The following is a 57,671-nucleotide window of genomic DNA, read 5'->3' on the forward strand; positions in this document are numbered from 1 at the left end:
CGACTACTTTGACCCCTAATCCGTTGATCAGGGCGTACACGAGTACGACGTGAAATGCAACGACCAGCCCTATCCCTAGCAACTTCTTGCCCGGCTCTTGCTGGCGATTTGAAAAATCCATACCTACGTCTCCTCCATTTACGACCACTATTTACAAAAATCTGCTACTCACCCTTGATTAGCGTAAAACCGCAGCAATATCGAGGGTAAGACAACGTCACGAATTATCTTAAAACCCGCACGAGAACTAGTCTGGTGCTGATTTTGCGATTCTGTACTTCAATCAAGCAAAAGATTGAAGAGGATCCTTCATTTTTTTGAAATTAGCAAGTGCCTTACGTCAAAATTACATGCTCGGCCCTCTGTAGTCGGGGCTGATATAGAGCAAGCTAAATTATCCGGGGAACTTACGAGGAAAAATCTGACTATTCCACATCCAAAAATGTAACAAAATTACATAAAAAATACAAGCATCATTAAAAATACTATTAATTGATACTCTTTCAATTAAAATTTACAATGAATTTGTAGTTTCATTACATAAATTTTAATGAGTAGCCATCAAGTTCTTCGCAAGAATACCACGTCCGCAAAAAAGATTTACTCATTTATAGCGATACATAGGCAGCTGCATCACCAGCGGTCTGATATCCAGGCGGATATTCATCACTGTGTAAGCTTCTACGCCAGTCGACCCTGAGTAATATCCTTTGCTCTCGGGTACCTTGCTAAATACAAACTCAAAGCCCTGATCCGCATTCTCGCCGTCAGGATCACCAAATGCGATACCTCTGGCTTGCTCGTGCTTACTATCGATTAAATCCTGCATCAAATCGACCACCACGGTATTCGCTAAAATATCGGGATAAAATTTCTTGGCGGCATTATAAGGATTTAATGGATCAATTGCACCATGCAGTTTATCTTTCGATGGTATCAAGGTTTTAGAGTCAATCCTGTATCGATCCCCGCTATCCAGATAACTTATCTTAACATTACTTGCGTTAAAAGCCTTCATTTTGTTGTCTGACGTCATATCTGTCAAATCAATTAGTAGCGCGCCCTTATATCCGATAATTTCTATGTCATTACGATTACGGATCACCATCGCTGTATTTTCATCAATACCCAGACCAATCTGATAATTTTTTGCCTGCATCGCCGGAATCATGCGCGCAAACCGTCCGCGTATTATTAAATGCTGGTCTATAAAGATTTTATCGCCGATAAAACCCAAACCCGGGCCTATTTCCTTGCCTTCCGTAACACCTTGCTGCAAAACGGATAGCACCGATTTCGGTTGATAAAACATGGTACTGCTCATAATAGCGGCGCCCGCGCTGGAGCCTGCAATCACTCCGCCTTTTTGGTAGACATTCCAGATGGCTTTGAGTACTTCGGTCTGACTGCCGTCAGCATTAAACAGCGCCTGTGTGATTTTGCTCTGATCACCGCCGGAAAAATACACTCCGCCAGCGGCACGTATCTGCGACGCTATCTGCGCGTCATTAGCAACACGACGGACATCCTGATTTTTCCACTTTACCGATAAAGGCACCACAAACGCATCTGCACCATATAAGTTCAGCTTAGCGGCAAGCGAAGCGCCTGTATTTTCAGGGCTTGCGGCACCAGCAGGAATCACCGCAATTTTTGTGTTTTTCCCTCCTGCTAATTGCACAATTTTTTCCCATACCGGCGCGTTGTCTGTCCGCAAGGCACCACCGATGATGACCAGCGTACCCGCATTCTCCGGCAACACCGGCTCTGCTGCCTGTACTGCCTCCATAAAGTAGGTTAATACACTGACGCATAGCCCCATCTGAATCAAATACATCCATTGCTGTGCAAAGATTTTTTTCATTTCAATCATCCCACCGATTTTCTGGCTACATCAAACTGAGAAAAAAACGGGGCGACACAAGTCACATGTCGCCCCGCTTCATATCAAACAATTTTATTTAAATGCGTAATTCACTGAGGCGTAGACGAAGCGGCCACGTGGATCGGTATAGCTAGGATCATACCCGGCAAGGAAGCTATATACCTGATTCGAACGCGGTGGATTAGTATCCAGCAAGTTCTTGACACCAACGCGGAAACTAGTCGACTTATTCATCTTGTAGCTGCCGCTAAAATCCCATAACGAATAGGCCTCAACGCGACGCAGCGAACCATCAGGATTCGGATTCTGATCCTGATAACCCTGGTAGTAGGTCTGCTGCAAACTTGCGCCCCACGGACCACGGTCAAAATCAAAGCTTAAGGTATGACGCCAGCGCTGCACTACCTGTGTATCGGTAAAAACGCCGACCCCATTCACTTCAGGACTGGCATTTGTCGTCTTGGTTTTATAGTCAAATACATAGGTGCCGCTTAGTGACGCCGAGAACTTGCCAATGTCATTTGCAGGTAAGCGCCAGTTCACGTTGACATCCACACCGGACGTATCCAAAGTACCGATATTATGTGTACGTCCATCAACGGAAATAATAGCACCTGGAATGCCTGGCAAACTTGGGTCTGCTGCCGCACGTACCACATAGGATTTGTTATTGACCGGATCACTGAAATACGCACCTTCATTAGCAAGCAAGGTATCCGATTTTTGAATACGCCAGTAATCGATCGATGTCGTCAGACTACGGCTTGGTTCATACACGAAACCAAAAGAATATTGCTTTGATGTTTCCGGCTTCAAATCAGAGGTACCGCCTTTGGTCAGATCTGGCTGAATACCGCAGTAGTCAGGGTTTTTCGTATTATCAATAGCACCTGTTTTGATACAACCCAGCGGATCGTTATACACACCGCTGGTCTGACCGGTACGGACAGGTTCGTTCAGATCCGTTAAAGTCGGCGCACGGAAGCCGGTGCCGTAAGAACCACGCACAACAATCTCTTTACTCGGATTCCAACGCACACCGAATTTAGGATTTGTCGTACCACCTACATCGTTGTAGCGGTCATGACGTAAAGCGACTTGCGTCTCGACATTTTTTAAAACAGGAAAATTGAATTCCACATAAGCTGCCTTGACGTTGCGGTCACCGCCATATCCCACTGCGGCACCATCACCTCGGATCTCGCCACTGGCTAGCAAAGCGGATGGAGTGAAGTCAAGTTTTTCGCGGCGATATTCAGCACCGATCGCAATTGCGGCATTACCGCCTGCCATCGCAAACAACTCACGCGACGCCTTCGCATCCAGGGAATCCGTAGTACCTCGTGAGTGACGTGCTGCATCGCTGATTTTTGCTGCCTTTAGCAAAGCCTGACCATCGGCGCCGGAAGGACCGAACGGATTGATTTTGCCACTAGTAAATGCAGCGTCAAATAAAGAAGTTTTGACATAGCCATCGATATATTTATCATCAACTGTACTGACGCTATGGTTGAATGCCGAATCGTAATCCCAGCCAGCAACCGTGCCTTTTGCACCTAACACAAGACGTTGCGCTACGGCCTCAACTTCATTAGTGCGGGGACCTGCCTTAGTCAAACGGAAGCCTACACGTAGCGGTGTCTGGTTCGTCGTAATCAGGCTAGTCGGATAATAAATACCGCCCGCGCTTGGCAACGGATAGTTCAGATTGCTGACCGTCAGAGGGCTGATGCGATAAGTCGTATTCGTCTGGCTATGCAATAACTCCGCAAACAGGGTCATCTCATCACTGACAGCAAATTGACCACGGGTCAGCAGAGATAAGCGTTTAGATTCAGGAAAAATCTCTGTGTCGTGCATGTAGTCATATAAGCAGGCCTTGTCTCCGACAAAGCTGTCGGGTGCAAATACGGTTGCAGGCGGATTACAATTAGGTGCGCTGGGATTCAAGCGCGATCCTGTAGGACTACCGCTCGTCTTGGTACGACGCACGTTCGCTGGATAGGTATTGGAACTACTTACATCCAGATTAATATCCGGCTGATACGCAGAGCCGATCCAGCTTCGCTGAGTAGAGCGCAGGCTCTGAGTATTTTGCAGATTCACGACGCCCATCACGTTATAACGATCCGTCGCAATGTCACCGATACCGCCAGATAAAGTCAGAATATTTTTACCTGCGCCACCATGTTGAGCGCTACCGGTATAAGCAGAAATTTCTACTCCCTGATAATCCGGACGGGTGATAAAGTTAATCACACCGCCAATCGCATCGGTTCCATAAATTGCCGACGCACCATCCTTCAATACTTCGACTCTGGCAATCGCCGCGGCTGGAATCGAATTCAAATCGACACCGGAAGAATTACCCGGAGAGGCGAAATTTGCCAGGCGACGGCCATTCAACAAAATTAATGTCGACGATACGCCGATACCGCGCAAATTGGCGCCATTAAAACCACGCTGCGTTCCGCCGTTATCACTAAAACTGGCTCCGTCTGTCAGCGCAGCTGCACTGGCTGAGACTTTGCTCAGCAACTCGGCGGCAGTAGTCACACCGCTCTTATCGATTTCTGCACGTGTCAGTATCTGAATCGGAAGTGCTGTCTCTGCATCAATTCTCTTAATCGATGAGCCTGTGATCTCAATTCTTTGTACCTTCGCAGCCTCTGCATCCGCCTGAGCAAATGCTGCCGGGCTGATAAAACCCAATGCCGCTGTCAAACCCATTGCGTAACGGACCGACAAAGCGATCGTGGTCGGTCTGGTTTGAATCTTTTTACCATTCTTCTTCATTTTTACCACCTCCTAATTGATACTGTCTTAATCAAAAAACACACGTCCCAAAGGTACTGCTAAAAGTTTTAGGCAAAAGTTCGCCCCTGACCTGCAAGAGGTCATTTTTATTTCCGGCCAGAGGTTTAGTTCAGCCGTTAATCAAGTGCTGATTTTTTCCTTCTTTGAGTCAGCAACTCCCTGCTCCCGCCTTTGGAAGTCGCCTCGAATCCATGTAGATAAGCCGATAAAGCCTCGGTGAGTTTCATCGCTTTTTCTACATTCTTTCTATTGGACACCATCAAACTACTAACTAAAGCCTCAATCAATGCAATCGCGGCAATAGAACTACTAGGCAAAACCGGATGTGTGCTCGGTGCCAGCAACAAATAATCCCCCAACGCCGCCAGCGGCGATGCGGTTGAATCGGTCATCGACACAATGCATGTACCGTGATCACGGGCGAAATGAGCGAGCTTGATTGCATCATTCGCATAGCGCGGAAAAGAAATCAGAATCAATACATCTTTATCAGAAATACTCGCAAGATGTCCGGCCGCGACCTCTGTGCCGCCATAGCCAACAACTTCAACGACATGCGAACAAAACGGTTGCAGGTGTAAAGCCAGCATCCCCGCGAGGTGTGCACTCAGACCAAAACCCATGACATAGACTGTGCGTGCCTTCGCCAGTTTAGTGACGACCTGGTTCAGTACATCGATAGACAGGTTTTGTTTGGTTGCATCTGTATTTGCCAATGCATATTCGAGACTGGTAATCGCCGGTGTCGTTTCCTGCGAGCGGCGCTCTATCGTATTACGCAGTTTTTCGACCGGCTGAAATACACTCTGCAAGGTTTCAGCCACTTCATTACGCATCGCCGCATAATTAGCAAAACCGATATCACGCGCAAAGCGGCTAATGGTTGCTGTCGACACCTGACAACTCTGCGCCAGGTCCTCGATGCCTAAGGCCGTTACACGTACCTGGTTACGCAGCAGGTAATCGGCAATGCTTTGGTACGATGCCGAGCCCTTGGTTAAATTCTCGATTAACTTCTTACCCAATGAAGATTGGGCGAAGGCCAGCTCTGGCGTTGCCGCTTCGGTCATATTCATTTGCAGGGTATTCAACTTGGCCATGAAGTTCACTCAATTGGATAAAACGATCACTACATCACACAAATATAAAATTGGCTAAATAAATTTAACTGACGCTTTTTTGTGTTCTTGAACTGTATCTCTGATTTTGAACAAACTCAACAAATTTTGTAAATTTATTTGCATAACTTCTTTTTGTGTAAAAAATACGTCATAATGTTTTCAGATAAATAAATGAAAACGCTGCACATCCGGTATTTTTCTTTTGATCTGCGTGTACGGCGTGACAAGCGTGTCCAATGCATTTATACGCATCAGTGCCAGAGAGGATTCTGGAATAGGATCCGGTATGAACAGCTTTGAGAAATGAACCACAGTAAGGCTCAGACAGAGTCAGATAACAACCCGAATAAGGCGACAGCTTATGGAAATCAAGACGCACTTGCTTCAATCACGAAGTATTGGCTCACAGCGACATCTCGTCAGCTACCATTTTGGCAGCACGAAAAGCGGCCCAAAAACCTATATACAGGCCTCATTGCATGCGGATGAAATCCCGGGCATGCTGGTCGCCCACCATCTGCGTGCGCAATTAGAGACCTTAGAAAGTAACGGCAAGATCCGCGGCGAAGTCATTCTGGTGCCGGTAGCAAATCCGATTGGCCTTGATCAGTCAATGCAAGGGGAGCCGTTCGGCAGGTTTGATCTGGCTTCCGGTATCAACTTCAATCGCGGCTATCGTAATCTGGTACCCGCTCTCAAGGCAATCTTGCCTGATTTGTTAGGTACCGCACCGCTGATTAACGTCAAAATTATTCGTCAGCAAGCCCGCGTCCTGCTAGAGCAATGGGATCCCATCACCGAAACAGAATCCCTGCGAAAGATTTTGCAAACCATGGCATTCGATGCGGACATTGTTCTGGACCTGCATTGCGATAATCAGGCTGTCATGCATCTGTATACGGGGACACCGCTGGTGGATGAGGTCACACCATTAGCACGTTATCTGGGTGCAGAAGCCATGCTACTGGCGACAGAATCCGGCGACGATCCTTTTGATGAAACATGCGGCCGTCTGTGGTGGGAGTTGTCTGAACATTTCGCCCAGCAATTTCCTATCCCGCTGGCATGCGTCCCGGTCACGGTGGAGTTGCGCGGTGAAACTGATGTTGCACATGAGTTGGCCGAACAGGATGCCGATGCCCTGATTGCCTACCTGGCCTACAAGGGGCATGTGGATATCGCGATATCCAATCTGCCAAAAGCTTTTTTTGAGCCAACCCCGCTGGAAGCGGTATTACCAATCGCAGCACCGCATGCGGGCATGCTGGTATTTTCTAAGCGTCCCGGTGACATTGTGACTGAGGGTGATTCGATTGGCGAACTGATTGATCCGCTCACTGGAAAAACAACGCAGCTGATTGCAAAAATTAGCGGAAAAATTTTTGCAAGAACTGCCTACCGTTATGTACAGCGTGGCATGGCAATCGCCAAGATCGCAGGCAAAGTTCCGTTCCGTACCGGCAAGCTCTTATCCATGTAACGATAGTCCGGTCACGATGCCTGGCTGTTCCGCTTCGTGATTGCCATTCAGGACACCAGTCAGCACCATGAAATCATTAGTCGCTCTACCGTCCTCAAACCTGATGGATACCTTATGAAAAATTTTAGACTGCCCAATACCTTTGTATTGCTATTTTCCTTACTGGCATTGATTGCCCTATCCACCTGGCTGGTACCCGGTGGCAAATATGATACGCATCTGGTCAATGGCAAGGCATTGATTGATCCGGCGACCTTCCATTACGTCGCCAGCAATCCGCAAGGCTTTGTCGCTTTGATGATGGCACCGATCAAAGGCTTCGTGGAGGCCGCATTAATCATCGGCTTTGTGTTGATCGTCGGAGGTGCTTTTGCAGTACTGCAAAAAACCGAAGCGATTGATTCCATGATCAAGTCAGTAGCCAAGGCGCATACCGACTCTGCGGTGATCCGTGCCATGATCATTCCGGTATTTGTGACCCTATTTTCACTCGGCGGTGCGACGTTTGGCATGAGCGAAGAAGCGATTCCTTTTATCATGATCTTTGTACCGCTGGCGCTGGCGCTGGGCTACGACTCAATCGTTGGCGTCTCCATCCCGTTTATCGGATCACAAGTCGGATTTGCGGCTGCGTTTTTAAATCCGTTCAACGTCGGGATTGCGCAGGGCATTGCCGGCGTACCGGTATTCTCAGGCTTGCAATATCGAGTGATTGTCTGGCTGATCGCGACTAGCGTAACGATCGCTTTTTTAATGTGGTACGCCGCCCGTATTAAGCGTACGCCGGAAAAAAGCCCGACCTTCGCACTCGATCAGGAAAAACGTCAAAACCTGAAACACGATGAATTCGATAATTTCACCGGGATGACGACGGTGCATAAACTGGTTCTATTTCTATTTGCAACGGCCTTGATTGTTATGGTGTTCGGGGTAGTGAAATACGAGTGGTTTATCAATGAAATTGCAGCCTTATTTCTGGTCATGGCAATTGTGGTCGGCGTGGTCGGCAGGCTCGGCACGGATGAATTTGTCGATGCTTTTTTACAAGGCGCCAAAGATCTGGTCACGACAGCGCTGGTGATCGCCTTAGCGCGCGGCACGATGATACTGGCACGTGATGCCAACATCATCGATACCATGCTGCATGGACTAATGCCGCTGGTGCAGTCGGCCAGCCCCATCATCGCTGCGCAAAAAATGTTTGTCATTCAGTCCGTAATCAACTTTTTTATTCATTCCGGTAGCGGTCAGGCAGCATTGACGATGCCGATCATGGCGCCGCTGGCAGATCTGGTCGGCGTATCGCGCCAGACCGCCATTTTGGCATTTCAGTTTGGCGAATTTACGACACCAATGATCCCGACCTCGGGCATCACGGTTGGCGTACTGGCGCTGGCACGGATTCCGTGGGCCACCTGGGCGAAATGGATGATTCCGCTGCAACTTATGTATCTTGTACTCGCCCTGCTGCTGCTGATACCACCGTGTCTGATGAACTGGTAGCGGACAAATTGATAGCATTACATTCTGGATTACATAAGATAAATTGATATACTCCCCTTCATCTTTTAAAGAAATGACTTGATCCGCATGTTTTATATAGGCATTCAATAAATACACCTACCTAGTATATTAAAAGTACTTGATTCAAATAAAAAAACCTGCTCAGTGACGAGCAGGTTTTTTTCCTTCTTTTCTACGGCAACGCTTGTGTCAGGCAAGCAGGCTAAACGCCCTTACGCAAATTTTGCAGCGGTCTCGGCAACCCGCTTACCAAACAATTTGGCAGTCTCAAGATCGCCAGGCAAAGGCCCCTCTTCCGGCGATGAGTCGGATGGTGATTGCGTCATCAAACCCGAAAAACTACCGACATAATTGATATCGTTGCGCTGGGCGGCTTTGCTATTGGCTGGCATCAGACCTGTCCCTACCCAGATCATCGAATGCTGCTGCGACAGCGTAAACAGATAATGCAAGGTCGAAAGCTTGTCGCCATTCATGGTTGCCGAATTGGTGAAAGCGGCCGCGATTTTATCTTTCCAGACCTGGGAGTACCAAGGCTTAGACGATGCATCAGCGAATTTTTTAAATTGCCAGGATACGGTGCCCATGTAAGTAGGCGAACCAAAAATGATCGCATCGGCCGCAGCCAGACTTGCCCAGTTTGCCTCAGTGATATTGCCTTCGGCATCTATGGCGATCAATTCTGCGGCAGCCCCCGCCGCTGCCGCACCGGCGTGTACAGCTTCTGCTGCTTTTTTAGTATGTCCATAACCGGAGTGGTACACAATCGCTACTTTTTTCATCATGCTTCCTTTATCGATAAGATGTTTTGATTTCCTTACTACGCCAGACCTGCCGTTTAGTGGGGCAAGTCAAATACCAGCACTTCCGCTTGCCGACCTGCTGTCAGCACCAACAACTCTTCTTGCTGTAACTTCACTGCATCGCCTGCTGACAGCGTTTGTCCATTCACTGTCAACATGCCACGAGCCAGATGGACGTAGGTCAGGCGATCCGGCTGCAAAGACAGACTGGCAGCCTGTTCTCCGTCAAATAAGCCGATGTATAAACGGGCATCCTGACGAATCGGAATGGAACCATCAAGTCCATCGGATGAAGCAACCAAACGTAAACGTCCAAGCTTCTCGTCGCGGCTAAAATTCTTTTCCTGATATGCCGGTGCGGCATTGAGGCGATCGGGCTGTATCCAGATCTGTAGCAGATGTGTGGGCTGGACCGGCGAAGGATTAAATTCCGAATGGCGTACACCCGTGCCTGCACTCATATACTGGACATTCCCCGGATAAATCGTGCTTCCGTTACCCATGCTATCTTTGTGTGCAATCGCACCTTCGAGTACATAAGTGATAATTTCCATATCCTTATGTCCGTGCATGCCGAAGCCCATTCCTGCGGCAATCCGGTCATCGTTAATCACACGCAAGGGACCAAAGCCCATATGTGCCGGATCGTAATAATCCGCAAACGAAAAACTATGGAAAGATTGTAGCCAGCCATGCTCGGCATAACCACGTTGATCAGACTGATGAAGTGTCAGCATTGTGTTCTTATTCAAATAATTGATATGATGTCGTTCAATATATAGGTGGACTGTCGCTAGTAACAGGGTAGTTTTTTCTATCTCTTGTTCAGTTTTTTTGTATAAGAATTGTGTTGTGATGAATATAACGCTGGAAGCCCTGCAAATCCTTGATGCGATTGATCGCAAGGGTAGTTTCGCGGCTGCCGCGAGTGCGCTCGACAAGGTACCGTCCGCGATTACCTACAGCATTCGTAAGCTGGAAGAAGATCTCGATGTCTTGCTGTATGACCGGCGTGGCCACAGAGCCAAACTCACTATCGCAGGGCAGGAGCTGCTGACGCAAGGGAGGCATTTATTGCAAGCCGCCGGGGAACTGGAGCAAAGAGTCAAACGTACTGCGACCGGCTGGGAATCCGAGCTAAGGATCGTCGTCGACGGCATTATCCAGTTTGAGAATCTGCTCCCCTTGATACAGGAATTTGAGCAGCAGAATTGCGGTACAAGGCTACGTATTTCAGAAGAAGTATTGTCAGGCGTCTGGGAGACGCTATTAGACGGTCGTGCCGACCTGGCGATCGGTGCCGCCTATGATGGCCCTGATACTCTGCGCATGCATGGCGACTACCAGACGCGTCTGATGGGTAACATCGATTGGGTTTTTGCGGTCGCCGCCAGACATCCTCTGGCGCAATCAACGGAACCTCTGACAGCGAGCGTGATACAAAATTATCGGGCTATTGTGGTCGGCGATACCGGCCGGCAATTACCGTCGATTACGGCAGGCATCCTGACCGGACAAGATACGCTGACTGTGCCCTCCTTGCACGCCAAGCTATTGGCACAGATTGCCGGGCTTGGTTGCGGTAACCTGCCGCGCGCATTAGCTCAACCGTATTTACAATCCGGTGCGCTCATAGAAAAAACTCTGGAAGAAAACCGACTGTCAGGCAATAACCGGATCGCTTGGCGCAGCAACAATAAAGGCAAGGCCCTACATTGGTTTTTGCAAAGGCTCGCCGATCCAGTGGTGCAGCGCATCCTGTTAGGAAGCGTTGCATGATGCTGACTAATTGCCCCGGCTATATCGGTCGTTTCGCCCCCTCACCAACCGGGCCTCTGCATATGGGATCATTGGTAGCGGCAATGGCGAGTTATCTGGATGCCAAAGTTCATCACGGACAATGGCTGTTAAGAATCGAAGACCTCGACTTTGACCGCAATGTCAAAGGCGCCGGGCAATCAATCATTGACACACTGCAACGCTGCCAACTGCAATGGAATGGCTCTGTCGAATGGCAAAGCCAGCGAACATCGCTATACGAGACGGCTCTTCAGCAATTAGGTGACGCAGTGTATCCCTGCGGCTGCTCGCGTAAAGAGATTGCCGATTCACGACTGAATAACCATACATCATTGCTTGCCGTGTATCCGGGTACCTGCCGGACTGGCCTCGCGACAGACAGGCAAGCACGCTCGTGGCGGCTTAAAGTACCAACTGGAATACGCAGCAAGATTAATTTCCACGACCGCTGGCTAGGACAACTGAGCCAAGACCTGAAGAGTGAGGTAGGCGATTTCGTTTTAAAACGCGCCGATGGATTTTGGGCTTATCAACTCGCTGTCGTTGTTGATGATGCAGCACAGGGAGTAACTGATGTGGTGCGAGGTGCGGATTTACTGGATTCGACCGCGCGACAAATTTATCTGCAAGAGATACTGGGATTGCCGCATCCGCGTTATCTGCACATTCCTGTAGTGGCAAATGCCAGTGGCGAGAAACTGTCGAAGCAAACCGGAGCACTGGCAATCGATGTCAGCGGATCGGAACAAGATATTCTTGCAAATGCTTTATTGCCTGCGGCGCGCTTTTTGGGATTGACTGACATGGTGTCAGGAGCACATACCGATATTGCGTTATTCTGGCAGCAAGCCATTCTGGCCTGGCAGCGACGATTGGAACAACATGCCAATGTGGCTACCAGCTAGAAAAGCTATTGAATCTCTACCGATATCTTGCAATACGTATCTGCAATCAACCTATCAGGATTTAGAAAATCCACCGAGCAAGGCGGCTCTTTTTTGCGGTTTCGCTGCCGATGCAGGTGATGTCGACGTTGGCAGTGACGCCGCCGATGTTGAGGCAGCTGGTATCGCCGAAGCGCTCGGTTCGTAAGGTTTTAAAAACCACGGATCGACTTTTTCCCTAGGCTGATTAAACGTGCGTGCAGGCCGTTCAAATGTATTTGCCGCTGGTTTTTCAGCATCAAAAGAACGTGGCTTCCGCTCGGCATGAACTGGCGTTTGTGCCACAAAACCTGCGAGCTGCAACTTGACGATTTTTTGCTTGATCAGTTTTTCAATATCGATCAGCAAGCGCTCATCTTTATCGGTATGCAAAGAGATCGCATCACCTGTAGCACCGGCACGACCGGTACGACCGATACGATGCACATAGTCCTCAGCATTGTAGGGAAGATCGAAGTTGATCACACAAGGCAATTCAGCAATGTCGAGACCGCGCGCGGCTACATCGGTCGCGACCAGTACTTCAACTTCACCACGCTTGAATGCTTCGAGCGCCGCCATACGTTCATTTTGCGATTTATCGCCATGAATTGCCGATGCTTTAACACCTTGCTTGACCAGATGGACCGCCAGACGTGAAGCACCAATTTTCGTATTGGAGAACACGATGACCTGCTTCAAACCGCGCTCACGGATAATGAAGGAGACAGCATCTCGCTTCTCTTCCTCTGCGACTTTGTACAGAATCTGAGTCACATTGTCTGAGGTCGCATTACTGCGGGCAACTTCGATAGTGACCGGATTGGTCAGAAAACTCGCTGCCAGTTTTTTGATTTCAGGAGAAAACGTAGCGGAGAACATCAGGTTCTGGCGCTGCTTAGGCAATAAGTTGATGATACGTTGCAGATCGGGCAAAAAGCCCATGTCCAGCATACGATCAGCCTCATCCATAATCAGGATCTGAGTCTGCGATAAATTAATCGTTTTTTGCTGAATGTGATCCAGCAAACGACCTGGTGTTGCAATCACAATCTCGACACCGGAGCGCAAAGCAGCGGTCTGAGGCGCCATATCCATACCACCAAACACCACCGTAGAACGCAATGGTGTGTGACGAGAATACGCCTGAACATTTTCTGCGACCTGATCCGCCAGCTCACGAGTTGGCGTCAAAATCAAAGCTCGCACCGGATGTCGAGCAGGTGATGCACTGCTACTCGCATGCGCCATCAGCAACTGAATAATCGGCAATGAAAAACCAGCCGTCTTGCCAGTACCCGTCTGCGCAGCCCCCATCACATCGCGACCTTGCAATACGACAGGAATGGCCTGAGCCTGAATCGGCGTAGGATGAATATAACCCTGATCAGTCAGTGCACGCAGAATTTCTGGACATAGTCCAAAATCAGCGAAACGCAGGTCTGAGGGAGGTAGATCTTGAGACTTAGTATCAGTCATGGTAGGGATGGTGGGCCTCCCGTGAGTCGAACACGGTACCAACGGATTATGAGTCCGCTGCTCTAACCAACATGAGCTAGAGGCCCAATTCTTTCTGCAAGCTAAGCTGCTTTAATCTGACGAGATAAACTCATCAGGGTTATGCAGGCATCGCTCAATGCTGTCACCTGCAAATTGTTGCATTCAAAATTTTAAATGCAAACGAAAAACAGGCGTCGAAAAAACCGACGCCAATTGTATTACATTAATTACCTTCTAGGAAGCTTTTCAGCTTGTCTGATCGCGATGGATGACGCAATTTGCGCAGTGCTTTAGCTTCTATCTGACGAATACGCTCACGTGTCACGTCAAACTGTTTACCAACTTCTTCCAAAGTGTGGTCAGTCGACATTTCAACACCAAAACGCATGCGCAACACTTTAGCTTCGCGCGGCGTCAGTGAATCCAATACATCTTTGACGACATTGCGCATTGATGCATGTAAGGCTGCATCTGCCGGTGCCAATGTATGATTATCTTCAATGAAATCACCCAGATGCGAATCATCATCATCACCGATCGGCGTTTCCATCGAAATCGGTTCTTTAGCAATCTTCATGATCTTGCGGATCTTATCTTCCGGCATTTCCATTTTGATTGCGAGCGTTGCCGGATCTGGCTCTACGCCAGTTTCCTGCAAAATCTGACGCGAGATACGATTCATCTTGTTGATGGTCTCGATCATATGCACAGGAATACGGATCGTGCGCGCCTGATCAGCAATCGAGCGGGTAATCGCCTGGCGAATCCACCAAGTTGCGTAGGTCGAAAATTTATACCCACGGCGGTATTCGAATTTATCGACGGCCTTCATCAAGCCGATATTGCCTTCCTGGATAAGATCAAGGAATTGCAAGCCGCGATTCGTATATTTTTTCGCGATAGAAATTACCAGACGCAAGTTCGCCTCGGTCATTTCGCGCTTTGCTTTACGCGCTTTCATTTCACCTGCCGACATCTTTTTATTGATGCCGCGCAGATCTGGCAAAGGCAATACGACACGCGCCTGCAAGTCGATCAATTTTTGCTGAAGTTGCTGGACAGCTGGAATATTACGGCCCAACACGGCGCTGTAAGAATGTCCAGCATTCACTTCGCCTTCAACCCATTTCAAATTAATTTCATTGCCCGGGAAAACTTTGATGAAATGGCTGCGCGGCATATTGCAGCGATTAACCACGACTTCCAGAATCTGCTTTTCCACATGACGGACTTCATCGACCTGACCACGCAGGGTATCGCACAATTTTTCAACGACTTTTGCAGTAAAGCGCATACCCAGCAATTCGTTAGAAATCGCCTCTTGTGCTTTCACATACGATTTGGAGTTGTAGCCTTCTTTTTCAAATGCTTTACGCATTTTGTCAAAGTTACTGGAAATGATATCGAACTTCGCCAGAGAATCACGTTTGAGTTGCTCGAGTTGCTCAGCGGAGATGGCAGCGGCGCCAGCGGCACTTGCTTCTTCATCCTCCTCTTCCTCCTCTTCCTCCTCCTCTTCTTCGTCGTCTTCCTCTTCGGCTACGACTACAGGAACCGGTTTTTCTTCTTCTTCGGCGGCGTTAGGATCGACCAGTCCGTCGACTAATTCATCGATCTTGATTTCATCATTACGGATACGCTCAGCGGCAACGAGAATTTCTGCAATCGTGGTAGGACAAGCAGAAATCGCCTGAATCATGTCCTTCAGACCTTCTTCGATTTTCTTCGCGATGACGATTTCGCCTTCGCGCGTCAGCAACTCAACCGACCCCATTTCGCGCATATACATGCGGACGGGATCAGTCGTGCGACCAAAATCGGAATCGACTGTAGACAGCGCTGCCTCGGCTGCCGCTTCGACTTCATCATCATCATTGGTAACGGTGACGACGTTATCTGACAGAAGCAAAGTTTCGGCATCTGGTGCGCGCTCATAGACCGCGACACCCATATCATTGAAGGTACCGATAATGCCTTCAATGGCTTCGGGATCAACGACGTTTTCTGGCAAGTGATCATTGATCTCGGCAAATGTCAGATAGCCACGATCCTTACCCAGTTTAATCAGGGTTTTCAGCTTTTGGCGACGACGCTCCAGCTCCTCCGCCGTAGCTTCTGGATCAGCAGAAAATGCATCTTTCAACAAAGCTTTTTCTTTTGCTTTACGGTCCTTGGCTTTGGCTTTGTCGATGGCCTTCATTTCAGCGCGTTCGACGGCATTCAAAGCGGCAATTTCTTCGTTTTCCGGCTGATACTCTTTTGGTTTGCGACCGCGACGACCAGGAACTTTTACACCTGGCAAAATATAACCAGATGTATCAATTGCTGCCAGCACGGCAGCATCAGTGGTTTGGCTAACGGCAGGCGCGGATCCGGATTTAATTTCCTGAATCTCTGGCGCTTTGTCAGACTTGGCTGAATTCTTGGTTGGCTTTATCACTGTCTTTGAATCGGTTTTGTTAATTGTCACAGAAGCTTTCAATGGTGCAGATTGTGGCTTGTCCGTTTTTTTGCCTGCACCCTCAGGGGCGTGTTTGGCAACTTCTTTGGACTTGCGATCAGCCGCGGCTACCGGCGTTGCATTCTTGCTGGTTATTACTTCCTTGCCAGACGCTTTCACGTTTGACCTGGCCTCGTCTTTTACAACACCTTTAGTTTTAGGCTTGTCGGCAGCGGCTTTCACTGCACTCTGTTTTGCTACGGGCTTTATCACTTTAGGCGCTTTAGTGTCTTTCGCAACCTCTTTTTTGGCGGCAGGTTTAGCTAGTACTTTGCTTACAGACACCTTAGCTTTACTCGCACTGGCGACATCTTTTTTTGACGAGGCTTTAGCAATAGGTTTCGCTGGCGCCACTTTGGCGACCACTTTTTTTGCTGCTGAGGATGTCGGAGTTTTCGCGGGTTTCTTCATTGCTTTAGCCATTGAATCAAACCTACCGGAACAGAGATGGCAGCCTGTCTCATACAAAAAGACAATACTTAAGCAGCGAATCATATGATTCGCCGCGACGAGTAATGTCCTTTTCTATGTCAGACTACCCGAGTCTCAGCGCCGGTGTTTTGGGTTACTCGGAGGAGCATTACGCTCACCTAAACAACACATTCTGGATCGGCAAAAAAACGCTTCTCTCAGAATGAAACAACCTAAGACCTTGAATCGAAAGCCTTTAATTATACCACGAGCACAGACTTAACTCTAGCCCTCACGAGCACACACATGGCTTTTAGTGAGCAAAAAATAGGCAAGCCCCTATTAACCCTGATGCATCTCATCATGCTTAATTACTATCTTGCCACTACTTCTGCCTCCGCTTGCCGACGCAGACTCTCCTGCATTTGCATAATCTCCCGATAACGAGCGATATCCGCAGGCTCGCGCAAACCTGATGCCGCCAGCATCTCCATTTCAGACTTCAGGACTTGAAAACGCATTTGCCGGATTGCGCCAGTCAATTCCACGCGCACAACATCAATATCAGTCTCGGTCTGCTCAGCGATTTCTGCGATCAAGGTATCGTAATCGGAGCCAGATGCCCGCAAATGCTCGGCAAGTGCGGCGAAATTTGCCTGCTCACCCATCGCTTGCGCAGAAGACACCAGATACATCAGCATTTCCGCCCCGTCCGGCGCCAGATTCGCCGCATCCGCCAGAGCACTCCGGTCCAAAGCAACCGACAGCGAAGGATGCGCGACCAAGATGCGCATAATTTGCCGCTCCAAACCCACGGGAGCGCTACGCCTGCTTTTAGGCGATGCAATTTTGACCCGGGCAACGGGCTGACTTAATTCAAACAATGCTTCGATTTCCGCCGGTGTTGTCTTGGTCACCTGAGCAAGACTACGTACCATCTGTAACCGCAAACCCGAGGCAGGCATTTGCTGCAGCAAGGGTTTAGCATCAAATTGCACTTTGGCGCGCCCCTCCGCCGTCGACAAATCACTGTCGCCAACAACTTCTTTCATGAAAAATTGCGATAAGGGCATAGCATCCTGCACTTGCTGAGCAAAAGCCTCGTTACCGAGCGCACGGATATAACTATCCGGATCATGTTCAGTCGGTAAAAACAGAAATTTAATGACTTTATTATCATTTGCATGAGGCAGGCAGGCATCCAAAGCACGCCTTGCCGCGCGGCGTCCAGCACTATCGCCGTCAAAGCTAAAAATCACGTGGTCCGTCTGACGCAGCAATTTTTGCACATGTGTTGGCGTACATGCCGTACCCAAGGTTGCCACCGCTTGCGGAAAACCCATTTGCGCCAGCGCGACCACATCCATATAGCCCTCGGTTACCAGCACATAACCAGCTTCACGGATAGACTGACGCGCCTCAAACAGACCGTATAACTCAAAGCCTTTTTGAAATAGCGGCGTTTCGGGCGAATTCAAGTATTTGGGCTCACCCTGCTCCAATATTCGCCCACCAAAACCGATGACCTGACCTTTAGTATTGCGAATGGGGAACATGATGCGCTCACGAAAACGATCGTAACGCTTACGCCCGCCGCCGTCCTCTTCACTTTTGTCAATAACCAGACCCGCCTCAACCAAAGCTGGTGCCGCATAATCCGGAAAAACCGCACGCAATCCGTCCCATCCGTCAGGCGCATAACCAAGCCCGAATCTGGCAGCCACTTCGCCCGTTAACCCGCGTTTTTTCAAGTAGGCAATTGCCGCTTCAGCCCCTCGCAATTGCAAGCGATAATGATCACAAGCCTTGGTCATGACATCCGTCAGCGCCAGACTTTTTGCCTGAACTTCGGCTCGCTGAGCGGGAAGTAGCTTGTCATCCTCAGGCACAATCATGCCGTTGTTTTGCGCCAGATCCTTTACTGCATCAACAAAGCTCATGCCGGAATATTCCATCAAAAAACCGATGGATGTACCATGCGCACCACAACCAAAACAGTGGTAAAACTGTTTGGTCGGACTTACTGTAAAACTTGGGGATTTTTCGTTATGAAAGGGGCACAAACCCATGTAGTTTGCACCACCTTTTTTGAGCTGGACATACTTACCCACCACATCGACGATATCGACGCGGGCGAGCAAATCCTGGATAAAGGTTTGTGGAATCAAAATCGTCAGCTCAAAATTACAGCAATTAGCGTGACGTCAATGCAGCCTTTACCAATGCAGACACTGCCGTCATATCAGCGCGACCCGCGAGTTTCGGTTTCAAAATCGCCATGACTTTACCCATATCCTGCGGGCCGGCGGCGCCAGACTCTGCGACTGCGGCAATCACCTCAGCCTGCACTTCGGCATCCGACATGCCAGCCGGCATATAGGCGGACAAAATCGCCAGTTCAGCTTTTTCAATATCCGCCAAGTCCTGGCGACCGCCTGCTTCGAACTGACTGATCGAATCTTTGCGCTGCTTGATCATCTTATCGATAATGGTCTGCACCATTGCATCCGTCAATTCAACGCGTTCATCCACTTCTTTTTGCTTCATCGCCGCAGTGATCAGGCGAATCGTACCCAGCTTTGCCGTTTCTTTTGCACGCATCGCTGATTTCATGTCTTCGGTAATTTGATCTTTTAAGCTCATGGATTTTCCTGGCAATGTAATTTATTAAAAACACAAAGCCCGCTGCGGACTACCGGAGCGGGCATGCTAGCCATCAAATGCAACAATGATGAACGATACTGCGTAGCAGCATCAGTCCAGAATTAATACATTTTCTTAGGCAATTGCTGACTACGAATGCGTTTGTAGTGGCGCTTTACTGCGGCAGCCAGCTTGCGCTTGCGCTCTGCAGTTGGCTTCTCGTAAAACTCGCGTGCGCGCAATTCGGTCAACAGACCGGTCTTTTCGATGGTGCGCTTGAAGCGACGCATAGCGACTTCGAACGGCTCGTTTTCTTTAAGGCGAATTGTGGTCATTTAAGTTCGGAACCAATGAAAAATTTATAGGAAGAACGAGATAATAGCAGAACTTTGATGAGATTGGAAGCTGAACTGATTAAATCTTACGCAAAACTTCAGTGCACATTCTATTCCCTATAATTTACAAGTCCTAAGTTCATTGTGAGAATGATCAAATATAGGGAGTATGCTATTTTTTATACCTGGATGCGCACTGTATATAAGGGCAATTGAAAATACACCAGGGTAGTATAAAGACTAAATAAAAAACAACATCACCCTAATAAAACGGTAAACAAATCTGCCAATCAGAATTCAATCAAAATTAGATGGCACTGCCTGCTGCAAATCCCGACGACCAAGCCCATTGAAAATTGTATCCGCCTAGCCACCCCGTCACGTCGACGGACTCACCAATAAAGTAAAGCCCCGGACAATTCTTCACCATCATGCTTTGCTGCGAAAGCTCACGCGTATCAACACCGCCGCGCGTCACTTCGGCTTTACGATACCCCTCAGACCCATTCGGGATCAGTTGCCAGCGATTCATGTTGTCACCCAACTGACGTAAGCGCTTGTCAGTCAAATCGGCGACTTTGGCATCTCCGGCAAACCCATTCGCCGTGAGCACCCCCTCTGCCAGACGGGCAGGCATATAAGTAGCAAGATGATTCGCCAGATTCTTTTTAATCGTCCCCTTACCAGCAATCAACTCTTCCGCCAAATCGACTTCGGGTAGCAAATTGACCGTAATCGCCTCACCTGGCTGCCAAAAACTAGAAATTTGCAATACTGCCGGACCAGATAATCCACGATGGGTAAATAACAAGTCTTCGCGAAAAATCGTTTTATTCTTTTTATCACCGATCGCGATATCAACCTGAAGCGAAATTCCCGCCATCGGCACAAAAGGCTCCCATGCATTGGAATCAAAAGTCAGGGGCACCAGCGCCGGTCTTGGCTCAACAATCTTCAGGTCGAATTGACGTGCAATTTGATAAGAAAAATCCGTAGCACCGATTTTTGGAATGGACAATCCTCCCGTCGCAATCACGAGTTGTGTGGCCGAGAATGCCCCCTGCTCCGTAAGAACCTGATATCCAGCGTCTGTACGCTGAACTTCCTTAACCTGACAAGGCATGCGCCACTGGACTTTACCCAGATCGCATTCCGCCTTCAGCATACGAATGATATCCTCCGCGCTGTCGTCACAAAATAGCTGGCCTTTATGCTTTTCGTGATACGCGATCCGGTATTTTTTGATCAGATTTAAAAAATCCTGCGCGGTGTAACGCGATAAAGCACTTTTACAAAAATGCGGATTTTCAGACAAGAAATTTGCTGGGCCAGCTTGTAAATTAGTGAAGTTACAGCGACCACCGCCAGAGATACGGATTTTTTCCGCCAGCTTCACGGCATGGTCAATGAGCAAGACGCTCTTGCCGCGCTGACCTGCAATGCTGGCGCACATCATGCCAGCAGCGCCCGCGCCAATGACGATTGCATCGTAGTGTTGACTCATTTCCTGACTTTCGTATTTTTTCGGCTCTGATAAACTCCGCCGGACTTTCGCCAGGCAAGATTGAGGCGTGATTGTAGCCGATGTAATCCATGCGATTTGCGGACTGCCAACAATTAAACAGGTAAAAACATCCCTCAATTTAATGCTGAGCAACCGAAGCCAGATACAAAAAAAATACGCATCCAATAGGATTGTCGCCGGACGAAACCTACGCACCCAGTGCTGCGACCACCGATGGTAAATTAGTTAATTGATATTGCACATCAGCACAGCGCACCACATCGCCAATCACAATGACGCTTGGGCTCCCTAGCGACGATGCAGACAAATCGCTGGCGAGATGCTGCAAGGTCGTGACCAGTTGATTCTGATGATCCCGGGTCGCTGATTGAATGACGGCAACTGGCGTTGTCCCAGACAAACCACCGGCAATCAATTCATCCTGAATCTGCTGGCAGTGCGCGACGCCCATATAAATCACCAGCGTTAATCTGGTTTTAGCTAAGGCAGCCCAGTCAGGACGATGATCCGGTGTTTTACCATGTCCAGTAACAAAAATTGCTCCCTGCGACCAGTCCCTATGCGTCAGCGGAATGCCCAGACTGGCTGGTGCGGCCAGCCCGCTACTGATGCCATTGATTACATCAACGGCGATTCCATGCTGCATCAGATGCTGACGCTCTTCGCCACCGCGACCAAAGATAAAAGGATCCCCACCTTTCAAACGAACAACGCATTGACCTGCCCGCGCTTCTGCCAGCATCAGTTTTTCAATAAAAGCCTGAGGCGTTGACTGACAACCACCGCGTTTGCCGACTTGCACGATCCGAGCGGAGGACGAGGCATGCTGTAACACCTCAGGATTCACGAGATCGTCAAGCAGGACGACATCCGCCTGCGCAATCGCTTTAACCGCTTTAATCGTCAATAAGTCAGGATCGCCGGGGCCTGCGCCGACGAGAAATACTTTGCCATAGATATGCATAAATGATGTCCAGAACGTCTTTCAGATACACCTGTTATGCAAGTCACGTTCCATGAAAACCATCTCGTTTTTAGTGGCATTGCGCATTAATTGCACCAAAATAATACAAATTAGTAGATAAATGCCCTCTTATATGGCGGCAATCTCCCAACTGGTATTCGCTAAAATCATTTATAAAATTTCTGCATATCAATAGTCTGTTTTAATTTTGCAACGAAAAGATGTCACATTTCTCAAAATTGCATGTCATATAAACTAATTCTTGACTTGGTTGTTGCAAGAAGAGATAACAGAGCTATTGATAGCGCAAACGATTGCGCAATCATTGAGCACCGAAGCTTTGAGCTCTGTCGTCGTGCATCAAACGCTGCACGCACTGTTTTTGGTCAGGTCAACGGCAATATGAAGCCGTAATAAGAAGTACCCGTTTTCCTGACTGTATGTCGTTTCAATTAACCGAGAGGATGAATCAGATGCAACAACCAACTACCAAGCTCAGCTTGCTGGCACTTGCGGTAGCAACTGCCTTCCCTATGCATGCTGCCTTCGCCCAGACGAAGTCTGGCGATACCAAAGATTCCACCCAATTAGAAACCGTGATCGTCACGGCCAACCGCCGCTCAGAAAACATCAAAGAAGTCCCGATGTCCATCTCTGCCATCAAAGGCGAGGCTCTGGATACGTATAACACCAGCGGTCAAGACATTCGCGCACTTGCTTCACGCGTACCCAGCCTGAACATTGAATCCGATTTTGGTCGTGTCTTTCCACGCTTCTATATCCGCGGTCTGGGCAATACCGATTTTGATCTGAATGCATCTCAGCCAGTTGGCCTGATCTATGACGACGTCGTGCAGGAAAACCCGATTTTGAAAGGTTTCCCGATTTTTGACGTCGATCAGGTAGAAGTTCTGCGCGGCCCGCAGGGTACCTTGTTTGGCCGTAATTCGCCAGCAGGTGTCATCAAATTTGAGTCAGCTAAGCCGACCAACGTCTTTGAAGGTTATGCAAACCTAGGCCTGGGTAACGATAAAGCAGTCAATTTTGAAGGTGCAGTCAACGTACCGCTGAATAGCGACTGGGCAATGCGTTTATCCGGTCAGTCACAATCACGTGATGACCGCGTCACCAACCCGCGTAGCACCGGCACCAAAGAACTCGAAGGCTACCACGACAAAGCAGCACGTATTCAACTGGCGTATAAGAACGGCGGCTTCAGCGCCCTGTTCAATGCGCATGGTCGCGACTTGTCAGGCAACGCCACACTGTTCCGTGCCAATATCATTCAAAAAGGCACGAACGAACTGGTGCCTGGCTTCAACTACAGCAGCTATCCGACTGACGGTATCAATACTCAGACCCTGAGTTCATCCGGTGTCAGCGCGCGCCTGCGCTGGGATTTTGATGGCATGACACTGTATTCGATCACTGCCTACGACAAAGCAAAGTTATATAGCCGCGCTGACGTCGATGGTGGTTATGGTGCCTCCTTTGCGCAACCGATGGGTCCTGGTTTTATTCCATTCCCAGCGGAAACCGCAGACGGCGTGCCAGACCTGAAACAGGTGACACAAGAGATTCGTCTGCAATCCAATACCAAAGATGCTCTGCAATGGATCGCTGGCGTGTATTACTTCAAAGAAGATTTACAAGTTGATAGTTTCGATTTCAATTCATTGGGCGGTAATGTACAAGATGGTTACGCAGTACAGCACCAGCATGCGAAATCATGGGCAACATTTGGTTCTCTGAATTATGCGGTCAGCGATCAACTGAAATTGCGCGGCGGTGTGCGTTATACCAGCGACAAGAAAGACTTTGATGCACGTCGTCCATGGACACCCGGCTCTGCCCCTAGCAACAACCCTACTGTCTACACCGCAAGCCCTAGCTCTACCAACATCAGCTGGGATTTAGGTGCCAATTATGCAGCAGACTCAACGACCAATTTCTTTGGTCGTATAGCAACCGGTTACCGCGCGCCAAGTGTCCAGGGTCGTGTTTTATTTGGTGACGGCATCTCTGTTGCAAATTCCGAAAAAGCTCTGTCTTTTGAAGCCGGTATCAAGAAAGACATTCTAGACAATACTGCTCGCGTAACAGCAACCGTATTCCAGTACACCGTCAAAGACTTGCAACTGACTGCAGGTAGTGGCGCAGTCAATCAAAACAAACTGGTCAATGCAGACAAAGCAACCGGTCAGGGTTTTGAAGTTGATCTGCAAGCAAACCTGAGCCGTAACTGGAAATCAACGGTCGGCGTCAGCTATAACGACACCGAAATCAAAGATGCCAAATTGTTTGTCTCTCCTTGCGGTAACGGCTGTACTGTCACGAATCCGGCAGGACCTGTTGCAGGTACTGTACTGATCGGCGGCAATCCATTGCCACGCGCACCGAAGTGGATAGGCAACTTCACGCTCAAATACAGCACGCCGATTGCTGATGGCGATCTGTATGTATTCACCGACTGGGCATACAAAGACACCTACAACATGTTCTTGTATGAAGCCAAAGAATACAAAGCCAAATCCCTGCTGGAAGGCGGCTTGCGTGTTGGCTACAAATGGGCGGATGGCAAGTATGAACTGGCTGCTTATGGTCGTAACATCACCAACAAGCAACAAGTCATCGCAGCGATCGACTTCAACAATCTGACAGGTATCCTGAACGAACCACGCAGCTACGGCGTGCAGTTCAAAGCGAACTTCTGATGAAATTTTGACGAATTTCTGACGAACTTCTAATTGAAGAAGACGCATTAATTAATCACGATAAGTCATGCTCAACAAAAAAGCGCCGGTTCATCCGGCGCTTTTTTTATATCTCTTTCGTCAAATCTGACCTCTCGCTCCCTGTATTAGGGATACATCCGTTCCAAGTCTCCTCATAACGCTTCAATTGACATGTAAGCTTAAGCCCCGGCAAATCGCTCTTTGAGTAATTTTGTGACCATAACACAATGCTCCACCTGATCTGCAATATTTGCCGGTACTGCCACATCGCCCGCCAGCACGGACTCAATCCAGCGCGCCGTAGTCGCCGCATCACAAGTTTCAGGTATATCTGGCAAATCGCCGGACAGGCTCTGATGCGTCTGTACCAAGGTCGTACATTGCCCCTCATGAAACCAGTCAATCTGTTGCGCACGTCCGGTACTCGCCACTGTCTCCCCCTCGGTACCACGCATCAAAAAAGCATCACCACGTTCATGCGGTGCAATATCAGAGAAATACTGATGCAACATAATCTGATATTCAGGGTGCGTATAGGAAGTCAGCCTCAAAGCCGGACTGGTAAAAGGCTGAAGGATTTTTACCAGCGTATGAGTAGAATTGCGAACCCCCAAGATTTTGCGCATCGCCAGAATACGTGTCATCGCCGGAGACAAGGTATCTATCGACATGAAAGCCGGTTCATGCTGTGCCATTAGCGCTTCTGCCTCCGCGGCAGAATGCGCAAACGGCTTACCAAGCGCCTCAAAAATTTCCGCTGTTGTCACCCGTCCGGCATCTTTCAGCACGCCATGCACCAGCACAGGCACACCTCTGCGCGCTAACAGCAAAGCGAGCAAGGGTGTCAGATTTGCCTTCTTACGGGCACCGTTGTAACTTGGGATCACCACAGGAACATGCAATCTATCTGTTGGCGCATGTAAGGCAAGAATCTGGGTCTGCGCCGCGGCCATAAAGCCTGCAATCTCCTGCACCGATTCACCTTTAATGCGCATCGCCAGCAAGATCCCGCCCATCTCCAGATCAGATACCCGCGCCTCCAGCATGGCGCCATACAATAACTGCGCATCCTCTTGCGACATGCTACGGGCACCTTCTTTTCCGCGTCCGATTTCTTTGATGAAGCGGGCTGCGGGAAAGAGAGAGGTAGATGAAGTATCGATCTTTTTCATTTAATTAAACGACTCAAAAAAGTCATAGGGCAGTGAATATAAATTGGCATGAAAGCTATTTCATTTTCAAGTATTCATAAATGATAACCGCTCATCAAAATCAATTACAGAATGATTTGATTAAGAATTTATATAAGGACTAGCGCTGAAGAATAAATGTCTGATAAAAAATACGAGACAAGTCAACTGAATGAGCATTTTATACATCAGTAGATAAAATAAAAATGCGATCAAAATACTCAATATGATGATCGCAAAAAGTTTACTTGATTTTATTACCAAATAAATTTGATTTAGGCTTACGTTCTTTAGCAGTAATTGAAGATTTTTTTGAATTAATCGCCAACTCTTTATTCACTTGACGAGATTTTACTGAAACAGGTTTTAGCACATGTTGCAACATAGATTTACCTCTCTGATTATGAAGGACAATATGTCACTTCTAATTTATCCTAAGAGATATGTTTTTTTAAGTCAACAATGCTGCTTCTAAAAATGAGCACTCTCTCCCATCAATCCCATATATGAAGAATCACGTTCTTCTCTTGTCGAGCATTACAATATAAATCATAGTGCCAAGAACTATTCAATTGGTTATCAAACGGTGATAACAGTTGAAATTGGCTCACTCCTGATCACAATCATCTTCTTCAGCTCCGGCACACAAGAACCACAATTCGTGCCGCATTTAAGACGCGTTTGCAGTCCTGCAAGCAGCTCATCCTGACTGCCAGTCATTGTGCCCAGGGCACTATTGATTTCAGTATCGGCGACGTTCAGACAACTGCATACGACCTTGCCTCTTGCCGTAAAACCTTGTGGCGCAGTGGTACTCGGCATCAACAATAAGCGACCGAGCTTGGCGACGGGTTCTTCATCGACCAGATAGGCTTTCAGCCAGCTTTCTGCCGACACGTCACCCGCTAAGGAGACTGCCGACAGCTTGCCATCCTTGACCATGATATGCCTGGCATTACCGCGCTTGCTATCGTCATAGCGCAAAACTTCAGCACCGGTGATGCCGAATAACTGCTCGATCTGTTGCGTCAACTCCGGCGCTGCGGCGTAGTCGTCAGCGGCACGAAACAAGATACCTGTTTTGTCGCGACCAAACGGGGTGCAACTAGCATAAGCAAACTCACGCATGTAAGGACGTAATGCCTTTTGCAGGATCAAGGCTTGCTCCTGATCGATCCAGGCAAATACCAGGAAACGCCACGGCAATTCTGCTTTAAGAATTTTGACGGCCGCGGCCTTCAGCTCCGGCTGCTTAGAGCTGGGATCGATCGCAGGCGATGTCAGCGCATTCACACCGTAGCCAGCATGCTCGCCATGGCCACGGCCGGACACATACTCTTCACCCCAATGCATGGCAACAAACACCTGACCGGCACGCATCTCGTCGCTCTCTTGCACAGCGAAAATCTGCGATCCGCGCCGGCTGGTCACATGCACCAAGTCGCCCTGCTGCAAAAACCGTCTGTCCATATCTTGCTTAGACATCGCAATCCCAGGCTCAGCAGCGTGCGAAAACAATTGTGCAACCGTGCCGGTACGGCTCATACCGTGCCATTGGTCACGCAAACGTCCGGTATTGAGCTGGAAAGGATGGCGCGCATCAATCGCGTCTTTGACCGGTTGATACACGGTATTGACGAAACGGGCACGCCCTGTCGCTGTCGGGAAAATTCCGTCCTCATACAAACGTTGCTGTCCCTTACTCGCACCTTCCGGATAGGGCCATTGCTGCGCGCCCGCCTGCTCAAGAATCGCATAGGACAAACCGGTGATATCGAGGTCACGTCCACGGGTACTTTCACGATGCTCGTTCCAGACCTGCTCTGGTGTTTCATACGGAAAAATCGAATGGGTTTTACCTAGTAAGATTTCCAGCTTGCGTGCAAACTCGGTGGCGATTTCCCAATCGTGTCTGGTCTCACCGGGCTTATCCAGCGCCGGATTGACGCGAGTGATACGTCGTTCAGAATTAGTCACCGTACCGGACTTCTCCGACCAGGTCGTCGCTGGCAACAAGATGTCGGCATAGGGCACAGTCGCAGTGGTGCTATAGGCTTCCTGCACAATCACCAGTTCTGCTTTATTGAGCGCTGCTCGTATCAGGTTTTGCTCTGGCATGGACTGCGCAGGATTCGTGCAGACGATCCAGATAATTTTGATCTCACCGGCACGCACGGCCTCAAACATGTCGACTGCCGTTTTGCCTGGCATCGCGGGTACATCATCCACACCCCACAGCTTAGCGATTTCGGCTCGGTGTACTGGATTCGCTAAATCGCGATGTGCCGACATCAGATTCGCCATGCCACCGACTTCACGACCGCCCATCGCGTTGGGCTGTCCGGTCAATGAAAACGGACCGGCGCCAGGTTTGCCAATCTGATGCGTGGCGAGGTGGAGATTAATCAGTGCGGCATTTTTTGCCGTGCCGGATGACGACTGATTCAAGCCCTGGCAATACAGGGACAGTGTGGCTTTGGATTGTCCAAACCAGCGAGCGGCCTGGACTAAATCGGCTTCGGTAATACCGCAGGTCTGTGCGACGAATTTGGGGGTGTAATCGCGTACGGTTTGCTTGAGTTCAGCAAAACCTTCGGTGTGTGCCGCGATGTACTCATTGTCGATCAGGTCTTCCCACAAACACAGATGCAACATGCCATTGAATAAAGCGACATCGGTACCCGGCAAAATCGGTAAAAACAAATCGGCTTCACGCGCCGTATCCGTACGACGCGGATCGGCAACGATAATTTTGAGCCCAGGATTTTTTTTTCGAGCGTCTTCGATACGACGATACAAAATCGGATGGGCGTACGCTGTATTCGAGCCGACGATAAAAATGACTTCTGCGAGATCCAGATCTTCATAGCACGCTGGCGGCGCATCTGCGCCCAACGTCTGTTTGTAGCCAGCGACCGCGCTCGACATACAGAGCCGGGAATTGCTGTCGATGTTATTGGTACCGATCAGACCTTTGGCGAGCTTATTAAAAACGTAGTAATCCTCAGTCAGCAACTGACCGGAAATATAAAACGCCACACTGTCGGGCCCGTGCGCTGCAATCGTATCGACGAACTGTTGCGCCATATTATCTAAGGCGACGTCCCAATTTACCTTGCTGCGCGGCTGCTCACGCGTAACACGCATCTCTGGATATAAGGCACGCGTTTGCATCTTGATCGCGGGTTGTGCCGACAGATGCAGCGTGCTGCCCTTGCTGCATAAACGGCCAAAGTTCGCCGGGTGATCAGGATCGCCGCGAACCCCGGTTACCTGCTGGCCTTCGGTCTGAATAATGACACCGCAACCTACCCCGCAGTAACAACAGGTGGCTAGTGTTTCGGTCATGTGCTTACCTTTTTGAGAATGCAAAAATACTATACTCCATACCAGTATTATTTAAAGCACCAATTAAAACTTGCGGAAACAGCATAGTTTTAATATAAGTAAAGGGGAGTATATTAATTTTCGTACTTGATGACGGTATCTTGGCGAATGTGAATCAGCGCGATGCCTGCGCAGGCATGCATCACCGCCCAATCACGCACTCGCAGGATCCAGGGCGAGATTTTTCAGTTCTTCAGCATCCAGAAAAACCTGACCATTATCGATTTTCAGTGCAAATTTTTGCGTACAGCCTTCGTCTGGCGATACCGCGCACCCCGTCGGCAATTCAATATTCCAGTTATGCAGCGGACATGCCACTTTTTCACCAAAGACGATTCCCTGAGACAGCGGACCGCCCTTGTGCGGACATTTATCGAGGAGGGCGAAAACTTTATTTTCACTGTTACGAAAAATCGCGACATCGGGTTTGGCGCTGCGAGTTACTACACGCGCACCGAGTACCGGAATATCATCAACGTTGCAAATAGGTTTCCATTGTTCGGACATGGTGTTTCCTTTTTTATCTCTCACACATGGATGCGACTCACGCATCCATGTGGCGTTCTGGTGCGCAAGCACACCTTGTTTATCAGGCTGAGTTCTCTGGGCGAATTTTCTCGACGATTTATCAGGATGCTGACAGCATCTCAAACTGACGCGTGTCGACTTGCGCCTTCTCCGGTTCATGCCAAGGATCACTCTCGCCTTCGAGAGCGAACAGCAAGCGCTGATACAACTCTTTACGACGCTCTTCATCCTCGAGTACGATTTTCTTCACATGATCAAGACCAACACGTTCGAGATAATGCACGGTGCGCTCGAGGTACCAGCCTTCTTCGCGATACAACTGCAAGAAGGCACCGGTGTACTCCATGACCTCCTCATGCGTTTTGAGCTTGACGAAGAATTGTGCAACCTCGGTTTTGATCCCGCCGTTACCACCGACATAGACTTCCCAACCAGAATCGACGCCGATCACGCCTACGTCTTTAATACCCGCTTCCGCACAATTACGCGGACAACCGGACACTGCCAGCTTAACCTTGTGCGGCGAATACATACGAGCCAGTTCGCGTTCTAACTGCTGCCCCATCAAGGTCGAGTTTTGCGTGCCCATGCGACACCATTCACTACCTACACAAGTTTTGACAGTACGCAAACCCTTGGCATACGCCAGACCTGACGGCATGCCGAGGTCATGCCAGACTTCGCGCAGATCTTCTTTTTTCACACCCAGCAAATCGATACGCTGACCGCCAGTGACCTTCACAGTAGGAATTTTAAATTTATCGACAACATCAGCGATACGACGCAATTCAGAGGCATTCGTCTCACCGCCCCACATCCGCGGAATCACGGAGTAAGTGCCATCCTTCTGGATATTTGCATGCGAGCGTTCGTTGATAAAACGTGATTGCGGATCATCCTTTGCCTCACGCGGCCAGGTCGAAATCAGGTAATAATTGATCGCAGGACGACAGCTTGAACAGCCATCCGGTGTGCGCCATTCCATGAATTTCTGGGTCGTTGCGACGGTCAGCAATTTATGTTCTTTAATCGCATCGCGCACTGCCTGATGCGAATGATCGGTACAGCTGCACATGGCTTTGACTTTTGCGCTATCGCTGTAATCACTGCCGACCGTGAACATCAGAACCTGTTCCACCAATCCGGTACAGGAGCCGCACGATGCCGACGCTTTGGTATGTTTGCGCACTTCATCGAGAGTCAGCAAACCTTTTTCTTTAATCGTACTGACGATCTTGCCTTTACAGACGCCATTACAACCACAGACTTCTGCGGTATCCGGCATCGCGGCAGCTTTAGTAAAACCTTCGTGACCTACGTCACCGGTATTGGATTCACCAAACATCAAGGTGTCGCGGATCTCTGCAATGTTTTTGCCTTCGCGCAGCAGCTTGAAATACCAGCTTCCGTCAGCAGTGTCGCCATACAAACAAGCACCGATGAGCTTGTCATCCTTGAGCACCAGCTTCTTGTACACGCCACCTATCGGATCAGACAGGATGATCTCTTCGGTATCTTTGCCGCCCATGAATTCACCGGCGGAGAACAGATCAATGCCCGTGACTTTCAGCTTCGTCGATGTGACTGAACCCTGGTAACGGCCAATCCCAAAATTCGCCAGATGATTCGCGCAGACCTTGCCCATTTCAAATAATGGCGCCACCAGACCGTACACAGTGCCTCGATGATTCACACATTCGCCGACAGAATAAATACGTGGATCGTAAGTCTGCATGGTGTCGTTGACGACGATGCCACGATTGCAATACAGCCCTGCAGACTCTGCCAGTGCGGTGTTCGGACGAATACCAACTGCCATGACGATTAACTGCGCGGGAATCTCCAGACCGTCAGTGAAGCGAATGCCCTTTACGTGGCCATTGTCATCACTCAGAATCGCTTCTGTATTTTTTTCCAGCAAGAAGGAGAGGCCGCGATCCTCCAGCGATTTTTGCAGCATCCTGGCAGCAACCTGATCAAGCTGACGCTCCATCAGCCAGCCCGGCAAATGGACCACTGAGACTTTCATGCCGCGCATCATCAGACCATTCGCCGCTTCCAGTCCCAGCAAGCCACCGCCGATGACCACGGCATGCGTATGTTTTTCTGCCGCTTCGATCATAGTATTGGTATCGTAAATATCGCGATACGCGATGACGCCTTTGGCATCCTTGCCTGGCACTGGCAACATAAACGGGACAGAGCCTGTAGCAATCAGAAGGCGATCATAGTCTGTCTGCGTACCATCTTCGGCGATGACCAGACGCTTGACGCGGTCGATCTTGACGATTTTTTTACCGAGATGCAGGGTGATATTATTTTCTTCATACCAGTCGACATCGTTGAGCATGATGTCTTTAAAATTCTGCTCACCGGACAAAACAGGTGAGAGCAAAATACGGTTGTAATTAGCATGTGGCTCAGCACCAAATACCGTAATGTCGTACAGGTCGGGGGCAATTTTCAGCAACTCTTCCAAGGTACGCACGCCTGCCATACCATTACCCACCATCACTAACTTCAATTTCTTCATGGCTAACTCCTTTACTTGTCTCTGCTACTGACTAAGCAAGAGCAATGCCAGTTGGTTTTTATGCAAATACAGGATCCATCACCGTGATGAAGTCCGACTCCGTGAGCCGCTATTTTTGTACGTACGTATAAGATATTCCTGCTCAATTAGCGGTTCAATCCGACCATCGTATTGCATCAAACTTGATCATTCGCTTTTTTGTACGCTTCACCAATTCAATGCTCCGATGCAAAATATCGCACCCAAAAGATGCAACCAGGCACCACTACTGGTGCATCGCACAAATCATGAGCATTGCGATCTTCGCGTGTCGTTTGCTCTATGAGATTTGCCTCAATTTTGCGCGCAATCGTTTGCCTGAGTTTGCACGATTAGGTGGCATGGCACTTGCAAGGGGCATTAGCATTCACTTTTGGAGCAATCATGCAGAAAACCTCTTTCTGGAAAGCGGGACATACTCCCACGTTACTCGCCGCCTTCTTTTATTTCGATTTGAGTTTTATGGTCTGGGTACTGTTAGGACCACTTGGTATACAGATATCTAAAGACTTGGGACTTAGCGCTGCACAGAAAGGTTTAATGGTCGCCACACCGCTGCTCGCCGGTGCACTGTTACGTATCGTGATGGGGATGCTGGTCGATCATCTGAAGCCCAAAAAAGCCGGACTCATCGGTCAGTTTGTCGTCCTGGTTGGCCTGTGCTGGGCGTGGTTGGGCAATTTACATAGTTATGAACAGCTACTATTCCTCGGCATTATCCTTGGCGTCGCGGGTGCCGCATTTGCCGTTGCGCTGCCGCTTGCCTCGCGCTGGTATCCGCCTGAGCATCAGGGTACGGCGCTGGGGATTGCCGGGGCTGGTAACTCGGGGACCGCGTTCGCCGCGTTGTTTGCACCTGCACTGGCGATTGCTTTTGGCTGGCAAAATGTATTCGGTCTGGCCTTGATTCCATTACTGATCGCTCTGGTGGTCTATCTGGTGTTTGCCAAAGATGCGCCTGGTGATACGCCGACCAAATCACTAGGCGAATATCTGGCTGTCTTAAAAGATAAGGACGCCTGGTGGTTTATGTTTTTTTATAGTGTCACATTTGGTGGCTTCTCTGGTCTGGCATCAACGCTGACGATTTATTTCAACACACAATATGGCGTATCACCGGTGACCGCCGGTTATTTCACAGCGGCTTGCGTGTTCGCAGGATCCTTAGTACGTCCTATGGGAGGAAGAATCGCTGATCGTATCGGCGGCATTAAGACCCTATCCGTGATGTATGTGATTGCCTCAAGTTTCTTGTTTATCGCCAGTACAGGCTTGCAATCAGCAATGAGTGCCGTGATTGTATTTGTCATCGCGATGCTGGCACTTGGCACTGGCAATGGCGCGGTATTTCAACTGGTGCCACAACGCTTCCGCAAAGAGATGGGAGTCATGACCGGACTGGTTGGTATGGCGGGTGGTGTTGGTGGCTTTTATCTTGCTGCGAGTATGGGATACTCGCGTCAGATCACCGGTAGCTATCAACTTGGTCTGATGATTTTTGCCAGCCTGGCGATTGTCGCGCTGATCGGTTTATCATTGGTGAAAAAGCGCTGGCGTACTACCTGGGGTTCTGCCGCAATGACCACGGCAAAAATCTGAGCACAGCAATAAGATAAGACTTTCACGATAAACCACAGAATGACATCATCACACCACCACGTAATCACATGCCCTTAATCGTCACTGCCGGCTACTCCTCAATTGCCGGCATACGTCCCCGCAATGAGGATTTTGTCGGCATGGTGACCCCTGAGGGACCTGAGCTGTCCACCAAAGGCGTGATTGCTGCTATTGCCGACGGTGTATCCGGCAACGAAGGCGGACGCGAAGCGTCAGAATATGCCGTGCGTGGTTTGCTGACCGATTATTATGCGACGCCAGATACCTGGGAAATCACCACCGCCCTGGAGCGCGTATTAGTCGCCATCAATAGCTGGGTACAGCAACAAGGCACAGTGCGTAAAGAACTCGCGGGTATGGCGAGTACGCTGACCACGCTCGTGCTGCGTGGCCGCATGTACTACACCGCGCATGTCGGCGACACCCGGTGCTATTTATACCGGGACGGACAGCTGCAAAAATTAACGCAGGATCATGTCTGGGACAGGCCGGAAATGCAGCATGTGCTGACGCGCGCTATTGGCCTCGATAGCCGCCTGGCGCTCGATCATGGCATGGGAGAACTCAAACTCAACGACGTCTTTCTGCTTGCCAGCGATGGCGTCTGGGCAGCAATGACTGAGTACGACTTGACCGATGTTATGAAACAGCTTGCCAACGCAGAACTAAGCTCAGAACAAGCGGCACAGAGTTTGACAGAAGCAGCCATCAAATCAGGTTCGCAAGATAATGCCAGCGCGATGTTTATCAAAGTCAGCAGCCTGCCGGAAGGGGATCTGCGCGATGCCTTATCACAGTTACGCACCCTGCCGGTTCCGCCAAAAATGAAGCCGGGACAAAGCATCGATGGTTATCTGATTGAAGACATTATCCATACCTCAGCAGCTACACTGTTATATCGGGTAGCCGATCCGGTGCAGCACCGGACGCTGGTGCTCAAAACCCTGCATCCTGATCGCGCTAACGATGCGATGGAAATCTCCGCATTTGCGCATGAAGCGTGGCTGGCAAAAAAAGTGGTGGCGCGTTTTTTTCCACAAGTCATCAGTCCCGAGCATAAAAATTTTTTGTATTACCTAACAACCTGGCACGCGGGAGACTCTCTGCAGCGTCGCATGGACGCGGGTCAGCATTTCACGATTCCTGAAGTCATTACCTACGGCAGCAAATTAGTGCGCGCCATCGGTGCATTGCATCGTCGCAGCATCCTGCATCGAGACATCAAGCCGGACAATGTGCATCTCGGTGAAGATGATGAAGTCCGTATTCTGGATTTAGGTGTCGCCCAATCCGGGCTAGATGCTGAAGATAAAAACCTGAGTGCCAGTACCAGTATGGCAGGGACGCCGTCGTTCCTGGCTCCGGAACAATTTCAGGGCGAACCGGCATCGCGTCAGACGGATCTGTATGCGACTGGCGTCACCCTGTATTACCTGCTCACCCGGCATTATCCGTATGGCGAAGTCGAGCCATTTCAGCGACCTAAGTTTGCACAGCCTACCCCGCCGACCCGCTATCGGCCGGATCTGCCACTGTGGCTGGAAAATGTCTTGCTGAAAGCCGTCGCGCGCGATTGTCCTGATCGTTTTGAAACCGCCGAAGAATTTTTGCTCGCTTTAGAGCGCGGGGCAACCAGACCGCTGGCGGCACCTGCAGCACAACCGCTGGCCAAGCGTGATCCGGCTGGCGTCTGGCGCGCCATTGCCGCAACATCGATCATCCTAAATTTGCTCTTAGTCTATGTTCTGATGATCCGCTGATATGACGAACTCTGTTGTGCCCCTACATTAAAGGCACAACAGTTTGGATAATTGACGCGACAAATCTGATCGCCACGGATTCCTTCAAGACACCCATTCATCCGTTGCCCACTCCCCCCATACAAGGGAACCATGCCGTATCCCCTAGCTCCGCTTTAATCAGGCCGCATCCTTGGCGGGATGCGACTGCCGATGGTATAGGAACTCCAGCACGGCACTACGGTATTCCGCGTATTGAGGATTTTGCGACAACGCAACACGATCACGCGGACGATCCAGATTGACGCTGAGGATCTCACCGATAGTCGCTGCAGGACCGTTAGTCATCATCACAATGCGATCGGACAACAATACCGCCTCATCCACATCATGCGTCACCATCACTACGGTAGATTGAGTCTTGGCAACGATCTTCAGTAATTCATCTTGCAAATGCGCGCGGGTCAGTGCATCAAGTGCGCCGAACGGCTCATCCATCAATAAGACTTTTGGTTCTATCGCTAACGCACGGGCTATGCCGACACGCTGTTTCATACCTCCGGAAATTTCATTAGGACGTTTTTTTTCTGCATGCATCAAACCAACTAACGACAAAGCTTGTAAGGTACGTTTTTGTAATTTAGTCTTATTTTCAGCTGCGCCAAAAACCCGTTCCACTGCAAGGTAAATGTTTTCGTAACAAGTCAGCCATGGCAATAAAGAATGGTTTTGAAACACCACACCACGCTCTGGAGACGGGCCGGAGATTTCGCGATGCGCACACAACAAAGTGCCTGACGTCGCTTCGGTAAGACCTGCGATCAGATTCAGCAAAGTGGACTTGCCGCAACCGGAGTGACCAATCAGAGTAATGAATTCGCCTTTACGCACCTTGAGGTTGATGTCGCGCAGTGCGTGGAAGCTACCTTTCTTGGTGTTGAACATCATCTCGACCTGATTGATCTCGATATACTTTTGATCTCCTGCAGGATCTTTGGACAATGAGTCAATCACAGTCTCAGATGGCTTCATGACGATACCTCTTCATAAGTGAAGGCGCGGGCAATCGCGACCAGAATTTGTTCCAGAATCAAACCGACTAAGCCAATGACGATAATGGCAATGATGATGTGAGGAACGTTTAAATTATTCCATTCATCCCATACCCAGAATCCAATCCCGACACCGCCTGTCAGCATCTCGGCTGCGACGATCACTAACCATGCGGTACCGATCGCCAGACGTACTCCCGTCAGCATGTAAGGCAAGACCGAAGGGAATAAAATCTTCGTGACAATTTTCCATTCAGATAAATTCAATACCCGCGCCACGTTCATATAATCCTGCGGCACACGCTGCACACCGATCGCCGTGTTAATCACCATCGGCCAGATAGAACAAATGAAGATGGACCAGATCGCGGCAGGATGGGCAGACTTAAATACCAGCAAGCCAATCGGCAACCAAGCTAATGGCGAGACCGGTTTCAGCAAGCTGATAATAGGATTAAACATGCCGGACAAAAAGCGAAACCGGCCTATCATGAACCCTAGCGGAATCCCTACTGCGGCAGCCAGTCCAAAACCAACTGCCACCCGTTTCAGCGATGCGTAAATATTCCAGCCTATGCCTTGATCGTTCGGTCCTTTTTGATAGAAAGGATCAGAAAATACATTGATCGCCTCTTGCAAAGTCACCCAGGGAGACGGAAAGGATGAATTTTTGAATGCAATAATTTCCCAGATCAGCACCAGCAAGCCAATACCAAATATCGGCGGTAAAACACTCAACAAAAACGGTCGTATGGAACGCTTCACTTTTACCTCCTTATTTTTTATCGCTACTGTTGTCGATGTTGTTGTCGTCACTGCGGCCGCTGTTAGCTCTGACATAGCAGATGAAGTGGCTCTTTCTGTTGCGCTGTCAGCCACCGATGTTGATGACTCTCTTATCGGCTCTCTAATGACACCTTGCACCATGGTATTCATCGCAACTCCTTAGGCTTTGATCTTGAAGGATGCTGCGTACGCAGCGGGATTCTTACCATCCCATACGGTACCATCCATCAATTTACTGCTACGCATCGGGTCTTTGGGGACGCTGACTTTTGCCATTGCTGCAGCATCTTTGTAGATATCAATACGATTTACAGATTTTGCGACGGCCAGATAATCCGGATCGGCTTTCAGCAAACCCCAGCGTTTGTGCTGAGTGAGGAACCACATACCATCAGACAAATAAGGGAAATTCACTGCGCCATCGTTGAAGAATTTCATATAGTTAGGGTCATCCCAAGTCTTACCCAATCCATTTTGATAACGACCGAGAATCCGCTGATTAATGACATCAACCGAGGTATTGACATAGGATTTATCGGCAATCGTTTCAGCCATTTTATTTTTGTTCAATAGCGATGCATCAATCCAGCGACTGGCTTCAAGAATCGCCGCTGTCATTGCTCTGGCTGTATTCGGATATTTCTGTGCAAACTCGGCAGTTGTACCCAATACTTTTTCCGGATGATCTTTCCAGATATCTTGTGTTGTGGCGGCAGTAATGCCAATGCCGTCGGCAATCGCACGATGATTCCAGGGCTCACCGACGCAGTAGCCATCCATATTACCCACACGCATATTCGCGACCATTTGCGGTGGCGGGACGGTAATGACTTTAGCGTCTTTCATCGGATTGATTCCGTATGCTGCCATCCAGTAATACAGCCACATGGCATGTGTACCGGTAGGGAAAGTCTGTGCAAAAGTGTATTCGCGTTTGTCGGTTTGCATGAGCTTGGCGAGACCGGCGCCGTCTACCGCCCCTTTTTCTGCCAGCTTTTTGGATAAGGTAATTGCTTGTCCATTGTTATTCAGCGTCATCAAAATATTCATATCCTTCTTGGATCCGCTGACACCCATTTGCACGCCATACAGCAAGCCGTATAAGCAATGTGCAGCGTCGAGTTCGCCGTTGACCAACTTATCGCGTACGCTTGCCCAGGACGATTCTTTGGTCGGTACAATTTTGATGCCGTATTTTTTGTCGAAGCCAAGCACGGAGGCCATCACGACAGACGCGCAATCTGTCAACGGGATGAAGCCAATGCGAACCTCCTCCTTCTCTGGCTTATCTGAGCCTGCTGCCCACACACCACCGGTCGCTAATCCCATTGCACTTGCTCCTGCAAATAAGCTGGCGCTTTGTACGATACTGCGACGTTTATGATTAACTGATTTCTCATCTTGACCGCCTTCAGGTTTGGTGGATGTCTCTTGCTTCAACATGTCTGCACTCCAGCTATATAATTTGTGGACAAAAAAAAGGCGCCTTGCCACCAAACGATTTGTTTGTGTGGGAAGACACCTTTGTCTGATGCGAATCGACCGCCGTTGGTCTGATTCACAAGTGCGCCATCGTTGGCGCTTATCTGTTCTTATGCAATTGCTGTGCCAGATTGCCTTTACATCAGATTTAAATTCAAAACGGCGATCAATATCCCATTAGCAGATGCGACGATACGCCTGGGTATTCACTGAGATGAAACACTCTGACCTGAGTTCCGACTTGAAAGAGGTAAGCAAAAATATTTGCGCTTAAAAATCGAATCTCGACTGAATAACTCGAGCTAATGTGGCGCTTAATATGAAAAATGTATAAAAAATTCGCACTGTTTTTGTGCGCCGCACCACACTTGTTCACTTTACGATATTGGCAATAGCATTCTGGTCACCCCAGCAAATCTGCAACGTCTAATACTCTTTGCGCCAGATCAACTAGTTTGAGATTTTTTTCCATCGCCTGTCTGCGTAATTTTTGGTAAGCCTCATTCTCAGACAACTGATGACGCTCCATCAGCAAGCCCTTAGCGCGCTCGATGGTCTTGCGTTCCGCCAGCTTGGCTTTGGTATCAGACAACTCAGAACGTAGCTTCTGATCAGCATTAAAGCGCGCCATTGCAACATCCAATACTGGCTTGATACGCTCGCTATGCAATCCGGCAACGACATAGGCAGACACACCAGCCTCCATTGCTGCCGCCATGTTTGACTGATTACTGTCTTCGGTGAACAACACGATAGGCCTCGGCGCATCACGAGTAGCCATCACCATATGCTCAAGCACATCACGCGAATCCGACTCAGCATCGATAATGATCATATCCGGCTGCAGCTGAGCGATGCGTTCGCTCATATACAGATCACCGGGAATCACAGCAATAATGTTGTAACCCGCTTGCAGCAAGCCAATCCGGAGCGCACGTGAACGGGCAAGCTGTGCCTGCGCATGTGGGTCTTGTTCGTCTTCATACAAAATCACGGTGTTGACCACCACGATCTTTAAACTCGGCGGTGGCAGCACTGATTCTGGAAAATTCGGCTTATTCATCAATTTCCACTTGTTATCGCTATAATCCTGCTTTTACGTGCTTGCATGTTACATTCACATGCAAGAATCGCTCCACTCTGGCATCTGCCACTAGAAAACACAATGATAGTTCTTGGTCTTGAATCTTCCTGCGACGAAACTGGTCTTGCCTTATATGACACTGAACAGGGTCTGTTGGCACATGCGCTGCACTCACAAATCGCCATGCATCAGGAATACGGTGGCGTAGTACCGGAACTGGCTTCACGCGACCACATACGACGGGCAATTCCTCTATTGGAAGAAGTGCTAATCAAAGCACAATTACCGCGCACTGCGATTGATGCAATTGCTTATACACAAGGACCAGGCCTGGCGGGCGCGTTACTGGTTGGCGCGTCTGTAGCCTGCGGGTTAGGTCTGGCGCTAGATAAGCCGGTGTTGGGCATTCATCATCTGGAAGGTCATTTGCTTTCTCCTTTATTAGCCAGCAAACCACCGGCATTCCCATTCATCGCCTTATTGGTGTCCGGCGGTCATACGCAACTCATGCGCGTCGATGGCGTAGGTCAATATCAATTGTTGGGTGAAACTCTCGACGACGCTGCGGGCGAAGCATTTGACAAATCCGCCAAACTCTTAGGTCTGTCATATCCTGGAGGGCCTGCAATCTCACGTCTGGCAGAATTCGGTGATCCGCTGGCTTATAAGTTTCCTCGTCCTATGTTGCACTCCAAGGATCTGAACTTCAGTTTTTCCGGTTTAAAAACGGCCGTGCTTACCGTTGTCAAAACTCATACGGCAAATATCTGCGAACAAGATAAAGCGAATATTGCGCGCGGCTTTGTGGATGCACTGGTAGATGTCCTGGTCGCAAAATGTGTGACCGCGATGAAAGAACATGGCATGAAACGCTTAGTCATTGCAGGTGGCGTGGGAGCGAACAGTCAACTGCGAGCTGCGTTAACTACGGCCGCCACTAAACGACGTTTTCAGGTGTTTTATCCTGAGCTGGAATTTTGTACTGATAATGGCGCAATGATTGCATTTGCAGGTGCGATGCGACTCAAAAAAAATCCCGCTTTAGCCAAGCGGGACTATGGTTTTAACGTAAGGCCTCGCTGGCCTTTGCACGAATTGGAAGCTGCTTAAATTCAGCACCGGCATGTCAGCTTTTGCTTCAACTATCTTTGATTACGATACCCAGGCTTAGTGATGCAGGAGCTCAGCGGCGATGGGTCACTTGTAGACACCACAACCAACAATGACGTCCTCATACTTTTCTATATACATTGATTTAGGTTCGATTTGCTTCGTCAGCGGATTCAGAAATTTATAATCCTGCCAGCCGCTGCCTTTTTTCTTCGCCATCTCAAGACGTTCTTTAATAAAAAATTTACCGTCTTCGTCTTTAAGCTCAATCATGTCTTTGCCGACCATGCGCGGATTAAGATGTGCCAGATTTTTGCCATTGAAGTCATACACAACAACGTATAAATCTTTATCTGAGTAGTGCCCATCACGTTTATTGATCTCGGCAATCGTAGCCTGCACCCCAGATTTTTTCATCGCCTCAATGGTTTTTTGCACCATTGCTTTCGCCTCGCTGGCGGTGCCATGCTCTGCCGACGATACGGGCATACACCAGAAAAAAGAAAGCGCGCAAATTGCAGTAGCTACTTTTTTGAACATGATAAATCTCCATAGAAATTTTCAGCACAACAAGAATTTCATCTTAGATGGCAAACAAACATATTCCTAGCCATAAAACCTACTTCTTTTTGCTACCGAGCTTACTCTCTTTGCCCTTCATCAGATTCGTAATATTTTGGCCGTGACGATAAATCAATAAACCACTCATCACAAAAATTGCCAGCAACTTGATATCCGGCCCGAACAAAAAACCATAGTAAAAAGGCGCAAAAATTGCCGCAATCAAAGCCGCCAGAGAAGAATAGCGGAATGCAAATGCAATGATCAGCCACGTCGCCAAGGTCGCAAGTCCCAGCCAGGGATTCAATCCCAGCAATACCCCCAAAGCAGTAGCGACGCCCTTGCCACCAATGAATTTAAAAAATACCGGCCATAAATGCCCGAGAAACACAGCAATCGCCACCAGACCAACGGCATTTTCACTCAAGTCAAACTGCGGGCCATAAGTGATCGCCAGCCAGACAGCTAACCAGCCTTTAAATCCATCGCCCAGCAAAGTCAGCACCGCTGCGACTTTGTTCCCGCTACGCAGAACGTTCGTCGCACCTGGATTTTTAGAGCCATAAGTACGCGGATCTGCCAGACCAAAAATTTTACTGACCACTACCGCAAATGAGATTGACCCGATCAAATAAGCGGCAAGTACTGCGAGCAAAGTAGTCATTCGATTCCTTCTAATAATGTAAGAGTATGTGAGTCTGTTCGGCAGTTTATGTGAATTTCATAATGGCATGAATAATTTCATCAACTTGGCAAAAAATTTACTCATCAAGTGCACATTGCACCGGCTGCGCTTGCAGCAAAGAAGTCAGCAACTCTGGAGCGACACCAACCAGATAACCCCGCTGACCACCATTAATATAAATTTTGCCCAGATTCAGAATGCTGCTCTCAACATAAACCGGCATCTGTTTCCGTGTACCAAACGGCGAAGTACCACCAATCAGATAGCCAGAATGTTTCTGTGCGATTTCAGGTTTGCACGGCTCCACCGATTTACATCCGATTTGCCGCGCCAGATTCTTGGTCGATACTTTACGATCACCATGCATCAAAACAATCAAAGGTTTAGCAGCATCATCTTGCATCACTAGAGTTTTAACCACAGCATGCTCGTCAACCGCCAGCTCACGGGCAGAAACTGCCGTTCCGCCATGCTCTTCGTAGGCATAAGGATGCTCAGAGAACACCGCTTTATGTTTACGTAAAAATTGTGTCGCTTGTGTGACAGATACGTGTTCTTTTTTTGCCAAAATAGTCTCACTATCACATTTCATGTCGTGAGAATAAATTATATCGCTAGACAGGCACTTCATTGCCATTTGTCTATATTTTTACCCCCTAGGATGATGCAAAGAATGCAGCTTCTTCAAGCGCTCTTTTGCGACGTGGGTATATATCTGTGTAGTTGAAATATCTGAATGCCCAAGCAAAAGCTGCACAACACGCAAATCGGCACCGTGATTCAATAAATGTGTTGCGAACGCGTGGCGCAAGGTGTGGGGTGACAGTGGTGCATGAATGCCTGCCATCTCTGCATATTTTTTAATCAGAATCCAAAACATTTGCCTCGTCATCGCACCGCCACGGGCCGTGACAAACAGAGCGTCATCGATTTGACCGTTCAAAATTTGTGAGCGCGCTTCTCGCAAATAACGCTCCATCCACATCCTGGCGACTTCACCGAAGGGGACCAGGCGGGTTTTGCTGCCTTTGCCGGTAATTCGCAAAACACCGTCATTGAGACTGACTTCGATCGAGCGCAACGTTACCAGTTCAGTGACCCGTAAACCGCATGCATATAAAACCTCTAACATCGTACGGTCACGCAAGCCGTGCGGCGTGCTCTCGTCTGGCGCTTGCAATAAGGCCTCAACTTGCGCTTCACTCAGCGTGTGAGGTAAGCGACTGGCCTGCTTTGCCGATCGTAGTTTGGTACAAGGATTTGCCGTCATCAGATTCTGACGAAATGCCAGACGGTAAAATCGTTTGAGGACGGTCATTCTACGATTTGCAGAGGTCGCTTTTGACATGGTGTGCTTTTGCGCGATGTAGCTTGCGACATCAACCTCATCGGCTTGATATAAATGCTTTTGTCGCTGTAAATATAGCCATTCCGCAAAAAAACGCAGATCGCGTCGATACGCTTCTAATGAGTTTTTTGCTAAGCCATCCTCCAGCCAGAGCGTGTCACAAAACTGGTCAATCTGCTCCAGGATAGGTGAAGGTAACACTACCGGGATTGCGGAAGTTCCTTGAGCATCTGAGTTGACTACTTTGACTTCCACAAAGACTCCTGGGTATAACCAGCAACGCCCTCATGAGTAAGCAACCAGCGCTTTACGCCAAGGTGAAACCCGGTCTCATCGTCATGATGCGCAAAACCGCCAAGGCCACCAGCCGCGGTCACTCTATGGCATGGGATCACTAAGGGAAACCAGTTCGCGCCACATGCCTGCCCTACCGCACGCGGTGCCGATTTTATATGCTTGGCGATCTGTCCATAGGTCAGAACTTCACCACGCGGAATCGAAGAAATCGCTTGCCAGACTTTGGTCTGAAATATGCTACCGACCTGTTTGAGAGGCAAGTCAAAGCGATAATCAGGCTCTGCCAAGTAGCGTTCAATTTGCCTGGAGGCCTTCTCTGCCACTTTATCTAGTGGCGCTTTGTCAGGAAAACGTGGCGGCAGATATACCAGCTCGGTCACTAACTGCGATTCTGTACGGATGCCGATGGCACCAAAGGGCGCATGAACAATAGCGGAAAAGATGCCGGTTTCTCTGTCTTGCATAGTGGCCTGAGAGGAAATAAGGAAATGACGGAATGGCGAATAATTGAATATAGCAAAACCAGAAAGAAAAAAGGCGCATCAAGCGATGCGCCTTTAAAACTTCTTTCGCGTTTCGGGCTGTTTAGCGCTGTATTACTCTTTTAGCACTCAGCTTGTATTAAAACGCGCGTCTCCTCAGTGTCCTACGGTATCGATACCGTTTTTATGCACTACCGCCTTATAAACTTGCACCGCTCTTTGCGCTTCATTTAATTTTAGAAGCTTACTGCTAAATTTCAATCTGCCGAGAATATAGCATGCAATTTTGTGCACTCCAAACTGATTGCGCACAAAAAAAGGGCGCTGTTGCATATAAGTACAAATACGTGGTTTTGCTGAAAATTGTGCTGGACAAGACAAATTTCTTTATTACCAAAATCAATAAAGCCGCATTTACTCAAGGTAACGGCGGCTTTATCCGATTTTTATTTGAAAACCACCGAGAGTAACCAAGTGGAAATTTGTGGCTCGTAAATAGTCAGAGCAAGAAGCTCATCATGCGTAATAACCGTGACATCACAGCGACAACCAGCTCAGCAATCCCTATTTTGGTGAGAGTGGGGATTGCTTAAGCTTTACATCATGCCCATTGCTCGTGGTAACCATAATGACAGTCCCGGCCAATACGTCACAATTACCAAGAAGACCAGCATTGTGCAAAGCCACGGCATGACGGCAACAGTCAGTTCAGTGATACTCATCTTGGAAATGCCACTGGCGACGTAAAGATTCAGTCCTACTGGCGGATGGCATAAACCAACCTCCATATTTGCATCAATCAAGATACCGAAATGAACCGAATCGATACCAAGACGGATAGCAGTGGGATGCAAAATCGGCGCCATTACCAAGATAATCGAGGATGGTTCCATCACATTACCAGCTAGCAAAAGCAGGATATTCGTAAAGAATAAGAACCCGGCACGACCCAATTCTTTTCCTAGAATCCAGTCAGCCATCAATTGCGGGATATTTTCATGTGCCATCAGGAACGAAAACAATACTGCATTGGTAATGATATATAGCAGCATCGCTGACAATGCAGCCGAATTGACCAAGACCTTAGGTGTATTCGCGATTTTCATATCTTTGTAGACAAAAACAGAAATCAGGAAGGCATATACCGCACTCATCGCAGCTGCTTCGGTCGCAGTAAAAATGCCGCTGTAAATACCCCCAATAATAATTACCACCAATAACAATCCCCAAATGCTTTCGCGAAATGCTTTCCAACGCTCAGCCCAAGTTGACCTCTTCATCCTGGGGTAGCCATTTTTCTTCGCCAGGAACCAGGTTGTTCCACACAGCATTGCCGTTAATAACATGCCGGGGAATAGACCGGCAACAAACAATGCTCCAATAGAAGTGTTGGTAGAAATCGCATAAATCACTTTTGGAATCGAAGGAAGCATCAGAATGCCGAGTGATCCGGCTGTAATAATGACCCCTGCGCCAAATTGCTTTGGATAGCCTTGCTTCACCATCGCTGGCAAGATAATAGAACCAATTGCAACCACCGTTGCGACACTAGATCCGCACACCAGAGCAAACATTGCGCAAGAAATAATTCCTGCTAACGCCAGGCCACCATGCCAGTGACCAACCATGCTAGTAGCAAAATTAATCATTCGCTTTGCCACACCGCCATGCGTAAGAAAATTACCGGCAAGGATAAAAAATGGGATCGCCATGATCTCAAATTTTTCTATTCCCGTAAAAAGCTTCAGCGCAACGGCTTCAATCGGCACCTCCGTTAGCAAGTACATGAACATCAATACAGTCAGGCCTAGCGCAATCGACACAGGTATACCCGTCAACATCAACGCTATCAACAAGGCAAATACAATCCCGACTTTACCAACCAAACATAAAGAACCCAGTGCAAGAGCAATGCCAATCAAAACAATAGTTGCCCGCTGCTTTGACATCTGCTTGATACCAAGTGTATCCATCGTAGCGCTCATTACACACCTCCCTTCATCGCAGTTGAAGAAGGCAGCTGAACAGCACTTTCCTCATCACTCAACCCATCAACGTGGGCATGATCATGCTGCGGCAATTCTCCGGTACGATAAAAAGTGTAAGCCACTTGTAAAAAACGGAAACACATCAAAAATGATCCCATCCATACTGCCGAATACACAACCCAGGTAGGCCACTCCAAATCTGGCGTCGTCGGCCCGTCGGACAAGTCCCCGGTATTGATGCCAAGCGCATGAAATAACGCATAGTGCATTCCGTTTTCCCACACAAAAGTTAAGCCCAAGGTACCGATGATGCTAGTGAAAATCGCACCACAAGCCAACGCAGTGTACACAGTTGCATTACGCCACTCGGCAGGCAGCCGGGTAACCAATACGTCAACACCCACGTGAACGCCGGCACGCACACCATAAGCGGCACCAAATTTCGCCATCCAGACGAACATGATGATGCATAGCTCTTGTGCCCAGCTAAAATGCAAGGAAAGCAGCCAGTCTTGCACGACAGGAATTCGAAAACCCGTGCCGTAGCGATGAAGTACTGAGACGAAAATAATGAGCGTAGCGCCGCCCATAAGAATGGCAATAATCCATTCTTCAAGATGGTCAAGGAATTTCATAAGCCCTCTTCGGGTAAGTTTGATTGAGTGTCAGCGTCCGGAACAAAGACTGCAAGCCTTTGTTTTCGGAAAACCAAATAAAATCGTTTACAGGGAGGGTTACTCCCTGTTTTATACAATTTATTTTTCGCCAGAAGAGGCGGATAATTTACGGATCGATGCGATCAGATCTTTACCGATACGACCTTCCATATCGGTCTGCACTGGCAACAAGGCTTTGCGCCATTCATTCTTCTCAGCCGGAGTCAGCTCATAGATCGTGGTTTTACCGGCCTTACGAATCGCATCCAGTGCACGACCGTTTTCCTGATCGGCAATCGCGTTGGCATAGGTCGTCGCATTTTTCATCGCTGAATCCAGCTCGGTGCGGATATCGGCTGGCAGGCTGTCCCAGAATTTTTTATTCACGATGACGGCATAACCAAGGTAACCATGGTTCGATACGGTCACATGCTTCTGCACCTCATGCATTTTTTGCGTGTACATATTGGATGGCGGATTCTCTGTACCATCAACTACCCCTGTTTGCAGAGCCTGATACACCTCGGAAAACGCCAGTACTTGTGGATTGGCTCCCAGAGCACGCATCTGCGCATCCAGCACTTTGGACGACTGAATCCGCATTTTCAAGCCTTTGAAATCGGCGGGTGCGCGCAAGGGCTTATTCGCAGACATCACTTTGAATCCATTGTCCCAGAACGCTAATCCTGTAATGCCTTTAGATTCAAGTTTTTGCAAAAGCCCCTTACCAATAGGACCTTCTGTCACCTGATGCAGTGTGTCTTTGAACGGGAAGATGTAAGGTAAATCAAATACTTCAAATTCTTTCACACCGAGAGGACCAAATTTTGCCAGTGACGGCGCCAGCATCTGTACCGCACCTAATTGCAAGGCTTCGAGTTCTTCCTTATCCTTGTACAAGGTACTATTTGGATACAGTTCAACTTTGACGCGGCCTTTGGTATTTTTTTCAGCAAGTTCTTTAAAACGTTCTGCCGCTTTACCTTTTGGTGTATCGCTTGCGACAACATGACTGAATTTGATGACGATAGGCGCCTGTGCAAAGGCCGCGCCGCTCACGACGGATGCAACCAGCATAGAACACAATAGGGCTGTGAGTTTCATTGATGTCTCCGGAAAATTATAGGGATCTTACTTTTATGTCCCGATTATTCTTTGCACCGGCAGTTGCCACAACTGTGGATAACCACAATCGGATTGCAATACAACATGCACTCAACAGGTGACTGAGGCTGTTTGACAGCGTTACACTAACAAGATAATGAAAATTTCCGCAAAATCCCGCTCATGGCCGAACCAGAAATGGCGCTGGCTGCTGCCTATTCTGCTGGTCAGCCTGTTTGTCACCACGCTGATCTGGCTACCGTGGCAAGCGCAAAGGATGGAGGCCAATGAGCGTCAGGAGCAATTGATCGCCGACACTCTGTGGGTAGAACAAGCGATCCAGTTCCAGCTAGGACGCGATGAAGAAATGCTGCGCCAGATCGGCACGGAAATCAACGCAGGCAAAATATCTCCGGCTCAAGTACACGAACGTTTCAAGACGCTGTTGAAAAGCAATCGCGAGATCCAGCGCATCGTCTGGTTCGACCATCACGATGTTGTCATCACATCGACTGCCGATACCTCAGCCAACTTTAACCAAACTCAGAGCGCTCCTGGCTTAGTAGAATCCAACGCAGCAGAATTCAACACTACCGAGGTTGACCGCAAGTTGCGCTGCCTGGCGCCGACAGCCGATGAGGCGAATAAAAAAACTTATCTGATGAGCTGTCAGATCCCCTTGATCAGTGCAAATCGTCGTATCGGCAGCATCGTCGTAACCTACTACTTATCGGGCATACTCGAAGAGATGGTGCCCTGGTGGTTCGCACAGGAAAACGAAATTTCGATTATTGATCTCGACGAAAAAATCTATGCCAAGCGATCCGCTGGCGGCCCGGGGAAAAATGTCTACACCCATAACCGTGCCCTGGATTTGCCAAACATTTCGCTGATCCTGCGCACCAATAGCAACAAGAGCGAGCCCAAACTACTCTCGAACCTGCTGGTACTGTCAGTCATCCTGCTATCAATCGGCCTGATCTGGAGCCTGCTCGCACTATGGCGCGATATCAACCGCCGTCTGGCTGCAGAAGGTGCATTGCGCCAGCAGGTCTCATTCAGAACGGCGATGGAAAACTCCCTGATCACCGGTCTGCGCGCACGGGATATGGAGGGCCGTCTCACCTATGTGAATCCGGCTTTTTGCAAGATGGTCGAGCACCCGGCAGAAAATATCGTCGGCAGGTTACCACCCATGCCGTATTGGGCACCCGAGGCGTTTGAAGAATATCGCCAGCGTTTTACACAATTACTTGCCGGTACTGTTCCATCCGAAGGTTTTGAAACGATTTATCAGCGTGCCAGCGGAGAGCGTTTTCCGGTACTGATTTACGAGTCACCTCTGGTGAATGATCAAGGTGTACAGACCGGCTGGATGAGCTCGATTCTAGACATCTCGGAATTAAAACGCGCACAGGAACTCACCCGTCACCAGCAAGAGATGCTGCACGCCAGTGCACGCCTTGCGACCATGGGCGAGATGGCGTCGATACTCGCGCACGAACTGAATCAGCCACTGGCAGCGATCTCCAGCTACACCACCGGCGCAATCAATCTGCTGCAATCAGATCAGACCAATCCTGACGATAAACAATTATTGCTGAGCGCTCTGGGCAAGGCCAATACTCAGGCGCAGCGTGCCGGACAGATCATTCGCAGCGTGCATGAGTTTGTTAAAAAAAGGGAAGCGAGCCGCGAGCCTGTTGACATGGCTACCTTGATCCAAAGCGTCATGCCACTGGTTGAATTACAGGCACAAACCTCTTACGTCAACATTCAATACATGATTGCCGAGCATCTGCCGCTGGTGCACGCGGACCGCGTGCTACTCGAGCAAGTGATCCTGAACCTGACTCGTAACGCGATCGAATCCATGCAGCAAAATCCACCTGAGCACTGCCTGTTACGCATCGTGATCAGACAAGAGTCTGGCTGTACAGCCGATCAGGCTGGCACGCCGCAGACAGTCAGCAATTGCATCGTCGTTGAGGTAATTGACCGCGGTCACGGCATTTCAGCAGAGGTTGCTGCACGATTGTTCTCGCCATTTTTCTCAACCAAATCGAGCGGAATGGGCATGGGACTAAACATCTGCCGTACCGCAATTGAGTTCCACGGCGGACAGCTCAGTCATCAGGATAATCCCGCCGGTGGTACTATCTTCAGGTTTTCGCTGCCGGTTTAATTGGCATTTCCATATATAAAAAAATAAAAGAGAGCCGTCACGCTCCCGTCAAAAATTCCTTCGGAGACTAAGTTTATGCTGCACATTGTGGATGATGAAGATGCTGTCAGAGATGCCCTGTCCTGGCTGGCCCGCTCGCGAAATATTGTCGCAACCAGTTATGATTCCGCCGAAAAATTCTTGTCCGCACTCGATCATCCCCTTCAGTTCGATCCTAAGGGTGACTGCCTGTTACTCGATGTGAGGATGCCGGGCATCAGCGGCACTGCCTTGTTCGATATGCTGACACACCGCCAGATCATACGGCGCTTGCCTGTCATCTTCTTGACAGGTCACGGTGATGTGCCGATGGCAGTCGACACCTTGAAACGTGGTGCCTTTGATTTTTTTGAAAAACCGTTTAACGACAACAAGCTCATGGACAGGGTGCAAGAAGCACTGGCACAGTCGCGCGAGGCAGGTGCGTCGGCGGTGATTCATGAACGTCTGGCGACCTTGTCTGCACGCGAGCGTGAAGTGCTCGATCTGATCCTGCTGGGAAAAATGAACAAAGTCATCGCCGATCAGTTAGGCATCAGCATGCGCACGGTCGAAGTACACCGAGCGCATATCTTTGACAAAATGCAGGTAAAAACTGCCGTCGAATTAGCCGGATTATTGAAGTAGCGCCAGCAAACAAGCTTGCTGATGCTCATTGATCCAGTTTGGCCGAGTTAGCCGATTTACTCCATCCATCTCAGCGCCATTCGCAATAGTACGCATATGTACGCATATTCTTTTGGTTTTTAGGGGAGTATAGTCAAATTTAGCACCAATTGCGCTGACTATACCGCGCACTTAAAATATACTCCTACCCAGTAAGATAACCTGCTCATGTCTGTTGCCACCCTCCTCGTCCCTGATTTTGCGCTTATCGTACTGGGCTTTTTGCTTGCCCGGTTTGCAAACTGGGGAGGACATTTTTGGGCTGGTGTCGAAAAAATCGTCTATTACCTGATGTTCCCGGCGCTGCTGTTCTACACCACGTCACGTACACCGTTCAACTTCACGACCACAGGACATTTTCTGCAAATCGCGTTTATCGCGACTGCTTGTGGCATGGCTTAGGTTATCTCGCCAAATATTTTTTTACCAGCGCACCGAGAGTATTTGAGTCCGGAGTACAAACCGCGTTTCGCTTTAATTCTTACATCGCCCTGGCGCTGGCCTCGCGCCTTGCGGGCGATCAGGGCACGGCATTGATGGCTTTGCTGATCGGTTTTCTGGTGCCTTTGTGCAATATGGCGGCGGTATATGCGCTGGCACACAATAGCGGCAAACTTCTCATCGAAATCGCTAAAAATCCGCTCGTCGTAGGTACCGCATCCGGCGTCATCGTCAATCTTTGCCAGATCCCGGTTCATGAAGCGATCAATGCGACGTTATCGCGTCTGGGCAATGCCTCGATCGCACTCGGTCTGCTCGCGGTTGGCGCTGGCATTCGCTTGTCTGCCTTACACGAAGCCAAAGCAATGGCGAGTTATTTTCTGACGATTAAATTATTGGTACTGCCACTGATCGCGCTCTTACTTGGCCAATGGATGCAATTACCTTTACTGCAATTACAAATCGTCGTGATTTTTTGTGCCCTGCCTACGGCATCGAGCGCCTTTGTCCTCGCAGCACGCATGGGTGGCAATGCACCGTTTGTCGCTTTCCTGATCTCGGCCAGTACCGTACTATCGGCGATCACGCTACCGTTCTGGTTATCGCTGGTGCATTGAGCCGATGGATGGTTAATTCCGCTGCTGGATTCACTGCAAAATCAGTAGTCAGATCAGTGACTACAACTCGACGCCATGCTGCTGCAAGGCCCAGATCACATGCTCGCGCACCATGTCCGACGGATGTTGCAACTGTGCCTGCAAAGCCTGGACAATAGCTGCATCGCCACGCATGCTGCTCGCCGCATTACCCAGTCCGACTGCGAGGTTGCGCAGCCAGCGCTCATGTCCGATGCGGCGTATCGGGCTACCTTCCAGATACCGCATAAACTGCGCCTCACTCCAGGCGAACAAACTCACCATGCTGGCATGATCAAGACCATTCCGCACATCAAAATCATCCACACTCGCTTGCTGGGCAAATTTATTCCAGGGACAAAATAACTGACAGTCATCGCAGCCATAGACACGGTTGCCGATCAAGGGTCGCAGCTCAACAGGAATACTGCCATGCAGTTCTATCGTGAGGTAAGAAATACAGCGTCGGGCATCAAGCTCGTACGGCGCAATAATCGCACGGGTAGGACACACATCGATACACGACTGGCATTGACCGCAATGCTCACTGACAGGCGCATCAACTGGTAAAGGAATATCGACCAGGATCTCGCCCAGAAAAAACATCGATCCGGCATCACGGTTCAGGAGCAAAGTATGTTTGCCGCGCCAGCCTATACCTGCTTTGGCAGCCAGAGCAACCTCCATCACCGGTGCCGAATCGGTGAAAACCCGATAACCCAGCGTACCGATTCGGGCTTCAATTTTATCGGCGAGTTGCTGCAAGCGGTTCCGCACTACCTTGTGATAATCGCGACCGCGTGCATACACTGAGATCACCGCCGTATCCGCCGACTGCATCTGCGCGCGCGCGTTGATGCGCCAATCGTCTTGCCCGCTTTTAGGCAAATAATTCATACGGGCAGAGATCACCCGCACCGTACCCGGCAACAGCTCCGCCGGACGTGCCCGCTTCATTCCATGGGCAGCCATGTACGCCATCTCGCCATGATGTCCGGCATCAAGCCAGGCCTGCAAACCCGGCTCGGCGTGACTCAGATCAATGTCGGCAATACCTAGATCAGCAAAACCGAGTTCCCTGCCCCAGGTCTTGATCTCCAGCGCCAGCGCTGCCAGATCGACCTGATCCCGGGATCGTTGGTCTGCGGCCAGGTATCTTTCTTCGTGTGTTTCTTCGTGCGCTTCTTCGTGCATTAAAGACTTCCGACGCGGTATGATGTGCAATGAAATTTCATCTGGAATGTATTACGGCAAATGTCACATTATAAAACGACACTGGCGGATGAAGCCGCCACAAAAGCGCTGGGCAAGCGCCTCGCCTTACACCTGCGCCCCGGTTTCAGCATTTATCTGCATGGCGATCTGGGTGCAGGCAAAACCGCCCTGACCCGCGCCCTGCTGCGCGCAGCCGGTCATCAGGGCCATGTCAAAAGCCCCACCTATAATCTGGTCGAAATTTATCAGATCCAGTTACAAGGACAAGACGTCAAGATCATGCATTTTGATCTGTATCGCATGACTAGCCCAGAAGAATTTTTGGAGGCGGGCTTCCGCGAAGAATTCAATGAGCATACCGTCTGTATTATCGAATGGCCAGAAAAAGCCGAAGGCATCTTGCCTCCCGCCGATCTCAATATCTTTTTACACATCGCCGGTCATGGCCGTGAGGTAGAATTGCAAGCCTTGTCTGACAAAGGTAATGAATGTTTAGCAAAACTGAATTTCGCTCCCAATCTGTAAGCACGTCGCCAGTCGCAAAAAAACGCCGCACCATCCTCAAGGCGGGGAGCACGCTACTCATTTCCATCATGGCACCCGATGTCGCCCTGGCAGCGATGGCAGCCCAGATACTGGCCGTACGTGTCTGGCCTGCCGAGGACTACACCCGCGTCACCCTGGAAAATAACAGCGATCTTAAAACCAGTCACTTCACAGTCAAAAATCCTGAACGTCTGGTAGTCGACATCGAAGGCATTGAACTCAATCCTACGCTCAAAGAGCTGGTCGCCAAGATCCAGTCGAATGACCCTTACATCAAACAAGTACGCGTGGGACAAAATCGGCCAAATGTCGTGCGGCTGGTATTCGACCTGAAAGAAGAAGTCAATCCGCAAGTTTTCACCCTGCAACCTGTCGGCAATTATCAGCATCGCCTGGTGTTCGATCTCTATCCCGCCAATCCGCCGGATCCCATTGCAGCGATGATAGAAAAAGGCGACTGGCATAAAGATCTGCCTAAAGATTTGACACCACCAAGAATCGACAGCAAATCCGAGAGCAAACCCGAGCTGAAGCCAGAACTCAAACCCGATCCTAAAGCTGATAAGGCAGATAAAACAGATAAGCCCGATAACAAGTCTGAGCACAAAACAGATCCGGCAACAGAGTCGGATAAAAACGCCGTCAAAACGCCGGTTTTGACACGCATGATTACGATTGCCATTGACCCCGGTCACGGTGGTGAAGATCCGGGTGCCATTGGTCGCGGTGGCAGCCGCGAAAAAGATGTCGTCTTGTCGATTGCTAAACGTCTCAAAGCCAAGATAGAACAAATCCCGAATATGCGCGTGATGCTGACGCGTGACGGCGATTATTTTGTACCGCTGAACGTCCGCGTTCAAAAAGCCCGCGCCGTACAGGCAGACCTGTTTATGTCGGTGCATGCCGATGCCTTCGTCAACTCAAGTGCCCGTGGCTCGTCGGTCTTTGTCTTGTCTGAAAAAGGAGCGAGTTCCAGTGCAGCACGCTGGCTGGCGGATAAAGAAAACGCCGCCGATCTGATTGGCGGCGTCAACATCAAAACCCATGACAAACAACTCGCCAGCGTCTTGCTCGATCTGTCCACCACGGCACAAATCAACGACAGCCTGAAACTCGGCAAGGTTGTACTCAGTGAAATCAGCAGCATCAACCGCCTGCATAAAGGCGCGGTCGAGCAAGCCGGTTTTGCCGTACTCAAAGCACCGGATATTCCAAGCATCCTGATCGAAAGCGCCTTCATCTCGAATCCGGAAGAAGAAGCCAAACTCACGGACGATACCTATCAGGATCAGATGGCCGATGCAGTAGTCAAAGGGATTAAAAAGTATTTTTCCAAGAATCCGCCACTGGCGAAGAATCGGCTGACCTGAACGCTGACGCGCTTACCGGCGGCAATTCGGCGGAGGCTAAATCTGGGGGAGTTGATCTAAGGGTTCAGGTCTACATTCTGGATCTGGACTTCAACATCCGAATCACAACCAATACCCGCAGCAATCCAGCGGCGAAACAAGCGTTGTAAAAGTCGCTGCAAAAACGGCTGTACGACTCTCTCGGCACCTGAACGGACGAAGGACGGCAAAAAAGACGGCAAGTAAGTCATCCAGCGCAAATACGTCGCAGGCGACGCCAGCAGGCCGCAACGATACAACTGATGATCGTCACTCCACTGCAAGGCACGGCACGCGCCGTGTCGCTGCCTCAGCCAGATCCGGGCGACAGGACAAGGCTCTGCCGCACAACACACGCCGCAACCGTTGCAGGCTTGTCCCGACGCCGGTTTTGCCGGTGCAGCGGGATGTAGCCAGATGGTTTGCAGCTGCGTTTTCATGATTTATTTTTTCAACATTCTCCGGCCGACTTTCCACAACGCACCGAGCACAATCGGGAATACTGCCGCACCGACACCGACCAGTACAATCGCATTCAGATGCTCGCGGACAAACGGAATATTACCGAAAAAATAGCCCGCTAAAACGACAGAAAACACCCAGAACAAGGCGCCGAGTATGTTGTATATCTGAAATGTCTTATGCGTCATATCCGACAAACCGGCAACGAATGGCGCAAAGGTGCGTACCAGCGGCACAAACCGCGCCAGTACAACGGTCTTGCCGCCATGTTTTTCATAAAATTCATGGGTCTTTTTGATCGCATTACGGTCTATCCATTTATGCTCGCGTTCCAGCACTTTATGACCGATCATGCTGCCTATCCAATAATTCAGCGAATTACCGGTAATCGATGCAACGATCAGCAGTGTCATGAGCAACCAGAGATCCATGTCACCACGGGCGCAGAAAGTGCCTGCAATAAACAGCAGTGAATCACCCGGTAAAAACGGCAAAATCACAAATGCGGTTTCAGAAAAAATAATCGCAAATAAGACGACATAGACCAATGTCCCATATTGCTGAATAACCAATCCCAATGATTTATCGACATGTAAAAGCATGTCCAGTAACTGCATGAAATCCATAATTCTCCTCGGTAGCGGCGCAATCATACACTAACGCCCATCCAAATTTGATGACGAGCACAGGTATAATCCTGGGATGAACGACACATCTACTCCCTACCGCCCTATCCAGGCCCTGTCTGATCAACTGATCTCCCAAATCGCCGCAGGTGAGGTAGTCGAGCGGCCATCTGCCGTCGTGAAAGAATTGCTGGAAAACGCTCTGGATGCAGGCTCCGGCAGCATCCAGATCCGGCTTGAAGAAGGTGGCGTCAAACGTATTGCCATCAGCGACAACGGACGTGGCATCCCGGCAGATCAATTACCTCTGGCGGTCGCACGGCATGCAACATCTAAGATCGCCTCGCTGACAGAATTAGAGAACGTGGCCACGCTGGGTTTCCGCGGTGAGGCGCTGGCATCGATTGCCTCCGTTGCCTTACTGACGCTGACTACCCGCACGGCAGAAGCGCCGCATGCGTGGCAAATTGAGAATGGCAAAATCTCCCCCGCCTCTGGCGCGCAAGGGACAACCGTGGATGTCCAGGACCTGTACTACAACACCCCGGCGCGTCGCAAATTTTTAAAATCCGAACAAACCGAGTTCGGTCACTGTGCCGAGGTCGTGCGCCGCATTGCGCTGGCGCGTCCCGATGTGACGTTTTCGTTATCGCACAACGGTAAAGCGGTCGATCACTGGAATGTCAGTGCGATTGATAAGCGCAGCGCCCACATTCTGGGTGAGGCCTTTGCCAATGCCCGCCTGCCTCTGGACGAGAGCGCAGGGCCATTGCGTCTGCATGGTTTTATCGGCTTGCCAACCGCATCGAAAGGTCGCGCCGACGCCCAATT

General features: G+C 49.4%; 48 protein-coding genes and 1 tRNA gene (1 of these 49 running past the window's edge). 16 read left to right on the forward strand and 33 right to left on the reverse strand.

What is annotated here, in order from left to right:
- Nucleotides 1-604: 604 nt before the first annotated feature.
- The 3 genes from ACO0K4_RS18570 to ACO0K4_RS18580 all read right to left on the reverse strand — a co-directional run bounded on the left by ACO0K4_RS18570 (nucleotide 605) and on the right by ACO0K4_RS18580 (nucleotide 5,802).
- Nucleotides 605-1,864 (reverse strand): cyanophycinase, encoded by a 1,260-nt coding sequence (locus ACO0K4_RS18570; RefSeq protein WP_422958169.1) that lies wholly within the window; start codon nucleotides 1,862-1,864, stop codon nucleotides 605-607.
- A gap of 93 nt (nucleotides 1,865-1,957) precedes the next feature.
- Entirely contained in the window at nucleotides 1,958-4,681 is a 2,724-nt protein-coding gene (locus ACO0K4_RS18575; RefSeq protein ID WP_422958170.1) for a TonB-dependent receptor, read from the reverse strand.
- A 137-nt stretch (nucleotides 4,682-4,818) separates the two neighbouring features.
- The gene (locus ACO0K4_RS18580; protein ID WP_422958171.1) at nucleotides 4,819-5,802 is read right to left on the reverse strand and encodes a MurR/RpiR family transcriptional regulator; all 984 of its coding nucleotides are present in this window, start codon (nucleotides 5,800-5,802) and stop codon (nucleotides 4,819-4,821) included.
- 382 nt (nucleotides 5,803-6,184) lie between these two features.
- On the opposite strand from ACO0K4_RS18580, the gene ACO0K4_RS18585 reads away from it, so the two are divergent.
- On the forward strand, nucleotides 6,185-7,303 hold the full coding sequence (locus ACO0K4_RS18585; RefSeq protein WP_422958172.1) for a succinylglutamate desuccinylase/aspartoacylase family protein: 1,119 nt from the start codon (nucleotides 6,185-6,187) through the stop codon (nucleotides 7,301-7,303).
- A gap of 114 nt (nucleotides 7,304-7,417) precedes the next feature.
- Nucleotides 7,418-8,806 carry a YfcC family protein gene (locus ACO0K4_RS18590; protein ID WP_422958173.1) on the forward strand — a complete coding sequence of 463 codons (1,389 nt, stop codon included), beginning with the start codon at nucleotides 7,418-7,420 and terminating at the stop codon, nucleotides 8,804-8,806.
- 233 nt (nucleotides 8,807-9,039) lie between these two features.
- Here ACO0K4_RS18590 and ACO0K4_RS18595 read toward each other — a convergent pair whose 3' ends face one another.
- Nucleotides 9,040-9,609 (reverse strand): flavodoxin family protein, encoded by a 570-nt coding sequence (locus ACO0K4_RS18595; protein ID WP_422958236.1) that lies wholly within the window; start codon nucleotides 9,607-9,609, stop codon nucleotides 9,040-9,042.
- Nucleotides 9,610-9,665: 56 nt separating this feature from the next.
- Nucleotides 9,666-10,367, reverse strand: a complete 702-nt coding sequence (locus ACO0K4_RS18600; protein ID WP_422958174.1) for a pirin family protein — start codon at nucleotides 10,365-10,367, stop codon at nucleotides 9,666-9,668.
- A 118-nt stretch (nucleotides 10,368-10,485) separates the two neighbouring features.
- Between ACO0K4_RS18600 and ACO0K4_RS18605 the strand changes: the two genes are divergently transcribed.
- Together ACO0K4_RS18605 and gluQRS are read left to right on the forward strand one after the other, a co-directional pair.
- Entirely contained in the window at nucleotides 10,486-11,409 is a 924-nt protein-coding gene (locus ACO0K4_RS18605; RefSeq protein ID WP_422958175.1) for a LysR family transcriptional regulator, read from the forward strand.
- On the forward strand, nucleotides 11,406-12,335 hold the full coding sequence (gene gluQRS / locus ACO0K4_RS18610) for a tRNA glutamyl-Q(34) synthetase GluQRS (RefSeq protein WP_422958176.1): 930 nt from the start codon (nucleotides 11,406-11,408) through the stop codon (nucleotides 12,333-12,335). Before ACO0K4_RS18605 ends, gluQRS begins: the two co-directional genes overlap by 4 nt.
- 54 nt (nucleotides 12,336-12,389) lie before the next feature.
- Here the strand turns inward: gluQRS and ACO0K4_RS18615 are convergent, their stop codons facing one another.
- From ACO0K4_RS18615 to cobA, 8 genes are all read right to left on the reverse strand, one after another.
- Complete coding sequence (locus tag ACO0K4_RS18615; RefSeq protein ID WP_422958177.1) at nucleotides 12,390-13,832, reverse strand: DEAD/DEAH box helicase; 1,443 nt, start codon at nucleotides 13,830-13,832, stop codon at nucleotides 12,390-12,392.
- A gap of 8 nt (nucleotides 13,833-13,840) precedes the next feature.
- Nucleotides 13,841-13,918, reverse strand: a tRNA-Ile gene (locus tag ACO0K4_RS18620).
- A gap of 158 nt (nucleotides 13,919-14,076) precedes the next feature.
- Nucleotides 14,077-16,764 carry an RNA polymerase sigma factor RpoD gene (gene rpoD / locus ACO0K4_RS18625; protein WP_422958178.1) on the reverse strand — a complete coding sequence of 896 codons (2,688 nt, stop codon included), beginning with the start codon at nucleotides 16,762-16,764 and terminating at the stop codon, nucleotides 14,077-14,079.
- Nucleotides 16,765-17,138: 374 nt separating this feature from the next.
- Nucleotides 17,139-18,932: a DNA primase gene (dnaG, locus tag ACO0K4_RS18630; RefSeq protein WP_422958179.1), complete on the reverse strand. Its 1,794-nt coding sequence runs from the start codon at nucleotides 18,930-18,932 to the stop codon at nucleotides 17,139-17,141.
- Nucleotides 18,933-18,957: 25 nt separating this feature from the next.
- Entirely contained in the window at nucleotides 18,958-19,407 is a 450-nt protein-coding gene (locus tag ACO0K4_RS18635; RefSeq protein ID WP_422958180.1) for a GatB/YqeY domain-containing protein, read from the reverse strand.
- A gap of 122 nt (nucleotides 19,408-19,529) precedes the next feature.
- The gene (gene rpsU / locus ACO0K4_RS18640; RefSeq protein ID WP_005877634.1) at nucleotides 19,530-19,742 is read right to left on the reverse strand and encodes a 30S ribosomal protein S21; all 213 of its coding nucleotides are present in this window, start codon (nucleotides 19,740-19,742) and stop codon (nucleotides 19,530-19,532) included.
- 307 nt (nucleotides 19,743-20,049) lie between these two features.
- Entirely contained in the window at nucleotides 20,050-21,246 is a 1,197-nt protein-coding gene (locus ACO0K4_RS18645; RefSeq protein WP_422958181.1) for an NAD(P)/FAD-dependent oxidoreductase, read from the reverse strand.
- A gap of 208 nt (nucleotides 21,247-21,454) precedes the next feature.
- Nucleotides 21,455-22,231, reverse strand: a complete 777-nt coding sequence (gene cobA, locus ACO0K4_RS18650) for a uroporphyrinogen-III C-methyltransferase (RefSeq protein WP_422958182.1) — start codon at nucleotides 22,229-22,231, stop codon at nucleotides 21,455-21,457.
- A 473-nt stretch (nucleotides 22,232-22,704) separates the two neighbouring features.
- On the opposite strand from cobA, the gene ACO0K4_RS18655 reads away from it, so the two are divergent.
- On the forward strand, nucleotides 22,705-24,945 hold the full coding sequence (locus ACO0K4_RS18655; protein ID WP_422958183.1) for a TonB-dependent receptor: 2,241 nt from the start codon (nucleotides 22,705-22,707) through the stop codon (nucleotides 24,943-24,945).
- A gap of 200 nt (nucleotides 24,946-25,145) precedes the next feature.
- On the opposite strand, the gene ybiB is transcribed toward ACO0K4_RS18655, so the two are convergent.
- The 5 genes from ybiB to nirB all read right to left on the reverse strand — a co-directional run bounded on the left by ybiB (nucleotide 25,146) and on the right by nirB (nucleotide 32,604).
- Nucleotides 25,146-26,138, reverse strand: a complete 993-nt coding sequence (gene ybiB / locus ACO0K4_RS18660) for a DNA-binding protein YbiB (protein ID WP_422958184.1) — start codon at nucleotides 26,136-26,138, stop codon at nucleotides 25,146-25,148.
- A gap of 262 nt (nucleotides 26,139-26,400) precedes the next feature.
- The gene (locus ACO0K4_RS18665) at nucleotides 26,401-26,541 is read right to left on the reverse strand and encodes a hypothetical protein (protein ID WP_422958185.1); all 141 of its coding nucleotides are present in this window, start codon (nucleotides 26,539-26,541) and stop codon (nucleotides 26,401-26,403) included.
- Nucleotides 26,542-26,735: 194 nt separating this feature from the next.
- On the reverse strand, nucleotides 26,736-29,504 hold the full coding sequence (locus tag ACO0K4_RS18670; RefSeq protein ID WP_422958186.1) for a molybdopterin-dependent oxidoreductase: 2,769 nt from the start codon (nucleotides 29,502-29,504) through the stop codon (nucleotides 26,736-26,738).
- A 192-nt stretch (nucleotides 29,505-29,696) separates the two neighbouring features.
- Nucleotides 29,697-30,050: a nitrite reductase small subunit NirD gene (gene nirD, locus ACO0K4_RS18675; protein WP_422958187.1), complete on the reverse strand. Its 354-nt coding sequence runs from the start codon at nucleotides 30,048-30,050 to the stop codon at nucleotides 29,697-29,699.
- A gap of 121 nt (nucleotides 30,051-30,171) precedes the next feature.
- A complete protein-coding gene (gene nirB, locus ACO0K4_RS18680; RefSeq protein ID WP_422958188.1) occupies nucleotides 30,172-32,604 on the reverse strand; it encodes a nitrite reductase large subunit NirB in 2,433 nt (810 codons plus the stop codon).
- A 423-nt stretch (nucleotides 32,605-33,027) separates the two neighbouring features.
- Between nirB and ACO0K4_RS18685 the strand changes: the two genes are divergently transcribed.
- Complete coding sequence (locus tag ACO0K4_RS18685; RefSeq protein WP_422958189.1) at nucleotides 33,028-34,242, forward strand: nitrate/nitrite transporter; 1,215 nt, start codon at nucleotides 33,028-33,030, stop codon at nucleotides 34,240-34,242.
- A gap of 68 nt (nucleotides 34,243-34,310) precedes the next feature.
- Nucleotides 34,311-36,023 carry a protein kinase domain-containing protein gene (locus ACO0K4_RS18690; protein WP_422958190.1) on the forward strand — a complete coding sequence of 571 codons (1,713 nt, stop codon included), beginning with the start codon at nucleotides 34,311-34,313 and terminating at the stop codon, nucleotides 36,021-36,023.
- 159 nt (nucleotides 36,024-36,182) lie between these two features.
- Here the strand turns inward: ACO0K4_RS18690 and ACO0K4_RS18695 are convergent, their stop codons facing one another.
- Together ACO0K4_RS18695 and ntrB are read right to left on the reverse strand one after the other, a co-directional pair.
- Entirely contained in the window at nucleotides 36,183-37,034 is an 852-nt protein-coding gene (locus ACO0K4_RS18695) for an ABC transporter ATP-binding protein (RefSeq protein WP_422958191.1), read from the reverse strand.
- Entirely contained in the window at nucleotides 37,031-37,819 is a 789-nt protein-coding gene (gene ntrB, locus ACO0K4_RS18700; RefSeq protein ID WP_422958192.1) for a nitrate ABC transporter permease, read from the reverse strand. Before ntrB ends, ACO0K4_RS18695 begins: the two co-directional genes overlap by 4 nt.
- Here ntrB and ACO0K4_RS18705 point away from each other — a divergent pair.
- Complete coding sequence (locus ACO0K4_RS18705) at nucleotides 37,806-38,003, forward strand: hypothetical protein (RefSeq protein WP_422958193.1); 198 nt, start codon at nucleotides 37,806-37,808, stop codon at nucleotides 38,001-38,003. The genes ntrB and ACO0K4_RS18705 overlap by 14 nt on opposite strands.
- Here ACO0K4_RS18705 and ACO0K4_RS18710 read toward each other — a convergent pair.
- Together ACO0K4_RS18710 and ACO0K4_RS18715 are read right to left on the reverse strand one after the other, a co-directional pair.
- A complete protein-coding gene (locus ACO0K4_RS18710) occupies nucleotides 38,000-39,283 on the reverse strand; it encodes a CmpA/NrtA family ABC transporter substrate-binding protein (protein WP_422958194.1) in 1,284 nt (427 codons plus the stop codon). The two genes, ACO0K4_RS18705 and ACO0K4_RS18710, sit on opposite strands and share 4 nt — an antisense overlap.
- Before the next feature lie 442 nt (nucleotides 39,284-39,725).
- Entirely contained in the window at nucleotides 39,726-40,385 is a 660-nt protein-coding gene (locus tag ACO0K4_RS18715) for an ANTAR domain-containing response regulator (protein WP_422958195.1), read from the reverse strand.
- Between the two features lie 102 nt (nucleotides 40,386-40,487).
- Here ACO0K4_RS18715 and tsaD point away from each other — a divergent pair, with 102 nt between their 5' ends.
- Complete coding sequence (gene tsaD, locus ACO0K4_RS18720; protein ID WP_422958237.1) at nucleotides 40,488-41,516, forward strand: tRNA (adenosine(37)-N6)-threonylcarbamoyltransferase complex transferase subunit TsaD; 1,029 nt, start codon at nucleotides 40,488-40,490, stop codon at nucleotides 41,514-41,516.
- Nucleotides 41,517-41,603: 87 nt separating this feature from the next.
- Here the strand turns inward: tsaD and ACO0K4_RS18725 are convergent, their stop codons facing one another.
- The 8 genes from ACO0K4_RS18725 to ACO0K4_RS18760 all read right to left on the reverse strand — a co-directional run bounded on the left by ACO0K4_RS18725 (nucleotide 41,604) and on the right by ACO0K4_RS18760 (nucleotide 48,637).
- Nucleotides 41,604-42,056 (reverse strand): cache domain-containing protein, encoded by a 453-nt coding sequence (locus ACO0K4_RS18725; protein ID WP_422958196.1) that lies wholly within the window; start codon nucleotides 42,054-42,056, stop codon nucleotides 41,604-41,606.
- A 79-nt stretch (nucleotides 42,057-42,135) separates the two neighbouring features.
- Nucleotides 42,136-42,741, reverse strand: coding sequence for a glycerol-3-phosphate 1-O-acyltransferase PlsY (plsY, locus tag ACO0K4_RS18730; protein WP_422958197.1), 606 nt, complete (start codon nucleotides 42,739-42,741; stop codon nucleotides 42,136-42,138).
- Nucleotides 42,742-42,838: 97 nt separating this feature from the next.
- Complete coding sequence (ybaK, locus tag ACO0K4_RS18735) at nucleotides 42,839-43,333, reverse strand: Cys-tRNA(Pro) deacylase (RefSeq protein ID WP_422958238.1); 495 nt, start codon at nucleotides 43,331-43,333, stop codon at nucleotides 42,839-42,841.
- Nucleotides 43,334-43,411: 78 nt separating this feature from the next.
- On the reverse strand, nucleotides 43,412-44,320 hold the full coding sequence (gene xerD, locus ACO0K4_RS18740; protein WP_422958239.1) for a site-specific tyrosine recombinase XerD: 909 nt from the start codon (nucleotides 44,318-44,320) through the stop codon (nucleotides 43,412-43,414).
- A 29-nt stretch (nucleotides 44,321-44,349) separates the two neighbouring features.
- A complete protein-coding gene (locus tag ACO0K4_RS18745; RefSeq protein WP_422958198.1) occupies nucleotides 44,350-44,871 on the reverse strand; it encodes a methylated-DNA--[protein]-cysteine S-methyltransferase in 522 nt (173 codons plus the stop codon).
- Between the two features lie 614 nt (nucleotides 44,872-45,485).
- Entirely contained in the window at nucleotides 45,486-46,874 is a 1,389-nt protein-coding gene (locus ACO0K4_RS18750; protein WP_422958199.1) for a TRAP transporter large permease, read from the reverse strand.
- On the reverse strand, nucleotides 46,874-47,512 hold the full coding sequence (locus tag ACO0K4_RS18755) for a TRAP transporter small permease (RefSeq protein WP_422958200.1): 639 nt from the start codon (nucleotides 47,510-47,512) through the stop codon (nucleotides 46,874-46,876). The genes ACO0K4_RS18750 and ACO0K4_RS18755 overlap by 1 nt, the downstream gene beginning before the upstream one ends.
- A gap of 120 nt (nucleotides 47,513-47,632) precedes the next feature.
- Entirely contained in the window at nucleotides 47,633-48,637 is a 1,005-nt protein-coding gene (locus ACO0K4_RS18760; protein ID WP_422958201.1) for a TRAP transporter substrate-binding protein, read from the reverse strand.
- A 157-nt stretch (nucleotides 48,638-48,794) separates the two neighbouring features.
- On the opposite strand from ACO0K4_RS18760, the gene ACO0K4_RS18765 reads away from it, so the two are divergent.
- The 4 genes from ACO0K4_RS18765 to ACO0K4_RS18780 all read left to right on the forward strand — a co-directional run bounded on the left by ACO0K4_RS18765 (nucleotide 48,795) and on the right by ACO0K4_RS18780 (nucleotide 52,585).
- Nucleotides 48,795-50,822 (forward strand): two-component system sensor histidine kinase NtrB, encoded by a 2,028-nt coding sequence (locus ACO0K4_RS18765; RefSeq protein ID WP_422958202.1) that lies wholly within the window; start codon nucleotides 48,795-48,797, stop codon nucleotides 50,820-50,822.
- 75 nt (nucleotides 50,823-50,897) lie between these two features.
- Nucleotides 50,898-51,488: a response regulator transcription factor gene (locus ACO0K4_RS18770; protein ID WP_422958203.1), complete on the forward strand. Its 591-nt coding sequence runs from the start codon at nucleotides 50,898-50,900 to the stop codon at nucleotides 51,486-51,488.
- A 207-nt stretch (nucleotides 51,489-51,695) separates the two neighbouring features.
- Complete coding sequence (locus ACO0K4_RS18775; protein ID WP_422958204.1) at nucleotides 51,696-51,929, forward strand: hypothetical protein; 234 nt, start codon at nucleotides 51,696-51,698, stop codon at nucleotides 51,927-51,929.
- Nucleotides 51,914-52,585: an AEC family transporter gene (locus ACO0K4_RS18780; protein ID WP_422958205.1), complete on the forward strand. Its 672-nt coding sequence runs from the start codon at nucleotides 51,914-51,916 to the stop codon at nucleotides 52,583-52,585. Before ACO0K4_RS18775 ends, ACO0K4_RS18780 begins: the two co-directional genes overlap by 16 nt.
- A 60-nt stretch (nucleotides 52,586-52,645) precedes the next feature.
- Here the strand turns inward: ACO0K4_RS18780 and queG are convergent, their stop codons facing one another.
- The gene (gene queG / locus ACO0K4_RS18785) at nucleotides 52,646-53,797 is read right to left on the reverse strand and encodes a tRNA epoxyqueuosine(34) reductase QueG (RefSeq protein ID WP_422958206.1); all 1,152 of its coding nucleotides are present in this window, start codon (nucleotides 53,795-53,797) and stop codon (nucleotides 52,646-52,648) included.
- Nucleotides 53,798-53,857: 60 nt separating this feature from the next.
- Between queG and tsaE the strand changes: the two genes are divergently transcribed.
- Both tsaE and ACO0K4_RS18795 read left to right on the forward strand, forming a co-directional pair.
- Nucleotides 53,858-54,343, forward strand: coding sequence for a tRNA (adenosine(37)-N6)-threonylcarbamoyltransferase complex ATPase subunit type 1 TsaE (gene tsaE / locus ACO0K4_RS18790; RefSeq protein WP_422958207.1), 486 nt, complete (start codon nucleotides 53,858-53,860; stop codon nucleotides 54,341-54,343).
- On the forward strand, nucleotides 54,307-55,734 hold the full coding sequence (locus tag ACO0K4_RS18795) for an N-acetylmuramoyl-L-alanine amidase (RefSeq protein ID WP_422958208.1): 1,428 nt from the start codon (nucleotides 54,307-54,309) through the stop codon (nucleotides 55,732-55,734). The genes tsaE and ACO0K4_RS18795 overlap by 37 nt, the downstream gene beginning before the upstream one ends.
- Before the next feature lie 56 nt (nucleotides 55,735-55,790).
- On the opposite strand, the gene ACO0K4_RS18800 is transcribed toward ACO0K4_RS18795, so the two are convergent.
- Nucleotides 55,791-56,192, reverse strand: coding sequence for a hypothetical protein (locus tag ACO0K4_RS18800; protein ID WP_422958209.1), 402 nt, complete (start codon nucleotides 56,190-56,192; stop codon nucleotides 55,791-55,793).
- Nucleotides 56,193-56,195: 3 nt separating this feature from the next.
- Entirely contained in the window at nucleotides 56,196-56,840 is a 645-nt protein-coding gene (locus tag ACO0K4_RS18805) for a VTT domain-containing protein (RefSeq protein ID WP_422958210.1), read from the reverse strand.
- 76 nt (nucleotides 56,841-56,916) lie between these two features.
- On the opposite strand from ACO0K4_RS18805, the gene mutL reads away from it, so the two are divergent.
- On the forward strand, nucleotides 56,917-57,671 hold the 5' portion of the coding sequence (gene mutL / locus ACO0K4_RS18810; protein ID WP_422958211.1) for a DNA mismatch repair endonuclease MutL. It continues 1,144 nt past the right edge of the window; 755 of the gene's 1,899 nt are visible here — the first part of the coding sequence; its start codon is at nucleotides 56,917-56,919; its stop codon lies beyond the right edge, outside the window.

This window comes from Undibacterium sp. RuTC16W (genome assembly GCF_049339445.1).
Lineage (GTDB): Bacteria > Pseudomonadota > Gammaproteobacteria > Burkholderiales > Burkholderiaceae_D > Undibacterium.

Excerpts from the sequence above, each read along its gene's own strand:
- gluQRS (WP_422958176.1), top strand. The coding sequence starts at position 11,406 with ATGATGCTGACTAATTGCCCCGGCTATATCGGTCGTTTCGCCCCCTCA.
- ACO0K4_RS18615 (WP_422958177.1), bottom strand. The coding sequence starts at position 13,832 with ATGACTGATACTAAGTCTCAAGATCTACCTCCCTCAGACCTGCGTTTC.
- tsaE (WP_422958207.1), top strand. The coding sequence starts at position 53,858 with ATGTCACATTATAAAACGACACTGGCGGATGAAGCCGCCACAAAAGCG.
- nirD (WP_422958187.1), bottom strand. The coding sequence starts at position 30,050 with ATGTCCGAACAATGGAAACCTATTTGCAACGTTGATGATATTCCGGTA.
- ACO0K4_RS18670 (WP_422958186.1), bottom strand. The coding sequence starts at position 29,504 with ATGACCGAAACACTAGCCACCTGTTGTTACTGCGGGGTAGGTTGCGGT.
- ACO0K4_RS18760 (WP_422958201.1), bottom strand. The coding sequence starts at position 48,637 with ATGAAACTCACAGCCCTATTGTGTTCTATGCTGGTTGCATCCGTCGTG.
- ACO0K4_RS18665 (WP_422958185.1), bottom strand. The coding sequence starts at position 26,541 with ATGTTGCAACATGTGCTAAAACCTGTTTCAGTAAAATCTCGTCAAGTG.
- ACO0K4_RS18725 (WP_422958196.1), bottom strand. The coding sequence starts at position 42,056 with ATGTTCAAAAAAGTAGCTACTGCAATTTGCGCGCTTTCTTTTTTCTGG.
- nirB (WP_422958188.1), bottom strand. The coding sequence starts at position 32,604 with ATGAAGAAATTGAAGTTAGTGATGGTGGGTAATGGTATGGCAGGCGTG.
- ACO0K4_RS18705 (WP_422958193.1), top strand. The coding sequence starts at position 37,806 with ATGGAACGCTTCACTTTTACCTCCTTATTTTTTATCGCTACTGTTGTC.
- ACO0K4_RS18765 (WP_422958202.1), top strand. The coding sequence starts at position 48,795 with ATGAAAATTTCCGCAAAATCCCGCTCATGGCCGAACCAGAAATGGCGC.
- ACO0K4_RS18710 (WP_422958194.1), bottom strand. The coding sequence starts at position 39,283 with ATGTTGAAGCAAGAGACATCCACCAAACCTGAAGGCGGTCAAGATGAG.
- ACO0K4_RS18745 (WP_422958198.1), bottom strand. The coding sequence starts at position 44,871 with ATGCAAGACAGAGAAACCGGCATCTTTTCCGCTATTGTTCATGCGCCC.
- ACO0K4_RS18600 (WP_422958174.1), bottom strand. The coding sequence starts at position 10,367 with ATGCTGACACTTCATCAGTCTGATCAACGTGGTTATGCCGAGCATGGC.
- ACO0K4_RS18575 (WP_422958170.1), bottom strand. The coding sequence starts at position 4,681 with ATGAAGAAGAATGGTAAAAAGATTCAAACCAGACCGACCACGATCGCT.
- rpoD (WP_422958178.1), bottom strand. The coding sequence starts at position 16,764 with ATGAAGAAACCCGCGAAAACTCCGACATCCTCAGCAGCAAAAAAAGTG.
- ybiB (WP_422958184.1), bottom strand. The coding sequence starts at position 26,138 with ATGAAAAAGATCGATACTTCATCTACCTCTCTCTTTCCCGCAGCCCGC.
- ACO0K4_RS18695 (WP_422958191.1), bottom strand. The coding sequence starts at position 37,034 with ATGAAGCCATCTGAGACTGTGATTGACTCATTGTCCAAAGATCCTGCA.
- ACO0K4_RS18645 (WP_422958181.1), bottom strand. The coding sequence starts at position 21,246 with ATGAGTCAACACTACGATGCAATCGTCATTGGCGCGGGCGCTGCTGGC.
- ACO0K4_RS18635 (WP_422958180.1), bottom strand. The coding sequence starts at position 19,407 with ATGAGCTTAAAAGATCAAATTACCGAAGACATGAAATCAGCGATGCGT.
- ACO0K4_RS18580 (WP_422958171.1), bottom strand. The coding sequence starts at position 5,802 with ATGGCCAAGTTGAATACCCTGCAAATGAATATGACCGAAGCGGCAACG.
- ACO0K4_RS18570 (WP_422958169.1), bottom strand. The coding sequence starts at position 1,864 with ATGAAAAAAATCTTTGCACAGCAATGGATGTATTTGATTCAGATGGGG.
- ACO0K4_RS18585 (WP_422958172.1), top strand. The coding sequence starts at position 6,185 with ATGGAAATCAAGACGCACTTGCTTCAATCACGAAGTATTGGCTCACAG.
- ACO0K4_RS18595 (WP_422958236.1), bottom strand. The coding sequence starts at position 9,609 with ATGAAAAAAGTAGCGATTGTGTACCACTCCGGTTATGGACATACTAAA.
- rpsU (WP_005877634.1), bottom strand. The coding sequence starts at position 19,742 with ATGACCACAATTCGCCTTAAAGAAAACGAGCCGTTCGAAGTCGCTATG.
- ACO0K4_RS18605 (WP_422958175.1), top strand. The coding sequence starts at position 10,486 with ATGAATATAACGCTGGAAGCCCTGCAAATCCTTGATGCGATTGATCGC.
- cobA (WP_422958182.1), bottom strand. The coding sequence starts at position 22,231 with ATGCATATCTATGGCAAAGTATTTCTCGTCGGCGCAGGCCCCGGCGAT.
- queG (WP_422958206.1), bottom strand. The coding sequence starts at position 53,797 with ATGCACGAAGAAGCGCACGAAGAAACACACGAAGAAAGATACCTGGCC.
- ACO0K4_RS18690 (WP_422958190.1), top strand. The coding sequence starts at position 34,311 with ATGCCCTTAATCGTCACTGCCGGCTACTCCTCAATTGCCGGCATACGT.
- ACO0K4_RS18750 (WP_422958199.1), bottom strand. The coding sequence starts at position 46,874 with ATGAGCGCTACGATGGATACACTTGGTATCAAGCAGATGTCAAAGCAG.
- ACO0K4_RS18805 (WP_422958210.1), bottom strand. The coding sequence starts at position 56,840 with ATGGATTTCATGCAGTTACTGGACATGCTTTTACATGTCGATAAATCA.
- ACO0K4_RS18590 (WP_422958173.1), top strand. The coding sequence starts at position 7,418 with ATGAAAAATTTTAGACTGCCCAATACCTTTGTATTGCTATTTTCCTTA.
- ACO0K4_RS18685 (WP_422958189.1), top strand. The coding sequence starts at position 33,028 with ATGCAGAAAACCTCTTTCTGGAAAGCGGGACATACTCCCACGTTACTC.
- ACO0K4_RS18775 (WP_422958204.1), top strand. The coding sequence starts at position 51,696 with ATGTCTGTTGCCACCCTCCTCGTCCCTGATTTTGCGCTTATCGTACTG.
- ACO0K4_RS18795 (WP_422958208.1), top strand. The coding sequence starts at position 54,307 with ATGTTTAGCAAAACTGAATTTCGCTCCCAATCTGTAAGCACGTCGCCA.
- ACO0K4_RS18655 (WP_422958183.1), top strand. The coding sequence starts at position 22,705 with ATGCAACAACCAACTACCAAGCTCAGCTTGCTGGCACTTGCGGTAGCA.
- ACO0K4_RS18800 (WP_422958209.1), bottom strand. The coding sequence starts at position 56,192 with ATGAAAACGCAGCTGCAAACCATCTGGCTACATCCCGCTGCACCGGCA.
- tsaD (WP_422958237.1), top strand. The coding sequence starts at position 40,488 with ATGATAGTTCTTGGTCTTGAATCTTCCTGCGACGAAACTGGTCTTGCC.
- ACO0K4_RS18755 (WP_422958200.1), bottom strand. The coding sequence starts at position 47,512 with ATGAAATTCCTTGACCATCTTGAAGAATGGATTATTGCCATTCTTATG.
- plsY (WP_422958197.1), bottom strand. The coding sequence starts at position 42,741 with ATGACTACTTTGCTCGCAGTACTTGCCGCTTATTTGATCGGGTCAATC.
- ACO0K4_RS18715 (WP_422958195.1), bottom strand. The coding sequence starts at position 40,385 with ATGAATAAGCCGAATTTTCCAGAATCAGTGCTGCCACCGCCGAGTTTA.
- ACO0K4_RS18770 (WP_422958203.1), top strand. The coding sequence starts at position 50,898 with ATGCTGCACATTGTGGATGATGAAGATGCTGTCAGAGATGCCCTGTCC.